The organism is Maricaulis sp. (assembly GCF_048270095.1).
GTDB lineage: Bacteria > Pseudomonadota > Alphaproteobacteria > Caulobacterales > Maricaulaceae > Maricaulis.
Genome location: NZ_JBLWTL010000001.1, coordinates 278892 through 332492 on the forward strand (window position 1 = coordinate 278892; position 53601 = coordinate 332492).

The window sequence follows — 53601 nt, forward strand, 5'->3', positions numbered from 1 at the left end:
ACAAGCTCTCGGACATCATCTGGGACGACATCAATTTCGAGCGCGCGCCCTATGACAAATGGCGCGCCTATGGCCAGGCCAAGACGGCCAATGCCCTGTTTGCCAACGCCCTCTCGCGCCGCCTGAAACCGACCGGTGGCCTCGCCTTCGCGGTGCATCCGGGCGGGATTTTCACGCCGCTGCAACGCCATCTGCCAAAGGAAGAAATGATCGCGCTGGGCTGGCTCGGTGAGGATGGCGAAATGTCAGAAATGGCCAAGGCCGGCTTCAAGACCCCGGAGCAGGGTGCCTCCACCACCGTCTGGGCCGCGACATCGCCCAGCCTGGCCGGCAAGCCCGGCGTCTACTGCGAAAACGCCGACATCGCCGCGGTCACAGATCCCGACAGCCCGATGGCCCGCTATGTGGGCGTCGATCCGCATGCTTGCGATGATGCGAGCGCGGAACGGTTGTGGGGGTTGAGTGAAGGGTTGCTGGGGGAGGGGTGAGGGTTGGTGACGGGACGCGGTCCGGCTTCGCCGGTGCGTGTCCCGACTTGATGCGCGCACCGGCCATGCCGGGATAGTCGCGCGGGCATAAGATTTCTTTCGCGATGCGCGCCCTGCTTTGGTGAACACCACTGTGATTGCGCCTTGGGTTCTGGCGCTATTTGCCGAGCAGTTCGTTCAGCGTTTTAAACAGTCTTTCAGCCCGCTCTAGCGTCGCTAATACTGGCGTTGCATCACCTGATAGCTTGCCCGGATTTGCTAACAGCCAATTGGCTGGCGTGAAGTGGTTATACAGTGGAATCGACTCTGAAAGCACGTTGAAGTGAGCTTCTGCTTTCTTCACCTGACGCTCCGTGCTTGGATCTGCCGAGAGGAGTTTAGTGGGATCGAGCGCCTGAACACCTTTTAAATCATATGAGTTATTGACGACGTCGCAGTAAAGGTCCGGGTCGAAGAGGTCCTCGATGTCGGCTTCTTCCTGCGCTACAAAATCGGCTACCGATAGAACACCGCCAGACTTGATAACTTCGGATTTCTTTAGTGCCTCAAGCTTGTTTCTATCCCTTTTTGTGTAGTCCGAGAGCGCAATTACATCGATGCCGTTGCCTGCGAAAAGGGAAACGAACGACTGAATTTTATCGATCCCACCGGAGGGACACATGATCCACCTTGGATCAAGGCCAGTCCGACCGCGACGGAGCAGTTCCGCCGAAAGCGCCTGCAAATAGAGAATGTCGCTGGGGCCCTCTACGAGAACCGTGTGCTTGCCAATGAAAAGTGACTGAGTGAGAGCATAACCAAGTGCCCCTTGGAGAGGGAAAACCGAATCTCTATCGGCCTTCAATACGTCTTCTCGAACCTGGGTTCCTTTCGGGGTGCGTCGACCGCGCTCGTCGACTTTCACGAGGTCCTCAACGATTCGCGACGCCATAATATTGTCGTGAGGGACCATGAACGGGGAGTGGGTCGAATAGATAATCTGATGGTGTGGCTCGAGTTTTTCGGTGAAATACCGAAGCAAGTCGCCTTGAGCGAGCCCATGCAATGTTAGGCCCGGCTCATCAAGAAGGAGGAAAACCTTACTGGTCGCATCTTTCTTCACGCGGTCGAACTTAATTAAAAACGAAAAGAACCATGTGAACCCGGCACTGCGTTCGGAAAATGATGTGTCAGCCTTGTGGAGAAGGTTGTATATGCGCGCTCGGCCGACGGCGCCGGAGTTGAACGGCGCAGGGTCGCCAGGTCGACCTTGAGCAACGTTCACTCGAATCTCAATGTCTTGATTTTGTGTCCAGTACTCAAGAATTTCCTCTGTGAGGACATTGGAGGCAGCTTGGAGTTTGGCGTTGAAACTCTCGAAGGTGGCCGCATGCAAAATGTCGGAAAGAGACGTGTTCGCGTACTCCAAAAATTCGAGAAAAAGACGATCTCCGCGGAGGGTTTCGTCGCTGAAAAGCGTTTGGTCCTCTTCGCGCGCGCGAAGCGTTTCTAGGTGAACTATCGCATTCATGCGGTCGTAGTTGGAAAAATACATGAACTGAGGAAAGTGCGGCTCCAAAATTTCCCTGGCCTTGGAAAAGACCGATTGCCTTGGATAGCCACTCAGGAGGTCATGGAGGGCCTTGTGCTTCACGTTGTCGGTTAGCTTTGACAGCTTCCCGACCAGCTCTGCTACGGTGGCGGGTTGCCCAACTTGGCTCTTCTCTGCAGCAGAAAAACCGCTCGCTGAGATAAGATGCTTAAGGACCTTCGCTTCGTCGATTGGCAATGACCAGTTTGTGCCGGAGCTGTGGTAGGTTCGGGAAATCGTGACGGTCCTGCCAGATAGGCAGTTTGGGCCTAGCTCCGCCTTTAAAGCTGCAATTTCATTGTCTTCTAGCTGCCAGGTAGTGCGGATGACCTCCGCGTCTTTGTCGCCATGTCGCTCTTCGTATCGGGCCAGGTAACGCTTGGGATAGTCGCGCTCCCGTTCGTATGAGAATGGTGTCGCTGGATGCGGATTTAGCCCCGCAATCGCTTGCAAGATGGCAGTTTTGCCGGCTTCATTTTTTCCTACGAGGCACGTCAGATGTTCAACATTGAACAATCCTGAATCCTCGACAGAGCGGAAGTTTTTAACGTGAACGTTCTTCAGTTGCACTGAATCCCCCTAAAGAAACTCCAAACCAATCAACTTTGTTTATCATGTCTGCTTGCCGAGAGTCTCGCGGGAAGCAGACGCAACCGAGGGTAGGTCTGTTGCGGGAGTCAAATTGCACATCAACGTCATATGTGGTCGGTTCTCGAACTCGGCCAAAAGCTGCGGATTTCCGTCGGCCGCAGCTCCCTTTCTTGTCTTAATTCCAATCTCGCGCGCCGCGGCGCACACCACCCCATAGACCTCTTGCCAGCCAGTGGGCCCTGCGGGGTTCAGCGCGTCAAGGCCGCCTTCGGCGCCGCTTCGCGGGCATGCGCCTTGACGCGCTGAACCCCGCAGGGCGAAGTCCCGGCATGAGGTTTTTGGTGGGGCTGCCGCGCCTGGCGCGTGAGTCCTGAGGTGGATGCGGAGCGCGAGCCCGGTTCCCGCCCGGCTCTCGTGCACCCCGGTCGGGACACGCACCGGCTGGACGCTGGACCGTGTCCCGGCGTCGCGCTTTGTGAGCCCGTCCCGTTTTTGCCCCTTTTGTCGCCAATACTGGCTTTGACGGGCGCTTTGGCCTGTCCGGCGGGGAGCCCTGGACGATGATGAAACTGATCCGGCGCGGTTTCGCGCTTCTGGTGGCGGCGCCGCTGTTTGTGTTTCTGGCCTGGTTTTTCGGCATATTCCTGCAGCCGCAGGGCACGGCCGGGGCCGGGTTTGCGCTGGTGCTGATCCTGTTGAGCGCGATTGTCGCGCTGCTGACCTATCGCTGGCTGTCGCGGGCCGGGCCGAAACTCTATTTCCGCAATCGCGGTGTCGATGGCGTCGATTCAGGGGTCGGGATCGGCATGATGGGGCTCAGCCAGCACGATAGCGCCGGCCGCCGCCGTGACGATAATGGCAGCGATCATTTCGGCGATTTTGGATCGGGTGGCGACTGAATCCGCTCCGCGCTAGCCGATTGCGCCGGCGAGACGCATCGGTTAAGCCTGCCCAATAGTGCGCACCCGTAGCTCAGCTGGATAGAGCGCTGCCCTCCGAAGGCAGAGGTCATGAGTTCGAATCTCGTCGGGTGCACCATTCCTTCAATCTCACGGCAACGCGCTGCGCTCGCGCCTCCGACGGGGCGGGCTGACCGCCCGGCGCGCGGTCGCACTTGCGAATCCGTCGGGTTCGAAATGGCGCTTCTGAGGCGCACCATTCTCTCTTCCTGTGTGAAACGTGATGACCGTCTCAGCCTAGGCGAAGAAGAGGGCCTGTCCGATCGCCGCCTTCACCGCATCCGGCATGAAGGGCTTGGTGATCAGATAGGTCGGTTCGGCACGCTCCCCGGTCAGCAAACGCTCCGGGAAGGCCGTGATGAAGATCACCGGGCATTCATGCTGTTTGCGAATCTCATGCACAGCCTCAACGCCTGAACTATTGTCGGCCAGCTGGATATCGGCGAGCACCAGGCCCGGCCTGGCGGCCGGGGCCCGGTCCAGCGCTTCGGTCTTGGTGCGGGCCATGCCAACCACTTCATGGCCGAGTTGGGTCACAATGTTTTTCAGGTCGGCGGCAATGATCGGCTCATCCTCGATGATGAAGACGCCGGCCTTGAGCACGGTATCGACCTCGCCCCAGGCTTGCTTGACCAGTTCGGCCACAGCGTCGGCGTCTGCGCCGAGGATGTCGCCGGTTTCCCCGACGCTAAACCCCTCCATTGAGGTCAACAGCATGGCCTGGCGGCTGCGGGGCGACAGGCGTTTGAGCCGGGCTTCAGCGCCTTGCGCCGTGTCCGGGCCCTCCTGTGATGGTGTGTCCAGCTGGCCCGAGGTTGCGTTCCAGACGGTGTGGAAAAGCTTGTAGAGCGCGACACGGCTGGGCAGGGTGTCATCCAGCACAGAGCGGTCGGCAATCGTGGCCTCCAGTGCTGCACGGACATAGGCATCGCCGCTCTTCTGGGCCCCGGTGAGCGCGCGCGCATAGCGGCGCAAAAACGGCAGGTGCGGTGCCAGTTCGTCAACATAGCTCATCTGAGATGTCCCTTGAAAAGATCGACTACCCAACATAACCGCCCCGGCCGGGTTTGGTTCCAGACTTTCTGCAAAAAACTTTTTTCGGAGATCGTGGAACTTATCCGGCGCTGGGCCGTTATGGTCCGGGACGCGGGTAAGCTATGGTGCGAACCGGCTCGGTAAAACCTTGATTGATAGTGTGGTGCGTATGGCAGATTCGCGTCGAAATGAGAAAGCAGGAAACGTGGCCCCAGCCCAGGAAAATCATGCGCCCGAAGCCATCGGGCGCCGTTTGCGTGACCTCTATGATGATGTGGTCAATGAACCCGTTCCCGACGACTTCATGGATTTGTTGGCAAAGCTCGACGACACAGCCGGGGACGATGGTGATGAACAGGGCTAGGACCGTGCGCTCGTCCGGCGAGGCTCCGGATTTCCGCAAGGAAATGACCGGCATGATTCCGCACCTGCGCGCTTTTGCACGCAGTCTGTGCAATGATGTTCATGAGGCCGACGACCTGGCCCAGGAAACCCTGATCAAGGCGTGGAAGGCCCGGGACCGGTATGAGCCCGGGACCAATATGAAAGCCTGGATGTTCATGATCCTGCGCAATCATTTCTATTCGGAACGCCGCAAGGCCTGGCGCAAGAATGAATCGGGCAGTGACCATCTTGAGGAGATCGCGCCGATCGATGCCGGCCAGGACGCCGTGATGGAGCTGGCCGACCTCAAACACGCCCTGGCGTCCCTGCCGGACGAACAACGCGAAGCCCTGATCCTCGTCGGAGCCGGCGGGTTTGCCTATGAAGAAGCGGCCGAGATTTGCGGGTGTGCTGTCGGGACCATCAAGAGCCGGGTCAATCGGGCGCGGGCGGCCCTGACGGGCCTGATGGAGCGCAAGGCCGATGCCGGCGTCAATCTGGAAAGTGCGCTGACCGCCGCTGACGACATCATAGCGGAGGTACACGCCCTTGCCGGAACGCGTCACTAAGACCCCTGAATCAGAGCCGCCGCGCCGCCTGTTCGGGTTGCGCACACGGCTCCTCCTGCTGGTCGCGCTGGCCCTGTCCCCGATATTCGTGCTGGCCGGCATACATGCCACGATCGACGCCCATGAGGCCCGCGAGACCATGGAGCGGGAGCTGGTCGCGGCGGCGCGTCTGCTCGCCCATGACCAGGAAATCCTGCTGCGCAGCACGTCTGATCTGATGGCGGTCATGGTCAATCTCCCGGCCATTGCCGCGCTGGGCGATGCCTGTGATGAAACGATTGCCAGCCTCGCATTGGCGAATGATGCCTATACCAATTTCGCCGTCGTTGACCTGGGTGGCCGAACCCTGTGTTCGGGCGTGCCTGACAACCCGGATCTCGGTCTGTCCGACCGTGACTGGTTTCGTGATGTCATGGTCCGGGAAGAGTTCGTTATCGGGCAATCGCTCTATGGACCCGCCAGCGGAGAATCCGTTCTGGCCGCCGGATATCCGATGTTTCGCGACGGTGAGTTGTTCGCCGTCATGGTCACGGGGATACGGGTCTCGATTCTCGAACAATTGGGTATCGCACCGGCCCACGATACAAGCGGCCGGATCGCCGGAATTGTCGACCGGACCGGACGGGTCGTCACCGAGCGGATGGGCTTGCAGATCAGTCGAATCGAGAGCGAGCGCCTCGTTGCTGCGGCGCTTGGCGAGGTTGTGGTCTTTGAACGCCGGCTCGAAGGCCGGGACGGCCGGATTCTGGCGCTCGCCCCCCTGATCGACAGTGATGTCTTTGTCCTCGTGGCCGCACCGAAACCCCATTTCTTTTCCTGGCGGTCGATCGACCTGTCCGGAACCCTCCTGCTACCCGTCTTGATGTGGGCCCTGGCGCTTGTGACGGTCTGGATCGCGGCCGATTATCTGGTTCTGCGCTGGCTCGCCTACCTGGGACGCATCGCCCGGCTTTACGGGCATGGCCGCTATGATGTTGTGCCGGTCCGCGCGTCAGACGCGCCGAGCGAAATCCGCGATCTGGCAGATGCCTTCCAGCAGATGGCAGCGCGCATTTCGGAACGCGATGGCGAATTGATCGATGAGCTGGACCAGAAACAAATGCTCATCCGCGAGGTTCATCACCGGGTCAAAAACAATCTGCAAATCATCACCAGCCTGCTCAATCTGCAGCTGGGAAGCGTGCGCGATGAAAACGCTATCCGGGCCCTCAAGGAAGCCCAGTCGCGGATCAATGCGCTCGCCCTCATTCATCGCAATCTCTACGAGGTGGGTGATCTGCGCTTCATCCGCGTGTCACCCTTCCTGGCCGAACTGGCGCGTCTGACCCATGCGGCCGGGCCGGGGGAGAGCGGCGGCGTTCACCTTGATTTTCAATCGACAGCCGGCAATCGCGATATCTCAACCGACCAGGCTGTTCCGCTCGCCATGTTCATGACGGAAGCCATGACAAACGCCTACAAGCACGCCTTCAGGGACAAGCGGCCAGGCCAGGTCCTGAGCGTATCCGTGCGTGATATCGACAAAGATGGCGAGCACTGGATCCAGGTCAGCATCATGGATAACGGTCCGGGCATGGACCCGAATGAAAAACGGCGCGGCGTGGGCAGTACGCTCTTCGAGGCCTTTGCCATCCAGCTCGGAGGCGAGTCCGCCATCGCCAGCACGCCGGGGGATGGCACGACGGTCTCGCTGGGCTTTCCACTGACGGAAGTTGATCCTGAGAGCCGCGGCCCGGCCGATTGAGGCGAGCGGGACCGGGTCTGGAACAAAAGCGCCGGTCGCGCGTTCCCCTTGCTTCATGCCAATTCAAAGGAGATCCCCATGAAGCATTTGTGGAAACCTGCCCTGATTGTGCTGTTTGCGCTGTCAGTCACGGCCTGCAACACGATCCGCGGCGCCGGCCAGGATATCGAGGATGCCGGCGAAACGGTTCAGGATGCTGCCACCTGAAACGCCTCACATTCTCCACGTAAAAGCCCCGCATCTCGATCTCGAGATGCGGGGCTCTTTATGTCGGTCCCGAATGCGTCCGGGGCTAGTCCACAGAGTCTTCAATGTCTTCTGCGGCCTCATCGACTTCCTCGCCGAGTTCTTCCATCGGGCCGTCATTGGAATCACAACCAACGGCAAAGAAGAGGGCCGCGGCGGGCAGTAACATGAGCAAGCGTTTCATCGAATTAGTCTCCTTGTTTGAGAATGAAGCGTCGTGACGGCGTCACGAGCGCGGTGCGGCGCCCCGGATCAGTCGCAGGACAAGCGTGACGCCGAACAGGATCAGGAAAAGGACAAACAGGATTTGTGCAATTCCACCGAATGCCGACGCGATGCCGCCAAAACCAAACAGGGCGGCAATGAGGGCCAGGACCAGGAACATGAATGTCCAACCAAGCATGGGAATACCTCCAAAACGGGTTGCGTGTTGAATGCAAGCTTACGCGCTTGCAGGGGACGGGAGCGTGATCACGCGGTCACTTGCAGACCAGTGCGCTCCATGAGCTGGCACGAGGTGCCGTTCGACGCGAGACAGAAACGGGCCGGTCTCACGTGAAATCAGTTCGAGTTGGGCGGGTCGGTTCTGGTCATCATCGATGACATCGGTGACGCGTCCCAGAATCTGCCCATTCCGGGTCTGGACCAGCGAGCCGTTCAGCACACCGCTGCCAACCCGGTCGACCGGAATGCCGTGGTTTGCGGCTTCATCGATTTCATCCTGCCGCGCCCAGTCGCGCATCCGCTCGATGCGGGCGTCCGCGACGAGGGTATTGCGGTCGGTATTGTAGGAGAAGCGGTCAATCGGCTGAAAGAACTCAAAACCCTGTTCCATCAGGCCGGCCCGCCAGAAGACCTTCAGGGCTTCGATCTGGCCGGATTCATTCAGATAGATCCGCTCGATATGGCCTGTGGCCCGCTGGCTGGCATCGGTAATGCGGGCATTGTAGATCGTGTCGCCATCCAGCGTGCGGCCACCAACCAGGCCCTCTGCGTGATCAAGCCCCGGAAACGCGGCTGAAGCACCCAGGATTGTGGCCGATACGATGGCGATGCCTGCTAATCCAGAATATGGCATGACGCTTGGCTCCAATCTTCGCTTGGAAACAAAACGCTTCAGTGCGGGGGTGGTTCCACATTCACTTGAAAAAGTTGCGGCGCCACAGGCGCTTCTGTCTTGCAGGGCGGTGGATATCCGCTGCTTTTTTACCCGCGTGCCGGCACCCGGCCGGGGACAGAAGCCCGGTCCGGAAGTGTGATACAGGTGCGCGCCGCCGCGGCGATGCCAAACCTGGCGGCCGCCCCCTCCATGGCGCCGGTCTCTTTCGCATCGCGTGGCCCCGTGCCTGGCCAATATCGGCGGGATGCGCGCTTGCAACAGGGCTTTCACGGCTGGTCACCCGCCGCGTTCGAGATCCTGCAGATTGTCACGGAACTTCCGCGACACTGACGCGTTTACCCCTTGCCGGCTGACGGAGAATCGTCCCTCCCCTGGACCTTGTCCGTCCCGCTCTGTCAGCCGGCACTTTTCACAGAGAATTTTGACCGCGCTGAAACCGCGTTCGCAGAATCGGCATCCTGCGGGGCGCGCCGACGCCTCTTTTTCGCGCGCGCCTGGTCTGCCTGGCGCGTGTCAGTTTCTGAAGCGCCGCAGCGCCAGAAAACACGGACCGGCGCCGTGCTGCGGCCTCAGGTAGCAATGGAACGAAGTGGCAGCTGAAGCGTTCTGTTTCGAACATCCCTTTCAACATACTGAAAGTCCATGCCATGCGCTCCTATCGCCTGATCACCTCCCCGGAATCCATCGCCAGTTCCAAGGTGCGGCTTTACTTGCGTTGGAAGAATATTCCATTCCGCGAAACCGTGGCGTCGCGCCTGGTCATCAAGAGCGAGGTCAGACCGCGGATCCAGAAAATCGATCTGCCGGTATTCATAACGCCCAGCAATGATACGGTTCAGGACTCGCGGGCGATCATGGATTTTGTCGAGCGCCGCGAGCGTGGTGAGGCGCTGACGCCAGACAGGGCCGAACAGGCCTTTGCCTGCCGCCTGCTGGAAGGATTCTCAGACACCTGGTTGACCGATGCCATCAATCACAGGGTCTGGCGCGGTGCCGATGCACCGATCGCCGGCATCATGGCGGCCACGCTCTATCCGGAGGCTGATGATGACCGCCGGTCCCGGATTGCGAAGAGCCTGCACGCCCGGGTTCTCGCACAATTGTCGCGTCGCGGTTTCAATTCCGGAACCGTCGCCTCGACGGATGGGTTATTGGTGAGCTTCCTGGCGCTGCTGGAGGCCCATCTTTCGTGTTCCGCATTCATTTTTGACGATCGCCCGTCGATCGCTGACTTTGCGATTGCAGCGGCCCTGACCACGCTGCGAGACAGCGCGCCGCAAGGCGCGGCCCTGATCACAAAATCACCGAAGACTTTCACCTGGCTGAGCGCCGTCAACGCACCGCAGAGCCCGCAAATCGGCGCCGGTCGTGCGGTCGCTGGCTTGCCGAAGACGCTGGTGGCACTGTTGAGTTTTGCCGCCGCGCAATTTCTACCGCATGCCCTGGCGACGGCTGATGCCGTGGGTGACTGGGGTGAGGCCAATCCTGGAAAGCTGAATTTGCCAAAGCGTGTCGGTCAGTCGGCGCGGTGTGATGATGATCTGAATGTGCGGCGTGATTTTCGCCCCCAGACCCAATGGTTATTGCAGCGCATGCTGGACGTGCTCGTTCGCAACCACAGCAAGGCGGAAAAAGACGCGCTTGCCCGGAGCCTGGACGCGATCGGTTGTGCCAGCCTGGCCGGCTATAAACCCCGCCGCACGGTCTGCCACGAGCACCATAATTTTCGTCTGGATCTGGTGGATCGTGGAGACGCGTATTTGCCCGAGATGACTTTGCGGAGGGCGTCTGACCTTATGTCCGATGTTCGCCGCGACGCATCAGACTCGGTCGGCATCGAGAACCTTGTCACTGGCTGAATAAATCAAAAACTTTCTCCGGCGCTGCAATTATTTTGGATCTTTATCCGCGGCCAAGCGTTTACCTCCTGAATGCAAGTCGCATTCAAATGGAGTCCTTTTCGACGAGAAATGGAGAAAGCAAGATGAAGAAGTTTTTGATCGCGACAACCATGTTCGTAGCGGCATCCACGGCCTACGCCCAGGATCCGCAAACCATGCAGCAGGACGCCGATAATGACGCCGTGCATGCCGTTGCCCGGGCCTGGGACAATGCCGATCTGGACCGCGGCCCCTATACCGATGACCATGCCTGGATCGAGACCAATGTCTACGGGTCCGGCGGTGCGGAGCTGGGTGAAATCGAGCGCGTAAGGCTGACCGCCGAAGGTGATGTTGATGCCATCGTGGTTGAATACGGCGGCATCCTCGAGATCGGCGGCCGTGAGGTCCTGATCGAGGCCGGCGATTATGCGCTGACAACAATCGATGGCGAAAACCGCGTGGAGCTGAGCTTCGACCGGGCCGCTTTCGAGGCCTTGCCCGACTTCAATGAAGACGCGGCGAGTGAGTATCCGCTCAGCGATGACGACTATAATGACAACGAGGCCGAGGCTGAAGTGGCAATGAGCACGACCCGCTCCGATTCGGCCCGGACCGTGCAGCAAGATGCCGACAATGACCTGGTGCAAGCTGCGGCGAACGCCTGGGACAATGCCGATCTGGACCGCGGCCCCTATACCGATGATCATGGCTGGATCGATACGACGGTCTATGCCTCTGACGGTGCCGAGCTGGGTGAAGTCGAGCGTGTGCGTCTGACATCGGACGGTGAGGTCGAGGCCATCGTGGTTGAGCACGGCGGTTTCCTCGAGATCGGTGGTCGTGAGACCCTGGTCGAGGCTGGTGGTTACACCCTCACGACGGTGGACGATGAAGGCCGCATCGTTCTGGTCCATGACAGCGCTGCTTTCGCAGCCTTGCCCGACTTCAATGAAGATGCCGCGAGCGAGTATCCGCTCAGCGACAGCGACTATAATGATGACGAGACTGAACTCGAGTCGCCCGACGACGAATCCGGGTCATAAGGTCCGGGTCAAAAGGATTGACCAAACCCGGGTGGAAGGGCGGCGCGGCAACGCGCCGCCCTTTTCCGTGCGCCATCATGTCGTCAAAACCGGACCGGGCAGCAACCGCGTCTGCGCGCCCGCCCGACCCCGCCCGTCATCGCGACGTGTGCGGCTATTTCCGGTCCACGTTCAGGGCGTCCATGCCGGATCAGCGTCCCCCGGATGCGCCAAGCCCGTCCAGCATGATCACCTCGCCCGGCGCGAACACCGGCGTGTCGCCCGCAGACCATACGGTCAGCTGAGGGGCGGTTCCGGCCTGAATGACATTGAAGCTCGCCGGCTCGCCTCGGGTGCGCCGGGACAGGGCGGTGCCTGCGCCGACGAACCAGCACACTGAACCGTCGCTGCGCTCGACCGGTTCGGTGAACACCTGGTGGAGATGCCCGCTGAGATACAGGTCGATTCCGGCCTGCACGATAAGCTGCGCCGCCTGCGCGCCGCCGGTTGTCTTCGCCCGCCCCTGCAGACCACCCGGTGCCACCAGCGGATGGTGACCGCCGAGGACTTTCAGCCCGTCAAAACCGGACAGCGCTTCGCCCGCCTCGAGCGCGTCGGCTTCCCTGACGCGGCCCAGCGACCAGTCCAGACGGGCCTGCGCCCCGCGGGCTGTGGGCAGCATTTCCACCTGGACACCGCTGGCCGCGGCGCGCGGCTGAAGACGCGGCCCGAGCTGGCGCTCAAACCGCGCCCAGGGCGAAGCCAGGCGCGCAAACAGATCGAAATAGGGCGTGTCATGATTGCCCGGTGCGCCCACAATGGGTGGTTCCAGCGCATCGAGAAACGCGCGCGCCGCGTTGAATTCCCGCCGGCGGCCGTACTGGGTGACGTCCCCTGTCACCACGACAAGATCCGGCGCGATTGTGTTGATGGCGTCCGTCAGCGGATTCACGAGTGCGGGATCCTCCGCGCCGAAGTGAATATCGGAAATCTGGACCAGTCGGGTCATCAGGGCAGGTTTCAGTCCGCTGGGGCCGCGAAGGTCGCGGCGTTTTCTACAAGACAGATCTCGATGGGCGTCGCCGCCTTGATCACTTCGCCGTCGAGCATGAGCTCAATGCGCTTCGGTCCCGACAGGGTCGCGGGCTGTCTGCTCATCAGCACGGCTTCATCCGAGGTGGGCAAGCCAGCGAGGAAGGATGCGGTCTTCAGTGCGAAGTCGGCCGGGTCGCCATGCTGCATCAGCAGATGTTCCAGCACCGCCGGCCCCGGCGCATCCGCACCGCCGCGCACCGCTGAAAAACCGCCCGGCGCAACGACCAGGGCGCAGGACCGCGAGACGCGGCGCTCTCCATCATCGAGCTTCAGGCGCATGTGCGGGCGGGCCATGCTGGCCAGGCCCTGGCGCAGACGCTTGAAGGCGAGGTTCAAGCGTCGCCCCGCCCCGTCCGGCCGCAGCGCCTCGCGTGCCTGACCAAAATGCACCGGCATGCCGGCCATGAGTGCGACATAGAATGTGTGGCCAGACACCTCTCCGGCGTGCAGCGTCACCGCCCGGTAATCCGGCAATTCGGTCAGCACGGTCCTGAAATCACGATCGCCATAGAGCCGGCGCGGCAGCATGTTGGCTGTGCCGAGTGGCAGCGGCACCATCAGCGAGGCACAGCCGGAGTCCCGGGCCGCGTCGAGCACGGCCGCGGCGGTACCGTCGCCACCGGCGGTGACCACGGCGTCGGCACCGCTGGCGCAGGCCGCCCGCGCCGCGCCGGGCACGTCATCGCTGGCGTCGAAGAATTCCAGCTCGGCCCAGCCGGCAGCCGCCTCGATCGCGTCGCGCAATTCGCCGTCGCCAAATGCGCGCGCGCTTCCGGCTCTGGGATTGAGAATGATTGCGAGTGTTTTCATCGATGCCGCGCCTGTCGCTGCCGGTGCCGATACCAGACGGCCGGAAAACAAAACCGGGCTGTCGCGGCCGCAGGCTGTCAGCCGGGCGAAGCGAGAGTCCGGGGCAGAGTACACCTGATTTGACCGGTCTTGTCATGTGTGGAGGGCCTGTCGAGGCGGTTGGTGTACCCGGTTGGGCCTGGGCGCATCCCGACGTCGCAAAATGGAACTGAAGACCGCCCGTCGCGTTACCTTGGCAAGCCAATTGGAAGGAGCGCGCAAATGCCCGACATTTTTGAACGTATCAGGCAGGATCATGATGCTGCCCGGCAGCTGGTCGACGAAATTGAATCGACGACCGAGCGCGCCGGGAAAAAACGGGACGAGCTGTTCGAGACATTCAAGATCGAGCTTTGGGCTCATAACAGGGTCGAGGAAGCGACATTCTACGCCAGGCTGGAAAGCAAGGGCGAGGACGAGGAATCCCTCGAGGCCAAGAATGAGCACCATATGCTCAATTCCCTGATCGAAGAGCTCGACACCATGCCGAAGGACAATGTCGAGTGGAGCCAGAAGTTTCACGCCTTCGCCGAGCTTTTGTCTCACCACATGGAAGAAGAAGAGGAAGAATTCTTTGACCTGGGGCGTCAGGTGTTTTCGAGCTCTGAAACGGAGATCCTCGGCAAGGAATTCGATTCCCGGAAAGACGCCGTCAAATCAGCGATCGCGCCGGTGGAATGATCCGGCCCGGTTGAGAGCCGGCGTCCGGCTCCCGTTTTTCCTGGCTATTCAATCGGCCTCTGGGTGTTCAGCAGGTCCTCGGCATCACTATCGCGGCGTTCTTCCGCGATTTTCTCGTCAATATGGTCATCGGGCTCCACGGACGCGTCCTCCCCCGCCACGGGCTGTATGCGCGGACGTGGAGCCGGCTGACCGGCTGGATCCGGGTCTGTGAGGACATTGATGCTGGCGGGGCGTTGATCGATGCGCAAGCGGTAGATCGGCTCCGGCAGGGTGAATCCGGCAGCCTCGACGGCCATTTTCGTCGCGCGGATCGCCCGGCTTCTCGCTTTCAGGAAATCGGCCTGTTCCTGATTGATCCATGCCGTGAACTTCAGGATGATATTGCTGTCGCCGACTGACATGATGACGCCGTTTGGTGGCGGGTCGGCGAGCACGAATTCGAGGGCCGCCAGCGCCTTGCTGCCCGTCTCGATCGCGGCCTGCGGATCATCTTCGGCATCCACGCCCAGCTGGAAATCGAGCCGGCGCTCCGGATTGCTTGTATAATTGAGTATGACGGCCTTGAAGACGATCGTGTTGGGAATGCGCAAATGATTGCCGTCCGGCGTCATCAGGATGGTGGCGCGCGAGGTCAGGCGCACGACCTTTCCTTCATGCCCGTCCACGACGACGTGATCATTGGCCCGAAAGGGCTGACGCAGGCTGAGCATGATGCTGGCGATGTAGTTCTCCAGCGAGTCCCGCACCGCGAATCCTATCGCGAGGCCGACAACGCCTGCGCCGCCCAGGATCGTCCCCATCAGGGTGGAAGAACCGAGCAAATTGAGCGCGACGACAACGCCCAGCACAAATCCCGACACGCGCACCGCCTGGGCCAGGAGGTCGCCGATGAAAGGGTTGGGCGAGACGCGTCGCCAGAACCGGGTCCAGGACGCCGCCCACCATCCCAGGACAACAATCACGCCAAACACCGCCAGCGCCAGAAGAAATAGTGGCGCCGTGTTGCCGGCCATTTTGAGCATGTCGGTCAGGCGCTGAAAAAACGGCGAAATCCTCTCGCCAACATCGACGCTCGCCGAGATGCTGTTCTGCACGGCCACAACACCATCGACCCGATGGGCGATGTCTTCCGCCTGCTGCGCGCCGGTCTGGTCTGTGATGATACCGTCCAGCGTGACGACGCCGTCGGCTACGCTGACGTCAACGTCCGACAAGCCGTCGATCTGAGAATAGATACCTGCCAGGCGATCACGAATGGCGGCATCGGATGTCGCATCACTTGCCGTCCGGATCACACTCTCCTGGGGAGGCGGATCAGCCTGCTGTGCCTGCGCAGGATCAACGAGCAGGCACAAGAAGGCTATCACTAGCGCGCCAATGTATTGCGTCAGAAAACGCAGGCGTCCTTGGTCCATATCCAAGTCGAATACCCTTCTCGGTTCGCACTCAGTGCAGAGCATTGAAAGCGGATGCGATCAGGGAATGACCTTTTCCCGCTTCGCGCCACACTGCCATATCGCGCGCCGCAATGCATGGGCCGCGTGTGTCGCGCGATCATCACCGAAAAGAGGGTTTGGATCTGCGCCGGGGATCATGGCGACCCGGCCGGTCCGGGCATGTCGGGAAGCGGGCGACGGCCTCGCCTTTCATCCTTGGCGCGCTACAAGACCATTGTCGAAATCCGCCTGGCCATGCGAGCCGCCATGGCCGGTCGCCGAACGACAACAAAGCTCAGCACTGCCAGTGCGCTGACCGCGCCGACAGGATTGGCCCGCACCACGGATTTCACAATCTTTGTCGGCGAGGACAGGTCGGGTTTGCGCCGTCTGCGCGCCAGTATGCGGTCGGCGATCAACGCGATGACCGAAATCGAGGCGAGAAGACCTGTAACCGAAAACGCCGCGATGACGGGGCCATACAGATCCTCGACGGTCAGGAATATCGCCGCCAGCCCGAAGGCCAGGGCGATGATTCCAGTTAGCCCGCTGGTTATCAGTAAAGCGAACCGCATCCCGATTACCGGCGCAACAGCGTGGCGGCGACCAGGCCCGTGCCCAATGCAGCGGCGCAGGCCGTGAGCGGGTTCTCGCGAATATATTCCTTGGACTGGTCCAGCACTTCTTCGCCTTGTTCAAGCGCCTGGTCGCGGGTCTCGGCGACCATTTCCGTGCCAGCCTGTGCTTCGGCTTTCGCCAGGCCGCCGATATGTTGAACCAGCGCGTCGACATCCTCGCGGAGCGCCTGGATGTCTTCGGAAATATTGGCCGCTGCTTCTGAACTCGCCGATTTTTCCTGTTTGGCACGATCGGTCATTGGTTTCTTCGCGGTAGCCATGAGTCATCTCCTGTATCGACTGACACCGGGATAACGCGTCAAGGCCAACAAGGTTTCATTTCCCCTGCAACGCATGTCCCGCAAACGCATGTCCCGGACAAGGGCTTCAGGGCTTTTCCGGGTCGTCCGGGCCGGCCTCACGGTGATAGGTCAGCGGATCGGTCAGACCGATCAGTTTCCGGACGGGCGCAGGCAGGACGCCACCGGCGCGGCCAAGGATGGAATTCAGGAGTTTCGATCTTTCTCTTGCCCGCATGAGGGCGCGCCGGAAGCTTCGGTCAACGGCGGAAAGAAGTGCGAGGCCGCCAGCGAGAATCGGTGCGCCGAAGGGCAGGGGCGCGACCGTCAGCGCCGCGCCGATCGCCGTCAGCATTCCTGCCGTCGCCAGCGTGCGCAGGCGCTGGAGGCGTCGTTTGAGCTGTTCGTGCTCCCGGATGCGTTTAAACAATTCCATGCGGAATCAAGTCATTTGCGCGCCGAATGGTTCCACCGTATCGGGACACCGGGCCGTCCGGCCGGTTGAGGACCGGTCAAGCGGCGTCGTCTCGCCAATCCTTCAGCGGGGCGCTGACTTCACCCGGGAACTTCCTGGTGGGTCCGGCGTTATCCTTGCGACTATCCCAATCAAACGGAGGTGGACCGATGACGTCGTTCAATCAGCCAAAAGAAGAGGCAACCCTGGATATCGTTCGCATTATTCTCGCCATTCTGCTGCCACCACTTGGTGTGTTCCTGCAGGTCGGCCTGACCCTGCAATTCTGGATCAATGTGATCCTGACCCTGCTGGGCTACATCCCGGGCATCATCCACGCCGTGTGGATTATCCTGCGTCGCTAGTTGACCCCGCCTGATCCGTAGAAAGCCCCGCCATTGGCGGGGCTTTTTTTGTTTGCCGCCTGCCATATCACTGGCTGTGACTCAAATGAATCAGGGCCCTGCACCGACCACGCGGCGAGCGCTGGCCGACCTCTGACAGTCCGGTGGTCAGGTCCAGCTTGAGGGATCGAGACGGAAGAGGCGCTCCAGTTGCCGGTATACGTCCCCTGCCTCGCGTTGCAGATCAGCGGGACGTTCGAAGAAGGTCTCGACGGCGACCGCGAAGAATTCCTCCGGTCCGGTGGCACCATAGGCGTCAAACACCGCTGGATGGCCGCTTTCAACCTTGCCGCTGTGCGCCTTGAACGCCGTCACGAAGACGCGTTCCCATTCGGCAAAGCTCTGCTTCTTGTCGAGAACGGGCACGCCGTCCGTATGGCCTGACAGGTCGTCGAGCTGGTGGGCGAATTCATGGAAGACGACATTGTGGCCATCCATATCGTCCAGGGCGCCCTGCCGGGCATCAGCCCAGGAGAGCACGACCGGGCCGCGGGCCCAGCTTTCTCCTGTGCGCACCGTCTCGCGTTCCGTCACGACATAGCCATTGTGCTCGGCCCGCCGCGACTTGAAGGCGCCGGGATAGATAAGCACCGTGCGGAGATTGACGTACCAGTTCCCGGTGTTGACGACGAGCAGGCAGGCCTGCGCCGCAATCGACAGCCTCATCTCCTCGGTCACCTCAACCCCGTCGCAACCGATAAACTCGATCTGGTGCAGGAAGAGCGCGATCTTGCCGTCCAGGGTCTGGCGCAAGGCATCGGGAAGTTTCCGAAGGAGCGGCACCGAGTCCAGGACGATCGCGCGCTGATCAGCCGGCAACTCCGACGCCAGAAGCGCCTTCCGCAGACGCTGCGCCGACCAGTGACGCGCCACAAGGGTGCCGGCGCCGAGGAACAAGATCAGGAGGACTATCCACATACAGCCTTGCTACGACGGTTGGCCGGACCGGCAAAGCAGAATGCTGTGCGGCGCAGCGCAATGCGCATAGCCAGGCCGCGTGAGTGCCGCCGGCGGGGGCGACGGGCCGGCCGGAGTTCGCCTGACCGCCTCGGCTCGCGCCAGAACGAGATTGACTGATCAGTCAGTCAGGTCTAAATTCACCGCATGATCGACAAACGCGCCACGCTGATCGAGACCGCCATCCGCCTGTTTCACGAGCGCGGATTCTGGGACACGCCGACGGCATTGATTGCCCGCGAGGCCGGTGTCGCCAATGGGACATTGTTCAATTATTTCCCGTCCAAGGCGGCGCTGGTCGAAGCGGTTTATCTGAGCCTGAAACAGTCCTGGGCAACGCATTTGCAGGCTGCGGCGCCAGCATCTGGCAGCGTGCATGACCGTTTGGCCGGCTATTGGCACGGCGCGATTGACTGGGCGCGGGCGCATCTGGACCGCTACGCCCTGCTGGGGCAATTGAAGCTCTCCGACGAGATCGGCGACGGTGCGCGCGCCCACGGAATCGACATGTTCGGCGCGACGCTGGAGCTGATCGGCGAGGCGATGGCGCGCGGAGAGCTCCACCCGATCGAGCCGGCCCTGCTCAAGGCCCTCGCCGAGGCCCAGATCGGCGCCGCCATCGAGTTCCTGGTGAACCATCCAGACGCCATGGCCGCCGACACGGCGCACACATCATTCGAGATTTTCTGGCGCGGCATTGCCGTCGCCCCGACAGGAGACTGACCCCATGACACAAATCAATCCGCAGGCGCCGATCATGGTCACCGGCGCGACCGGCTATCTCGCCGGCGTCATCGTCAGGCAATTGCTCGAGGCGGGCCATACCGTCCACGCCACCGTGCGCAATCCCGACAATGCGGATGGGCTCAAATATCTCAATGCCATCGCCGCCGGCACGCCGGGCCAGATCCGCTATTTCAAGGCCGATCTGATGGATGCCGCCTCGTTCGAGGCGCCCATGGCCGGCTGCGAACTGGTGATCCACACCGCCTCGCCCTTCACCCTGAATGTCACGGATCCGCAGACCGAACTGGTCGATCCTGCCGTCAATGGGGTGCGCAATGTGCTCAATGCCGCCAATGCGACGGCGACGGTCAAGCGCGTGGTGATGACATCGAGCTGCGCCGCGATCTATGGCACCAATGCCGATATCGCGGACATGCCGAAGAAAATGCTCACCGAGGCCGAATGGAATACCACATCAAGCCTGACCAATGAGCCCTACGCCTATTCCAAGACTATGGCAGAAAAGGAGGGTTGGGCCATCGCCGGCGCCCAGGATCGCTGGGACCTGATTGCGATCAACCCGTCCTTCATCCTCGGGCCGGGCATCAATCCGGAAACGACGGGCGAGAGCTATGCCATCATGATGCAGTTCGGGACCGGTGCCATGGCCAATGGCGTGCCCAATTTCCGCATCGGCATGGTCGATGTCCGAGAGGTCGCGGCGGCCCATATCAAGGCTGGCTTCACGCCGGAGGCGAGCGGGCGCTATATCCTGTCGGCCCATGATTCCGGCTTTCCGGAGATGGCGGCGGCGCTGCGGGCGCATTATGGCGACCAGTTCAAGATATCCGGCAAGCGCATGCCGAAATGGATGGTCTGGCTGTTTGGACCGATCATCAATTCGGCCCTGACCCGTAAACGCGTGTCCGAAAGCGTCGATATCGACTTCCACGCCGATCATTCCAAGAGCGTGCGCGAGCTCGCCATTGAATACCGGCCGATGGCAGATTCCGTGGTCGAGCTGTTCCAGCAATTGATCGACGCCGGCCGGCTTGTCCCGAACAAGGCCTAAGCGCGGTCACTTGCGCCGGCTGACGGCCGGCCTAGACTGCCGTTTCACCGTGCGATGGAGAGTGGGCGATGCGCCGGATATTGGCTTTGGTTGCACTTCTCACCGGGCTCGCGGCCTGCCAGGGGCCGACCCCGGGCAGCGATGAGGCCAGTGGCAATATCCTGACGATCTATGGCGAGATCGGCACTGTTGATCGCGGCCCGGTCGATCCTGTCACTGAACCGCTCTTTGGCGCTTTTGGCATGGAGTTCGAAGCCGCCAGCCTGTTCAACTGGACCAGTCTGAACGCTATCGAGCAGCACTCGATCGCGTCCGATTTCCCGGCGGGCGGGCCGGTCCGGCGCTTTTCGGGGCCACTCTTGCGAGATGTGATCGATATCGCTGACCCGCGCGGCGACACGCTTGTCGTCACGGCGCTTGATGGCTATCAGCGAGAGATCAGCCTCGCTCGCATCGTCGATCATGACGTCATCCTTGCCTTGCGGATGGATGGCCAGCCGCTGGGGGTTGGCGGTTACGGACCGGCTATGCTGGTCTGGCCGCGTGGCTCGGACCCTGCCCTGGACGGCATGCCGGATGATGACTGGCTCTGGGGCGTGTTCGCGGTTGAGGTCGTCACGGCTGCGGCGGATTGATCCGCAGGGTGCTCCTACCCCGCGTCTTACAAAACCTGTTCCAATCCGCCCCACTCCTGCCTAATGTGCGCGCAAGCAGAAATCGGGGAAGATTATGCAAGATGTGACTGGGGCTGCTGACGCAGCGACGACGCTTGATGTCGTCACGGGGTATGTGGACTTCGTAAATGGCATGGTGTGGGGTCCGCCCATGCTGATCCTGCTGCTGGGGACCGGTATCTATCTGACCGTGGGCCTGCGCTTCATGCCGCTGCGCAAGATCGGTTTCGCCTTTGGCGAGCTGATGAAGGGGCGCAAATCCGAAGGCGAAGGGGATGTCACCCCGTTCGGCGCCCTGATGACCGCATTGTCCTCGACCATCGGCACCGGCAATATCGCCGGCGTCGCCGTGGCCATCGCCATTGGCGGGCCGGGCGCCCTGTTCTGGATGTGGATGACGGCGCTGGTCGGCATGGCCACCAAGTATTCCGAAGGCGTGCTGGCGGTGAAGTTCCGCGAGGTTGACGCTGATGGCCGCCGCGTTGGCGGGCCGATGTATTACATCAAGAACGGCATGGGCAAAGGCTTCGTCTGGCTTGGCGGCCTGTTCGCACTGTTCGGGGTCATGGCCGGTCTGGGCACCGGAAATGCGATCCAGACCGTTGAGGTGGTTCGCACCATTGGTGACACCTATGGCATTGAATACTGGATGACCGGGGCGGCGATTGCCATTCTGGCTGGTCTGGTCATTCTGGGCGGGATCAAGCGGATTGCCAGTGTTGCCGAGAAGATCGTCCCGGCCATGGCGATCACCTATATCGGGGTTGGCCTGGTCGTCGTGGCGCTGAACTATACCGGCATTCCTGACGCTTTCATCCGCATCTTCTCCAACGCCTTTGGCTTTGGCGCGGCGGCGGGCGGCTTCTCTGGCGCCCTGATCATGCTGGCGATGCAGCGCGGCGTGGCCCGCGGTATCTTCTCCAACGAAGCGGGCCAGGGCTCGGCGCCTATCGCCCACGCGGCGGCGCAGAATAATGATCCGGTCGACCAGGGCATTATCGCCATGCTCGGTACCTTCATCGATACGATCATGGTCTGCACGATTACCGGTCTGGCCATCCTGACCTCGGGCGTGATCCCGGCTGAATGCGATGCCGGCCTGTTCGCGCTCGGCGGAAGTTCGCCGGAGATCTGCGAGACCGGTGCCCGTATCACCAGTGACGCCTTTGCCTCGGCCCTGCCGGGCTTCGGGCAGCACTTTGTGGCCGCGGCGCTGGCCCTGTTCGCCTTCACCACCATCCTGGGCTGGTCCTATTATGGCGAGCGTTGTGCGGAATACCTGTTTGGCGAGAAAATCGTCACGCCATTCCGCTGGTTGTGGATCGCGATGATCATGGCCGCGACCATGCTGCTCTATGCAGGCGATAACATCACCGAGCTGATGAACACCATCTGGCTGACGACCGATACACTGACCGGTCTGATGGCGGCACCGAACCTCATCGCGCTGCTGGCTCTGTCTCCCTTGGTCTTCAAGATGACCCAGGAGTATTTCGCCAAGCTGGAAGCGGCCAAGACAGAGGCCGGGTCCGCCGCCGAATAGGCCTGGACTTCTGATTGTGAGAGGGCCCCGCTTTGGCGGGGCCTTTTTCATGCGCCATTGTCAGGCCGGTACGCGCTGCCGGAACAGGTTGGCGAACACCAGGCCGAGGCCGATACCGATCAGGTCGGCGGCAACGTCGGCGGCCGAGGCTGTGCGGCCGAAAATGGTCGCCCCCTGCACCAGTTCAATGCCGATACCGTATGACAACAGCATGATCGCCGTGATCCAGCCGCGCCGGGGCCACCCCATGCGGGCCAGCATGGTGAGCACGAAGAAGGCCAGAAAATGTTCAATCTTGTCAGGGCCAAACAGTTCGGGCGGCGTTGGCAGGCCCGGTTGCAGCGCGAGATCCGTGATCAGCAATCCTGTGGTCACAAACAGCACACGGCCGGCCCAGCGCAGTCCCGCATCTGGACGCGCGGCTTCACTGTTTCTAGGGTCGCCGGAATTATTTCGGGACTGATGATCCATGACCACATTACTCAATGATATCGACCGCCTCTTGCAAGCCCGTTCTGACTGGACGCGTGCGGAAGCTGCGGAAATCTACCGCGCCCCGTTCAACGACCTGGTCTTCGCAGCCCAGTCTGTGCACAGACGGTGCCATGCCGCCAACCAGGTCCAGACCAGTCAACTCCTGTCGATCAAGACGGGCGGTTGCGCCGAGGATTGTGGTTATTGCAGCCAGTCGGCGCATTTCGACACCGGCCTGAGCGCGTCCAAGCTGATGCCGCTCGACGAGGTGCTGGTCGCCGCCGAACGGGCCAAGGCCGGTGGCGCGACGCGTTTCTGCATGGGCGCTGCCTGGCGCTCGCTGAAGCCGCGCGACGAGGAGAAAGTTTGCGCCATGATCTCCGGCGTCAAGGCGATGGGCATGGAGACCTGCGTCACGCTCGGCATGCTTGATGATGGCCAGGCCGAGAAACTGCGCGATGCGGGGCTGGATTATTATAATCACAATCTCGATACGGCGCCGGAAGATTACGGCCGTGTGATCTCGACGCGGACCTATCAGGACCGGCTCGACACGCTGGCCCAGGTCCGCGGCGCCGGCATTCATGTCTGCACCGGCGGCATTGTCGGCATGGGCGAGAGCGAGGATGCGCGCATCGGCCTTCTGACCGAGCTGGCGATCATGTCGCCGCAGCCGGAAAGCGTGCCGATCAATCACCTGGTCGCTGTGCCGGGCACGCCGCTGGGTGACAGCAAACCGCTCGACGGCATCGATTTCGTGCGCACCATCGCGACGGCTCGCATCATGATGCCGAAATCCTTCGTGCGGCTCTCGGCCGGGCGTGAGGAAATGAGCCGCGAACTGCACGCGCTCTGTTTTCTGGCCGGGGCCAATTCAATCTTTGTCGGCGAGGAATTGCTGACCACGCCCAATCCGGACCAGCATGATGACATGGCGATGTTCAAGGCGCTCGGTTTGCAGGCCTCGACCTTGCCGGCAGCGGAGTAATCAGCCTTCGCCAATGCGTGGCGGGCCGCCCTTCATCGTCTGCGAAGGCCCGAAGGCGCGGTCGAGCAGGGCGGTGGAGTCCATGGCCAGTTCGATCGCATCGGACACATGCTGGAGGATGGCCATGTTGTTGGCCATCACTTCCAGCGCTTCAGGTCGCAGATCGCTGGAGATCTTGGTGCAGCGCGTCAGGATGTCAGCGCGCAGCTCAATCAGGATATCCTCCAGTTTTCGCCCGTCAGGATTGTCCTCGGATACCAGAAAATGGGTCATGCCCTTGCTCCATGCATCGGTTTGACCGGTAATATGCTCGCAAGAGAGTTAAATTTCGCCTCACGCGCGATTGCGCCGCCAATTGATGGAGCCAGGCAATGACGACACCGACCACGGGCCAGAGTGTAGGCGCCGCCGCAGCAGCAGCGCAGCTGGAAGGCTGGGCGCCCGCCGAGGGCAAGGATGCGATCCACAAATCCTACCGCTTCGCCGATTTCAACGAAGCCTGGGGCTTCATGGCCCGTGTGGCGATCCGCGCCGAGGTGATGAATCACCATCCCGAATGGTTCAATGTCTGGAACCGGGTCGATGTGACCTTGACCACTCATGATGCCGGCGGCGTCACGACGCTCGACCTGGAACTGGCGCGTTTCATGGATTCGATCGCCGGTTGATCGCAAATCCCGGGTGTGCCCCCGTGCTGGCGGCATGTTCAATGATTGAGACGCCTCAATCGGAATTGACGATGACCATGCCGATCAGCACGCGGGCCTCATCCGTGCCCAGCGTCATATTGGTAGCGTCTTGCAAGAGCTGCGCGATCCGGTCCGCATCGGGCACGGCGCCATAGCGGTAATTGACGCCGGTATAGACGCTCAACGCCGTGACATACGCATTGCGTAACCGGGGCATGGCCTGCTCGATCTGGCGGCGAAGACGGGCGTCCTCCACGTCGAGCCCTGCCTCGATCTGAAGATTGCCGCGGGCGCGATAATTGGCCTGTACCGTTGCCATCAGGGGCGGCAAGGGCAGGTAAGTGTCCGACGACGTCAGGCTGCGATGCCGGCTGTCCTCGGCCGGCGCGGCATCACCACCCCCGCCGCCGCCACTTTTCGCAAGCGCCATCTCGCCGGGGGCCAGCATCAGGCCGAGTGCCAGGCCGAAGGTCAGCACGGATCGTATCGGAAGTGCGGTTGAATGTTTCATGCCTGCACCCTAGCGCAAGACCGGTAAAAGAAGGGTTCGCGCATGGCTCATCGGTGCCGGCGAGTCCCGCTTGCCGAAAAAAGAGGCCCGAAACTATTCAATATTTTGCGCGCCCCGTGATCGCCGTCATGGGCAGGGCAGGATGTTTTATGTTGCTGTGTGGCTCGAGCCTGTTGCGCGAACCCTTGGGGCGCGGAGCGACGGCCCGCCGACAGCCCCGCTCGCGTGGGAGGCTTGACGAATCGCGGCCCCGAGGGCCTGCCGGATGGAGTGCAAGGCCCATGAAGCGCATCCTGCTGGTTGAAGATCATGAGGCAGATTCCGCCGCGATCAAGGCCGCCTTCAAGCGGTTTTCGCTCGATGTCCAGCTTGAGCACGCCCGCTCGACACAGCTGGCATGGGAGATGATGCAATGCTGGGCCATTGCGCCGGGCGGCCGGCGGCCGGCCTGCATTCTTCTGGGGCAATTGGCCGGCCCGCACGACGGTGTCTGGCTATTGGAACGGATGCAGGAAGACCGGCGGTTTCGTCAATTGCCGGTAATCGCACTCTCACGCGAAGCCGGCATGTCGGACCGTGCGCGCAGCTTCTCCAATGTGGTCGGCGCCATGGAGCGACCCGCCGATGAGCTGGCCTGGCGCCGCGTCATCAGCTCGGTGGCCCGCATCAGCCAGGCCCTGCCCGATCTGGCGGGCGCCTAGGTCTTGCCGTTACGCATGCCTGGCCGAAGCTCGCGCAGCGAGCGCCAAGCCAGGTGGAGTATTTGGATACGGGGGTGTCCGCCTTCGCCAAGGCTGCGGCGGGACATCCTTCGCCCGGAAGAGCGTTGGGCCTGCCTGGCCGAAGCTCGCGCAGCGAGCGAAGGATGGTGGAGCCGAGCGGGATCGAACCGCTGACCTCGTCATTGCGAACGACGCGCTCTCCCAACTGAGCTACGGCCCCGTGTCGAGGAGGCAAGTACGAGCGCGGATCGGCAGTGTCAAGCACTGGCTTCTGGACGCGAGGAAGCGACGCGGTTACATAGCCAATCATCTTTTGTCGCTCAGGATTTTGCTATGCCGCTCGAACTCTCATTTGGTCAGGCCCTGGTGGTGTATTTCCTCAATCCGATCCTCGGGCTGTTGTGGATCATCGTCATTGTGGGGGTCATCCTGAGCTGGCTGATCAGTTTCAACGTCGTCAATCCACACAATCAGTTTGTGGGTATGGTCTGGCGTTTGACCAATAGTATTACCGAGCCTCTGCTCGGGCCGATCCGGAGCATTCTGCCCAATCTGGGCGGGATGGATTTCTCCCCGGTCGTGCTCTTGCTGCTGATTTCCTTCGCGCAGGGTTATCTCGTTCCGATGCTGATGCGAGTGCTTTGAGCCCAGCCTGGATTGAGGATGAGTCGGGCCTGACCTTGCGCATTCGCCTCACCCCCAATGCGTCCCGGGACGCCGTGGAGGGCGTGGCCGAGACGGCCGACGGGCTTTGCCATTTGGGCGTTCGCGTCAGGGCGGTGCCCGAGAAGGGGAAAGCCAACAAGGCATTGATAGCGGTTTTGTCGCAGTTTCTTGGTCTGCCGAAGCGCGATATCGAGGTGATCCGCGGCACGACCTCGCGGCTGAAAACGGTTCGGGTGACGGCAGATGCCAAGGACCGGTCGCGCGTCACCGACCGATTGGGGGGAGTTGAAGATGGGTGCTGAGCTGATCGACGGCAAAGCTGTCGCGGCAGACATCGATGCCCGGGCTGGCCAGGCCGGCGCGGAATTGTCGAAGGCCCTGGGCCGTGCGCCCTGTTTGGCTGTGGTGCTCATCGGCGACGATCCGGCCAGCGATGTCTATGTCCGCTCCAAGGTGAAGCGTACCGAAGCGGCGGGGATGACCTCGATCGAGATTCGCCGTCCGGCTGATGTCAGCCAGGCCGAAGTGGTCGAGATCGTCCGCGGTCTTAACAGCGATGCGGCGGTCGACGGCATTCTCGTGCAAATGCCCTTGCCGGATCATATCGATTCCAGCGCCGTCATCAGCGCCATCGATCCGGACAAGGATGTCGACGGACTGACCGAGGTCAGCGCCGGACGCCTGCTTCTGGGCAAGCCCGGATTGCGCCCGTGCACGCCCGCTGGTTGCGTCTTGCTGGCCGAGCGCGCGATGGGCTCATTGTCGGGCAAATCAGTGGTCGTGATCGGCCGCTCCATCCTGGTCGGAAAGCCCGCAGCCCTCCTCTTTCTCGAACAGAATGCCACCGTCACCATCGCCCATTCGCGCACGCATGATCTTCCGGCGCTCACCCGGACCGCTGATATTGTGGTCGCCGCGGTGGGCCGGCCGCAAATGGTGCGCGGTGACTGGATCAAGCCGGGCGCTTGCGTGCTCGATGTCGGCATCAACCGGGTCGATGCCCCCGAGCGTGGCGAGGGCCGCACCCGCCTGGTGGGCGATGTCGCGTTTGATGAAGCGGTCGGCCATGCCGGCTGGATTACGCCGGTGCCCGGCGGAATCGGACCCATGACGATTGCCATGTTATTGCGCAATACAGTGCTGGCCGCCGCTGCGCGGGCCGGGCTTGAAAAACCGGCCGGTCTTTAATCTTGCCTCTTTCTGGTTTTTTAAACGGTTCAATAACGCCACTCGGCGATACTCGGCGGAAGGGAGTTTCATGATGGCCAATCAGGCATTGCATGTTCTGCACGTAGAAGATGATTTCGCGGACGCGATGCTCGTGCAGCAGGCTGTCTGTGAAGCTGGTGATTTTGATATTTCCTTTGAGGTCGTGCGGACCTTGCGTGAGGCCAAATTGCGTATGCAGGCTGGCGGGTTCGACTTGATCCTGCTCGATCTGCGCCTGCCCGATTCCGTGCACCCCACCGAGACACTTGAGGTGGCCCGCACGTCCGCCGGTGCGACGCCGCTGCTGGTGCTGTCGGGCTCCATGGCGGTTGACCGCGAGCATCTTGGCGAGGGAATCGCCAGTCTCGACAAGAATGCCAGCTTCAAGGTCGAGCGCGGCCGCAAGTCGGTCAATATCGCCCAGGTGATCCGCAATGCGGTGGCGACGGAAGATTTCCTCAGCATCTGAACGCGACCGGCGCAGAAAACGCCCCGCGCGTCTTACAATCCTGCCGCGACCGGTCCTATAATCGCCGCTCAACACGGCGAGGATCGAGATGAGCAGCGCACACGAAATTGACTACAAGATTTGCGGCGAAGACATTCAATTCGTGGAAATCGAACTGGATCCGGGCGAGACCGTCGTCGCGGAAGCCGGTGCCATGATGTACAAGTCGACCGGTATTGCGATGGAGTCGGTGTTCGGCGATGGCTCCCAGAAGAATAAGGGTTTCATGGGCGCACTGGCCGGCGCGGGCAAGCGCCTGCTGACCGGCGAGAGCCTGTTCATGACGGCCTTCACCCATCAGGGGCAGGGCAAGGCGCATGCGGCCTTCGCGGCACCCTTTCCCGGCACGATCATCGCGGTTCACCTGCCGGATGTTGATGGCGAGCTGATTTGCCAGAAAGACAGTTTTCTGGTCGCCGCCAAGGGCGTCTCGATCGGCATTGCCCTGCAGCGAAAAATCATGACCGGCCTGTTCGGCGGTGAAGGCTTCATCATGCAGCGCCTCGAGGGCGATGGCTGGTGCTTCATCCATGCCGGCGGCACCCTGGTCCAGCGCGAGCTGGCGGCCGGCGAGGAAATCCACATCGATACCGGCTGTGTTGTAGCCTATACCAAGACGGTCGAATTCGAGATCGAGCGGGCCGGCAATATCAAATCGATGATTTTCGGCGGTGAAGGCGTCTTCTTCGCCAAGCTCAAAGGGCCGGGCAAGGTCTGGATGCAATCCATGCCCTTCTCACGCCTGGCCGGACGCATCATGGCCAATCTGCCCGTCACCGGCTCCGGTCAGGGCGAGGGCTCGGTGCTGGGACCGCTTGGCAGTATCATTCGCGGCAATTGAGCAATCGCCGTTTCGGGCGCGGCCTTGCGAGGCCGGTCCTTCGCAGTACGAAAGCAGGACAATGAAGCACGAAGACTTGCCAGGCGCGCAACAGGATGCGCTCGACGCCGCCACATTCCGCCGCCTGCTGGCGCATCTTGATGCACACAAGGACGTCCAGAATATCGATCTGATGATCCTGGCAGACTTCTGCCGAAACTGCCTGGGCAAATGGTATGACGCTGCCGCGAAGGAGCAAGGCGTGGCGCTTGCCCCCGAAGCGGCCCGCGAACGAATTTACGGCATGGCCTATGCCGACTGGAAGCGCGATTTTCAAACGGCCGCGACGCCGGAACAGCTGGCGGCGCTTGAGGCGCGGCACAAGCACTGAGGGCTGTTCTGAAACGCGCGACACCGCATATTCTACGCCCCAAGCGGGTGATAATTCCGCGGCGGTGAGAGTGGGGCCAATCACTGTCCGGGGCCGGAACCGGCATTCTGCCAGTCTGTCACTGGATCGCTATTGTTTTGTTCAGGCAGTATTTTTCCGATTCCTGCCCTGTCACTGAACCTGTCACCCTGTCACCCCGCCTGCCACTGACGAAGCGGTGCGCGCGCCCGCCTCAAGGCGCGAAACTCATATTGGACCGACAATGTCAAAGAGCGGGTTTGCCGGATTATAGGCGCGTCGGGACGGGCGTGGATAAGGCGGCGGTCCGGGGGCGTGGCCGGACGCCCTGATGAGCGGCCGTCGCAGCCCTCCTACGCCAAGGCTTCGGACGGCACCTCTTCGCCCACTCGCTGCGCTCGTATGCGCGCTGCGGGTGGCTTGCCACCCGAAGCCCGCAGGGCGAAGGGTGGTGCCGCATAGGTGACTCGAACACCTGACCTACGCATTACGAATGCGTTGCTCTACCAGCTGAGCTAATGCGGCTTACCCGTGGGCTCCCGGCCAGTTATCTGGCGAGAGGCGGCGGAAACTAGCTTTGAACGGGCAAGCGGGCAAGCCCCTGTGCAGTGGCGGGGTCAGGCCGGCATCAGACCTTGTGCAGGGCCGCTTCCTGCAAGCCGATCCGGTCGACGACCGGCCTGGCCAGCGCTTCGAAATCGGGCGCACCCATATTCTCCACGACGAGATCGGCAGCCGCGCGCTGGGGCTCGACATGCAGCGCGTGCATTGGCCGCACGATGTCGTCGAATTGCTGTTTGACGAAGTCTTCGCTGCGGCCGCGCTCGGCGACATCGCGCTGGATGCGGCGGGCCAGCCGGGTCGTGTCGCAGGCGTCGACGAAAATGGTCAGGTCGAATTGCGCCGCCAGCTCCGGGCTCGCAAGCAGGTGCAGGCCTTCGACGATCATCACGCCAGCCGGCGTGCGCTCGACCGTCTGGCTCCGTCGGCAATGGGTGGTGAAGTCATATTGCGGGGCCTCGACGGGCTGGCCTGCGCGCAGGGCGGCGAGATGGCTGGCCAGCAGGGCATGATCCTTGGCGGCGGGCTCGTCGAAATTGAAATCCGAGGCGACAAAACCGGGCTGATGGCCCGCATCGACATAATAATCGTCCTCGGGAATGACACAGGCATCATGGCTGGCGAAATGATCGGCGAGGGCGTGCGCCAGGCGGGTCTTGCCTGAGGCCGATCCGCCGACGACGGCCAGGAGGAAGGGCCTCCGGCTCATCGCGCGCGCTCCGAATCCTCGTCATCATCATCAACGCCCGGATCATCGGGCGGGCGCGGCGCCTCGAAAAAGGCGGCCGGCTTGGCGGGGCTGCGCTTGGGCGGCGCCTCCAGCAAGGCCGTCTCGGGCACGGCCTCGGCATTGCGTTCATAGCGCTCATAGCGTGGATGGATCAGCCGGCCTTCATCGCCATAGATATAGACCATCCGCTTCCAGTCGTCGGCGGTATAGGGGAAGGCGTGGCCATCCGGATCCATGTCCGACCAGTCGGCCTCGGTCGAGGCGTGGGCGGCGCGGGCCATCCAGCGGCGTGCCTGTTCGTCCTCGCCCTCCAGCCGGGCCAGCCGTGCCGCCAGCGCACACAGGCGCGAGCTCGGCGGTCCCTCGGCGATCAGGGGGGTAATCAGGGTGCGTGCCGTCGCGGCGTCACTATCTTCCAGCGCGACATCGATCAGCACCAGCTTGCTCTCGCGGTGCTCTGGTTGCAGCGCCGCCAGAGCCTTGAGCCGGTCGAGGCGTTTCGCCTTCGTGTCGGACTTGCGCAGATCGCGATAGGCGCGGGCGATCGCAGGGTGTGGCGACAGGGTCCAGCTGGCTTCGAGCACGTCGGACGCTTTCTTGTATTTGCGCGCCCCATTCAGCAGGCGTGAGGCGAGGCTGGCTGCGGGTGCGAAACCCGGCGCAGCCCGGCAGGCCGCTTCGGCGAGGTCGCGGGCATGATCGGAATCGCTGGTTTCGCTGGCCAGGGCCGAGGCTGTCAGCAATACGGCGCGGCGGCGTTTGGAAATGTCCGGGGCGATATGTTTGCGCCGGTCGCCCTCGCCGAGCGTTTCCACGGCGGCATCCCAGCGACCCTGGGCGACTTGTGCCTCGAACAGGGCATCGAAGGCCCAGCGGGCGCCCTTGGCCTTGTCAAAGGCGTCCGCGGCATGTTCGGCGGTGGCTTCCAGGTCGCCGCGATCATGCGCCAGCTGGGTCAGGCCACGGCGGGCCACGACGCGGGTGCGCGGATCCTCGAGCAGGGCCTCATACTGGGTTTCGGCGCGCTCGGGGTGACCGGCGGCCTCGGCGGCGCGGGCGGCGAGCAGGCGCGACAGGGCGGGACGGTCGAGCAGGGCATCGGCGCGCGCGGCCTGGCGCACAGCCGCTTCGCCATCGCCGGCGGCGGAGGCAATCAGGGCGCGCTCGAGCGCATCATAGCCCTGTTCGCGGCGGCGGCGCGACAGGAAGGTCTTCACCTTGTCCGGGGAGGTCCACAACATGTAGATCCCCCACCACAACACCAGCATCAGAAAGGAGAACAGGATCAACGCCCCGGCGGCGACGACGAAGGGCATCTCCATCTGCGTCCCGAGGAATTCAAAACTGGCATGGCCGGGATTGAGCGCCAGGAAAGCACCCAGCGCGGTCGTCAGGATAACAATGATGACGACAATAATCAGACGGATCATGACGGATCCTCTCCCTGGGCCGCAGCCGCTTCGGTCAGGGCCTGGCGCAGTGAGATCAGCCGGCGGTCGAGATCGAGGCGGGCCTGGGCACCGATCAGCCAGTCCTGCGCTGCCGGCAATGAGGTCGCATCCAGCCGTTCGGTCAGCGCGACGGCGCCGTCCAGATCGCGCAGGGCGAGACGGTTTTCCGCCAGCGCCGTGATCGCCATCGCGCCGGTATCGGCGCTGCCCGGATTGGCCTGGCGCACTTCGATCAGGCCGAAGAATATCCGTCCCGGCCCGGCCGCGTCACGAATGGCATCGCCTGGATAGTCAGTGGTGAGGTCGTCCAGGGTTGGCACGCCGGCGCGGGCATAGCTGGCCATGGCCGCGAGATCGGCATTGCCGCGCCAGAGCTGGGCCAGGGCCGCGCGTTCAGCCTCGAAACCCTCATGGGTGCCGGCAATGTCGCGCAGGGCGCTGAGCGCCAGGGCGCGCGCCGCCAGCTGGCGCGAGGCCTGGCCGGTATCGGATGATGGCCGGGTCGCGGCGCTGTCCGCTGCGGCATCGGCTGCCGCGCGGGCTGTTTCCGCCAGGGCGCGGGTTTCGTTCAGCCCGCTCTCAAGCTGTTCGATCCGGGCAGCGAGAATGGCGGTTTGTGGATCGGTGACGGGTTCGGCAGGGCTGGCGGCAGCGTCTTGCGCGGATTCCAGTGCGGCGAGGCGATCGGAGAGGTTTTGCAGCAGGAGCGGATCGACAGTGCCCTGATCGGCCGAAGCTTCGCTCGCCTGTTGCAGCAGCAGGCCGAGATCGGCCAGATCGCGTTCGGCGGTCTCGAGGCGGGCGTTGATCGCGTCCAGCGCCGCTATATCGGGCGCGTTCGTATCATCCGTTGGCGCGGCGCTTTCCAGCGTCATCAGCCGTGCCTCGATGGCGGTCAGGTCCGGACCCGCCTGCGCCGGCGCGCCTTCGAGGGCGTCGAGCCGCGAATTGACCGCAGTGACAGCTTGCCCCAGGGCCGTTTCCAGTGACTGCGCCGGGCTCGGCTCAGCCGCCATCGCGGCCAGACGGCTTTCCAGCGTGGTGATCGATTGCGTCAGGGCTGCCCGTTCGCTGGCAGCGCCTGTATCGCTGGTGCTGGTGGCGGGCCAATAGCGCGCGCCGGCAAAGCCGAGGCCGCCGCCTGCCAGGGTGGCGATCAGGAAGAGCACGGCCACGGTGGCACCGCCGACGCCCTTGCGTCCGGAGCGTTCGCCCTCCGGGTCGGGCAGGTCGCGGGCGGGTTCGAACTCGGCATCAACCGGTTCGGGATCGGGGTTTTGCTTGGGATCGGCCATCTCAATACGCGATTCAGCTAGGTTTCTCGCACCTTATGATGCGTCGCCGAGCGGCGCCAGTTCCATGGGATGAACCAGCAGGTCGAGCAGGGCGTCCTCGCTCGGATGTGCCGCTGCGACCAGCGCAGCGAAGCCGGCATTTTCCAGTGGCTTCAAGGCATTGGCGCTGATGCCATAGGCGGTCACCGATTTCAGCCAGGCCTGCAATCCGAATTTTCGCACCAGGTCGAGGAAGGTCTTGGCGCCGCGTGCCGAATGGATCAGGACCGCGACGGGCGCGCCGCACAGGATCGCTGCGATGGCATCCTCGCGCAGGGCGTCGACGGCCACAGCGCCATAACCGATCACGTCGCGCACCTGATAACCGTCGGCCTTCAGCTCACCGGCCAGATCACCGGCGACATGGATGCCGCGGACATGCACCAGGCTACCGTTTTGCGGCTTGACCTTGCGTTTGATCAGCGCCGCCAGATCATGCACATCGCCATTGGCCGACACGACTTTTCGAAATCCGGCCTTGCGCGCATCGGCGGCCGTGCTGTCGCCGACTGTGTAGACCGGCAGGTCGCGCTCCGGGCGTCTCGGGCCCCAGGCACGCACACCATTGCCGCTGGTGAAAATCAAGGCCTGGACCTCGGTCAGGTCAACCTCGATCCGGGCGCGAAAATTAATGTCGAGTACGGGCGCAATAATCGGGTCAATACCGCGAGCCCGCAGCTCTGTGGCGGTGCGTTTGGCACCTGGCCAGCCGCGTGTGACCAATACCGTCATGCGTTGACAAGCGCGGCGGCGAGTTGATCGCCGGCCGCGTCCCTGACCGCCTGACCCAGGGATTGCCCGGCGGCGATGGCGCTGGTTCTGGTGGCTGTTTTCATATCGAATCGCATCTGTTCCCGCCAACGGACCTGGCCATCAGGAGTCAAAACTTCGCCGGTGAAGTCCATTGATTCGATATGCACATGCGCCGCGATCGGGGTGCGGCAGGATCCGTCAAGCCTTGCCAGGAAGGCGCGCTCGGCCAGGGTGGAGAGTTCGGTTTCGCGGTGGTTGAGCGGCATTAACAGTTCGCGGGCGCGGTCATCATCGCTGCGAATCGCCACGCCGACCGCACCCTGGGCTGCGGCGGGGAGCATTTCAGACAGGGCCAGCGGTTCGGCTTCCGCTTCCTTGCGGCCAAGCCGGTTGAGGCCGGCGCGGGCGAGGAATGTGGCATAGATTTCACCGGAGGCGAGCCGGCCCAGCCGGGTGTCGACATTGCCGCGCAGCACCACCACCGAAAGGTCGGGCCGCTGATACAGCGCCTGGGCCTGGCGGCGCAGGCTGGCTGTGCCGATCACCACACCCTGCGGCAGATCCGCGAGCCGGGTTTCGCCGCCGCGGGCCAGCAGCATGTCGCGGGCATCTTCACGCTCGAGAATCGCTCCAAGTTCAATCCCTTCGGGCAATTCGGTCTGGACATCCTTCATCGAGTGAACGGCGAAAGCGGCGCTGCGCTCCAGCAGGGCCTCGTCGATTTCCTTGGTGAACAGGCCTTTGCCGCCGGCCTCGATCAGGGCGCGGTCCTGGATCTGGTCACCGGTACTCAGCAGGCCGAGGATCGGGAAGACGGTCTCGCGCATTTCGTCCTCGACACCGTGCAGCCGGGCCAGTCGCGCCTGGACGTCGCGGGCCTGGACAAGAGCGAGGGGGGAGCGCCGGGTGGCGATGGGCATGGGTTTGGACGGTAGCGGCACGTTGCGGGATCCCGGCAGTGAGGTTATCGAACAGACATGGACTTAGCCCCGCCATCCCCCATAGCGCAAGACGGCACACTGACCGTGCTCGGGCTTGAATCGAGCTGTGACGAGACGGCCGCCGCCGTACTGCGCCGATCGGCCACAGGCGAGATCACGGTGTTGTCCGACCTTATCCTCGGTCAGACCGAAGCCCATGCGCCATTTGGCGGTGTGGTGCCGGAGATCGCCGCGCGGGCGCATGCGGAAGCCATGTCAGGGCTGGCCGGGCAGGCCTTGCAGGAAGCGGGGCTGACTCTGGCCGAGATTGACGGCATTGCCGCGACCTCAGGACCGGGACTTATCGGCGGGGTGATGGCGGCCCTGATGACGGCGAAGGGACTGGCGCTGGGATCGGGCAAGCCGTTGATTGCAGTCAATCATCTTGAAGGGCATGCGCTGTCGCCGCGTTTGAGCGAGAATCTCGACTTCCCCTATCTGCTCCTGCTCGTCTCTGGCGGGCATACGCAATTGATTTGTGTAGAAGATTTCGGGGTTTACCGGCGTCTGGGATCGACCCTGGATGATGCCGCCGGCGAGGCGTTTGACAAGACCGCGAAGGTGATGGGACTGGGTTTTCCCGGGGGGCCGGCGCTGGAACGCTGTGCCGCCGCGGGCAATGCGAAACGCTTTGACCTGCCCAACCCGCTAAAGGGCCGCCCCGGTTGCGATTTTTCCTTCGCCGGGCTGAAAACCGCGGCGCGTCAGATCTGGGACGGGTTCGACAATCCGGGCGATCAGGACCGCGCCGACCTTGCTGCATCAGTACAAACGGCGATTGCCCATACCCTTGCCACAAGGTCACGGCGGGCCATGCGCGAGTTTGCTGCCAGCCTGCCGCAGACTACCGCTCCATTACCCTTTGTCGTCGCCGGCGGGGTCGCGGCCAATCAGACGGTGCGAAAAATGCTCGAAACGGCAGCGCGCGAGGAAGGCTTCCGCCTGATCGCACCGCCGATGCGCTGGTGCACCGACAATGCGGCGATGATTGCGCTGGCCGGGCTGGAACATTTGCTCCGGGGCGAAATTGACGGCCTCGATGCCCCGGCGCGGGCGCGCTGGCCTTTGGACGCGGTCTCGGCCAGATTGGACCCGGTGATCGGTTCGGGACGAAAAGGACCCAAGGCGTGACAGATTTTCAAACCATCGGGGTAATCGGGGCCGGGGCCTGGGGCACGGCGCTGGCACAGACGGCGGCGAAGGCCGGTCGTGACGTATTGATCTGGTCCTTCGAGCAGGACGTTGCCGATGTGATCAACAACACGCACGAGAACAGCATCTTCCTGCCCGGTGTGGCGCTGGAGCCGAATATCGCGGCCGTCACGGCGATGGCCGATCTCGATGTCTGCGATGCCGTTCTGGCGGTCGCCCCGGCGCAGCATTTGCGCGGCACGCTGGAGACATTCGCCCCCTTCGCCCGGCGCGGCCTGCCGATCATCCTGTGTGCCAAGGGGATTGAGCAATCGAGCCTGTCAATGATGACCCAGGTGCTGAGCGAAACCATTCCCTCGGCCATCCCGGCCGTGCTCTCGGGCCCGAGCTTTGCCATCGACACCGCCCAGGGCCTGCCAACGGCGGTGACCCTGGCCTGCAAGGATGAGGCGATCGGCACCGCCCTGATCGAGGCGCTCGGCACGCCGCGCTTCCGGCCCTATCTGGCGACCGATCTGATCGGCGCGGAAATCGGCGGCGCGGTGAAGAATGTGCTGGCGATCGGCTGCGGCATTGTCGAGGGACGCGGGCTGGGCAAATCGGCCCATGCGGCGCTGATCGCGCGCGGCTTTGCCGAGATGACCCGGCTGGCCCTGGCGCTGGGCGCCAAGCGCGAAACCCTGGCGGGCCTGTGCGGGCTGGGCGATCTGGTTCTGACCTGTTCCTCGCCGCAATCGCGCAATATGTCCTGCGGCCTGGCGCTGGGGCGCGGGGTGCATCTGGACGATATTCTCGGCAGTCGCCGCTCGGTCACCGAAGGCGTGGCCAGCGCGCCGGCGGTCGTTGCGCTGGCGAAACGACACGGCGTCGAGATGCCGATCTGTGAAGCCGTGGACGATATCCTCGCCGGCCGCACCAGCGTTGAAGGCGCCATCGAAGCCCTGCTCGCCCGCCCCTTCACGCTGGAATCCGCCTGATGCTCTTCATGGTCCACGCCACCGACAAGCCCGGCGCGCTCGATATCCGCATGGCCAACCGTCCGGCCCATCTCGACTGGCTCACGGCGGCCGGCCCCGCCATCAAGGCCGCCGGCCCCTGGCTCGGCAGTGACGACAAGCCGGCCGGCTCGCTCCTGATCGTGGAGATGGAGAGCGGCGCCGCGCTCGATGCCTGGCTGGCGCAAGACCCCTATGCCCTCGCCGGCCTGTTCCAATCGGTCGAGGCCGCACCCTACAAATGGGTGTTCAACCCGCCTGCCGATCTGGCGCCATGAGCAGCCTGCCTAAGTCCGGAACCGTGCTCGGCCGTCTCGAGGATCTGCCCGACCCCGGTGCCCGCGCCTCGAGCTGGAATGATGGCGCCGTCATCCTGGTCCGCCGCGGCCAGACCATCACCGCCTTCCTCAACACCTGCCCCCACGCCCAACGCCCGCTCAACCTGCCCGGTGGCAAGGTAATGCTGCACGAGGGCGCCTTCATCGTCTGCCCGGTGCACGGCGCGAGCTTTGCGGCGACGGACGGGATGTGTGTGGGGGGACCGGCGGCGGGTTATGGGCTGACGGGAGTTGAGGTTGAGGTTGTGGGGCCGGAGATCCGGGTGGTGTAACGATGGCGCGACAGTTCAGAGATTGTCTTGGTGTCGCGGCCCGAAAGCCGGGGCTTTCCGGCTTCTGCGGCAAAACGGGTGTGATGTTTCGTTCTACTGCAGCCACTTGCGATAGGGTCATTTTGGATTTTAGCGCCCCTCATGGGTGTGAGCTTTGAAAATGCGCTTTGAAACACGCTATGCGGTGTACCATAAAGCAAATACCCGAGCGATTTTACCGAAGCAGGATTTCCCTTGAACGAAGAGCAACTGGTCCAGGCTGCTGCATCAAGCATTAGGGCGCGTATGCGTGACTCTGGCTCATTTTCAATTGTCCGCGAATTCCGCTTTCTCCGCGGTCGGTGCCGCGCAGATGCGATTGTTCTCTGCGATCGCTCAGTTATCGCAATTGAAGTGAAGACAGAGTTTGACAGTCTCAGGAAACTTGAGGATCAAACGAAATATTATTCCGCGCACTTCGACAAGTTGGTGCTTTGTATATCTGAAAAGCATGAGAAGAAATTAGAATTAATGAATTTGCCAGATAATTGCGATGTATTGATTCAATACAAAAGCAACCGGTTAAAATTGCGTCGGCGCGGTAAAATGGTGAGAAGCTCTGATGCATATAAGTATGCACCACTTTTAAATGACGAGCAAATAGCCAGTCTATTATCAAGGGTGCATAATGTATCGCGGCGCTATTCAGAAGAGAACACGATCGAGTTGTTGAAAAACACCAACTCAAATTCAATTATTGAAGAAATTAAAAAGCGTATCGAAAATGTCCGGCTGTTGCGTCAACGCGCACATCAGGATTAGAATTCTTGCCAAGGTTCATCTCCAGTGTTCCCACCCGGCAATCCGTAGTGCGCCTGAGTGAAGAGATGAATGTTGATCCTCGCAGCGGTTGCGTACGCGGGCGAGCCGATTGCGCCTTGTCCTGCGGCCGTGTCTTGGATCATCTGGGTTCCCCAAACCTTGGGGGCCGTTCCCCAGTGCTCGCTTTTCATGGCCCTTCTCGAGGCCTGCCTATAGGCCGTTGCCCGTGCGACCTTCCGCTCACTAATGCCTACGTCCACTTCGTTTCCAGTGACCGGGTCAACTGCGACCGCGGGGCGTTCCCGGAAAAAGTACCAAGCGTTTTCTACGGGCAAATCAATTCTGGGCAGCGGAGCGCCGCCGCCAGAGGCTTGGCGTTTTGCACGGGCACTGCCCCGGTCACCATACACAAGTCTTGTGTCGTTGCCCGGAATGGCGAGTTTTGAAAACAAGGTTCGTTCAAATATCGTCTGGTGGCGACGTCCCTCAAACGAGTCTGGAAACGTCGTTGCAGAGATCACAATCAAAGATATTGGGCCGAGTGAGAGAACAAGCTTTGTTGCCGAAAAAGCCAGCATTGATTCTTGGTCCCAACCAATGGCCTGTTGGCCAAAATCAATAATCACCCCCAGCTGGTCACCATCAAATATTTGTGCGGCGGCCTTGATCGCGGCAATTTGGCGGGCCTGGCGGCCGCTGCCACCCTGCGGGCTGAACCGGAGAAATGTGAATACCTTTGCCGCAGAGAAAGCTTCGATTTGCCGTTGGACTTGATCCGAATCCGAGCCAGCCAGAACGCACGGTATGAAGCCGTTTTCCAGGGTGAATTTTATCCAGGCCTCATATCCGTTAGCTTCGTTAAACAGCTCCCTGAGCTCGCCCAATATCGGCCGTTCGCCCGTAGATTTCGCGAGGGAGAAATTTTCGTCAAAGTCAATGATTATATTGCTGCATTTTAGGTCTACTATGACGTTTAGAGCGGATTGTAGATACTGCGCAGTCGTCCATGGTCGTAGCAAAATATGCGGCGCGATCATGTTCTTGCTGGTCTGGGGAAGTTCGCGCAAGCCTCGCATCTCTGCGGGGCGCAGCGTTAGTGTGGGTACATATTTTACGTCCACGGGAAAGGGCATTTATTGATCCAGCCGAATTCGCATTGCATCGGGCGATACTACAAATTGTTGGGCGAGGGCCTCGATCATTTCGTTATCTTCCACGTCAGATATCTTCGAGCGAGCGAATTCTATCAACTTTCGCGGCATCAATATTTCTGCGGCCAGGCGGTTCGCTTCCGCCTCCTGGCGGTTGGATAGGCCCGACCTGTACAGCACATCGTCAGTGAGGCCGTCACCAATCAGGGGTCTGTGAAGTAGATAGTGGCTCAATTCATGCGCAGCGGTGAACCTTTGGCGTGTCCGGGCCTCGTGCCGGTTGATCCGGATGATGTACCCTGCCGGAGCGTCCTCAAAACGCCTGATTTCACCTGATATGCCAGCAGGAAGGGTCGCTCCTCGCAGAATGAGGCCCAGTGACTCCGCGATGGAACCAATGCTCACTGGGGCCGTAGTAAGGTGCTGCGCTAGCGTCACTTTTTCGGCTGATGAAACTCGTGTCCAAATGTTGTGCTCCATCATTTGTCCGAGTCCTTATCTCCGTCATCGCCATCTTGGTTTCGGTCGCGGCGTATGGACGAGGGGGGTTCGCCGTACTCGTCGTCGGCAAACTCAATTGTTTCCTGATCGGGTGCTACTTCTGGCGCACTACTTTGGCCAGGATATAAAGTTCGGCTGTCCAACACTTGGCCAATCAAAGCAAGTAGTCGTTCGTCCGGGGCTTCTCCAAGAAGCTCTCTTTGTATTTCCTCAACGCGTGTAGCCAACAGACTTCTTAACTCTCCGCCGTCGAGCAGTTCGTCCTTAATGACATCAATTGCTGTCCCATGCGCCGCATACTCTGCAGCTTCCCTGGCGGCCGGCAGGGCAGTCTTTTCCGCTACCTCAATTGCTTTGGTAATCGCGGCGGTCACAGCTGCCTTCTTCATCCCGCGCCAGCCAAAGAATGCTAAGAGCGCGATGCCCACCGTCGTGCAGGTCAGGATGATTGTCGACGACCCAAAGAGTATCGCAAAGAGAACAGCAAAGTCAGTTTGCGATATGGCGCTATCCGCGTCGGCAGAGTGTCCTAACGGTGCATACAGAATTATCCAAAATAGGGATGTCACCAGAAACATAGATAGGACGATCACTGCCGCAATCAGGATTGGATGATTTCTCCCCTGCTCCTCTCGCATACGTTGTCCAATCTTTATCGTCAGGTTTTCGTTGCCATGCTTTGCAGACGGGAGCCGCAATAGCAAGCGGTGTCTAAATGGGTACTACAACTAGCAACAAAAAAGTGGGTCGCAGGACAATGAACGCTCAGTTCTGACCAACCGGCAGTCCCCAGCCAAAATAGGGAGAAAATCGAAACGCTCACCGCTGATCCAGGCCCAAAAAATGTTGACATGCTCCTATTCCAACGCCGCATGACTGGTTGCGAGGGAACAAGTTCAGTTTCTAGCGGTTGGCTTTCGAAAGGTAGTGCCTGTCACCGTGTATTTGTCCCGACTTCCTGCGCCAGCTCACCCACCAAGTCGGGACACGCACCTGCTTCCTTGAAGCAGGATCATGTCCCGGTTTCGGCGGCGATTCTTCGCCTGACCGTCAAGGCCGCAGACCCGAAGCTCGACAGTCTCCGCCGGTAGCACCCAACGCCGCACCTGATCGCTCCCGGACTGCCTCAGTCGTCCCCGGAGTCATCCGACAGGAGGATTCCCGGGTCGATGCCGCGTTTCTCGGCGCTGGCGCGGACGGCCATGCGCAGGGTTTCGCTGCCATCGAGCAGCTGGCGGAAGCGTTCCTCGTCGAGGGTGAGCAGGGTCGAGGGGGCGATGGCGCGGGCTTCGGCGCGCCGCGGCTTTTGCATCAGTATGGCCATCTGCCCGAACATCTCGCCGCCACCGAGGCGCCAGCTCTGGCCGGCACTCTGCAGTTCGACGGCGCCGGAGGCGATAAAGAACACGCTTTTCACGACGCTGGTCTTGCGAATGAGCACCTCGCCGGCATTGGCATAACGGGTGCGCAGGGCACCGCCGAGGCGTTTGAGGGCAACCTCGTCGAGGTCGGCGAAGAGCGGGAATTGCGCGACCAGTTCGGCGCGCTGGGGCGCGATCAGCAGGCGTGGACGCTGTTCTGCTGCGGCGCGGCGGCTGCCGAGTGCTTTCATCAGGTCGGTGAAGACCTCCGAACCGATCAGCCCATCTTCCAGCATTGTGGAATACTCACGCTCTTCCAGCCGCAAGGCCGTGCGCCGGATGAAGCGCCGTTCGAGCTGGTCGGCATAGCCGGGATATTGCAGTCGCAGGCCTTCCAGCGCCGTCTCGACGGCCTCGATGCGGCGCGCGAGCAGATCGTGCAGCATGTCGGCGACCTGGCGCCCGTGGATCCGCCGGATGCGGCCCCGGATGAAGGCATTGAGATCGCGCAGGATCAGGCGCTGGGACAGCAGGAATTCGAAACGGTCGGCGGTCATGCGCGCCAGCGGACCGGACAGGTGAAGCCGGCTGTGCAGCCAGACCGCGGCCCGGAAGGCCCGGCCATAGGCGACGCTGCGGCGGGCCGCGAGCTGATAGCCGCGGCGGCCCTGGGTTTGCGCGCCTTCGATCAGGCGGTCAGCATCGGACAGGACCTGGTCGGCCATCCGTGCCGAAATTGTCCGTTCCCGCATCCGCGCCAGGATGGTGTCACGCTCATGACCGGCCAGCGCGACCAGGCCGAGCGTGACGCGGTCGCGGTCGAGGATGTCGACGCTCTCCTCAGCCGTCTTCACCGCCTTGTCGAGCCGTTTGCCGAAACGTTTGGCCTCGGAGCGCACAATGTCATGGCTCAGCTCATAATTCTCGCTGGTGCGCGCGACGTCCTCGCGCACGGTTTGCAGCGCGACTGCGACGACCTGGCGTGACAGGGCCTGGTCCATCGGTGACAGCCGGTCGAGGCCAAGCCAGCCGATCACCGTGCGCAGGGTTGCCCCCTGTACGATCAGGGTGAAGAGGGTGAAGCCTGTGGCGAGAATACCGACGACACGCTTGATCTCGCCCGGGACGCTGACGCTCTCGGTGACGGCCAGCGCCAGTGCCAGCGTGACGGCGCCGCGCAGACCGCCCCACAGGATCGCGGCGCGATAGGGGCCATCGACGGCCGGCGAAACACGCAGGATGGTCAGCAAAGGCAGGAGTCCGAACAGGATCACGCTGCGTGCTGTGATCGCGGCGAGGACGACGACGCCGATCAGCAGGAAGTCGCCGGCGCGGACCTCTTCAAGAATCCGCGGAATCAACAGTGCCGCGAGGATAAAGATCAGCGCCATCGCCCAGTGAGCGAGCAAATCCCAGACTTCGCGCAGATTGCTCCAGGCCTGCGGCGGCAATTGCCCCGGCCCGGTCAGATTCATCGTCAGGCCCGCGACCACGACCGCGATGACACCGGATGCACCAATGCTCTGTTCCGCGCCGATATAGACGAGATAGGGCAGCGCCACCGAAATCGAGATTTGTGCCAGCTCATGCTTGGGCAGGAGTGACATGACCCAGACGGTGAAGCGACCTCCCAGCCAGCCTGTCAGCGCGCCGCCACCGATCAGGATCGGGAAGCGTGCCAGTGCGGCGCCGAGGCTGGGATCGGAGCCCTCCAGCATCACGAAACCCATGAAGAGGCCAAACAGGGCAATCGCGGCGGCATCATTGAGCAGGCTCTCGCCCTCAATGATCCGCGCCAGCCGCTGCGGCGCCGAGATCGAGCGGAAGATCGAGACCACGGCTGACGGGTCGGTGGTCGAGACAATGGCGCCGACCAGAAGGCAGACCGCCAGCGGCAGCGCGCTGGCCCAGGCCAGCGCATAGCCGACGCTCAGCGTCGCCACGACGACGGCCACAACGGCCAGGACGAGGATGGGCACCCAGTCGTCAAGCATGCGGCGCAGATTCATCCCCAGCGTCGCCTGGAAGAGCAGAGTCGGCAGGAAAACGTAGAGGAAGACGTTTGACCGGATCGGCAGGCCCAGGATCGCCTCGGCCACCGGATTGAGGGCGTCGGTCAGCTCGGTTTGCAGGAAAAACAGCGCGGCCGAGCCGATCAGCAGACCCAGCGCGGCGAGGATCACCGTGTAGGGCAGGCGCAACTGCGCTGCCAGCGGCTCAGCCGCGCCGATGACGAGGAAGAGCGAGGCAATGACTGTGGTGATCAGAACGATGTCCATAGGCCTGAATAGCCGGGAAATCAGGCGCGTGGAATCGGTATGGTGCGGAAAAACGGGCCAACCGGACTAAATCGCATCCGGGACCCTGAAAAAGGGCAGGACGCGGACGAATTCGCGGCTGTGTTTGCCGGTCAGGCTTCGAAAAACCCGGCGACATCGGCGATCAGCGCCTGTTTCGCCACGGCGACGATCTGCGCGCCCTTCTCCGGTGTCGCCTGCGACGGGTCCGATCCGATACGGCCATCGGGATAGCGGGCGCGGAAATCGGCGGCATCTGCGAAACCGCCCGAGGGGGCGATTGTCGGGCTCATGGCGACCGATTTGATCGCCTGGGGCAGCGCGTATTGCGTGACCGAGACTTCCGATGCGGTGGCGTGCGAACCTTCGCCGACCGGGAAAAGGGTACGGCAGGTCTCCATGACGCCGGGCAATTCCCACCAATTGCGCTGCATCAGCCGCGCCGGGCAAGGCTCGGCGTCGAGCGACCATTGCGCATAGAATTCGGCGAAGGCGGCGCTGATTGTGGTGATATTGCCGCCATGGCCGTTGAAGAAATAGATCCGCTTGAAGCCGTGGCGCAGCAGGCTCTCTGTCCAGTCATTGATGACGGCGATCATGGTCGAGGGACGCAAGGTCATCGAACCGGGAAAGCCGAGATGGTGCTGGGCGATGCCGACATTGAAGGTCGGGCCGACGAGGAAGCCGGCTTCGGCGCCAGCCTCGGCGGCGATCACTTCCGGGCAAATGGCATCGGTGCCCACCAGCCCGTTGGGACCGTGTTGTTCGGTCGAGCCAATCGGAATCACGATGCCCTTGCAGCGCTTCAGATAGGTTTCGACTTCAGGCCAGGTGGCGTGGTGGAGCAGCATGGCGAGCCCTTCGCGGCAAGAGGGAGCAGCAAGATTGGATCGCCGAGATAAACGGCCCCGGCAGCGAAGTGCAAGTGCCTGGCAGCAGCGCGGAGGTGCTAGTCCTCGCGGCGGCTTTCAGCCCGGTAGATGAAAGCGGCGCCGACGGCCATGATTGTCGCGATTGCGAGCATGAATTGCATGATTCAACCTCCCCCGGTCACGGAAGGAATCAAGCTCCGGACACGCGGCCTTGATGCCAGAAAAACCCTTCCCAACCGTAAAGGTCTGAAACATTGGGGATAGAAAATGTCTCACGGCGAATTGATTGGCTTGTGAGGTCGTCTTGGCGATGATGCTGGCCTCATTCGGGGACCATGATCGGGGACTATTCGATGCGCCTTCTCTTCTGCCTTTCCGCTGCAGCGCTGACGCTCGCAGCCTGTTCGCCAGCGACCGAAACGCCGGCGCCTGCCGCGCAACAGCCTGCGCCCATGCCTGTGGTGATCGAGGCCGCGTTGGCCGATGCGGCGCGGCCTGAGGAGGACCGGCTGCTGGATGTCAATCGGCATCCGGCCGAAGTGCTCGCCTTTGCCGGGCTGGAGCATGGCTGGCGCGTTGCCGATATCGTGCCGGGAGGCGGCTATTATGCCCGCGTGCTCTCGACCGCCGTGGGTGAGGCGGGCCATGTCTACGCGTTCAATCCGGCCTGGATCGCCGAGCGTTTCGCGGACGGCAATGCCACCTTGGGCGAACTCGCGGATTCACGCAGCAATATGACCCGCGTCGTCGACATGATCGAGAATTTCGACAGCGCGATCGACGCGCCGCTGGATGCCGCCTTCATGGTGTTGTTCTACCACGATACCGCCTATGACGGCACCGACCGGGTCGCGATGAACCAGGCGATTTACGACGCCCTGCGTCCCGGTGGTGTCTTCATCGTCATTGACCACCATGCCCCCGCCGGCTCCGGCCTGACCTTCGTCAATGATACCCACCGCATCGATGCCCATATCGTCCGTGAAGAGGTGATGGCGGCCGGTTTCATTCTGGAAGCGGAAAGCGACATGCTCGCCAATCCGGACGACGACCGGACCGGCAATGTCTTCGCGCCGGATCTGCGCCGGCACACGGACCGCTTCGTCTACCGCTTCCGCAAGCCGGGCTGAGCCGAGGCTGGTTGTCAATGAAAACGGGCGGCGCCGGTCTGGCACCGCCCGTTTTCATGTCTGCTGTAGTGGCTGCTGTCAGGCGGCGTCGAGCGCGGCCTTGAAGGCATTGAGTTCATGGTCGAGCTGGGTGGCCGACTGGTTCAGCTCCGACGAGGCGAGCATGAATTCCTCGGCGGCTGTGCTGGCGCGGCTGGCCGCCCCGTTCACATTGTCCATTTCGCGCGTCACTTCAGACGTCTCGCCGGCGGCCCGTTCGGCGAGTTCGGCAATCTCGCGCGTCGCGCTGCTCTGTTCGGTGAAGGCGCCGCGGACACTATTGGACGAGGCGCGCAGTTCTTCGATCGTCTCGGCGATCTTGCCCAGCGAGCTGGCGGCGCCGCCCGAGGCCCCGCGCATCGCCTCGATACGCCCGGCGATATCGCTGGAGGCGCGCGAGGTTTGCTCGGCCAGGGCTTTCACTTCCGACGCGACGACCGCGAAACCCTTGCCGGCTTCACCCGCGCGAGCGGCCTCGATGGTGGCGTTGAGGGCGAGCAGATTGGTCTGTTCGGCGACGGCCGCGACCAGTTGCATAATGTCCTCGATCTCCTTGGCGGCGGCCTGGAGGTCGTCGATCGAACGTCCGGCACCGACGGCTTCGGCGGCGGCGCGTTCGGAGACATTGTCGGAATTTTCCAGGATGCGGGACACTTCCGAGATCGAGGCTGATAATTCCTGCGCCGCAGCGGCGACAGACTGGACATTGGAATTGGTCTGCCCGGCGCGCTCGGCAGCGCTGCGGGCACCATCGCGCGTGGCGCCGGCATCGGTCTGAAGCTGACGGGCCAGGGAGTCGACCTGACCGGCGGCGCCCGAGACACCACTGGCGACCGTGCGCAGGGCGTTCTGGAAATTGGTCGCAAGCTCGGCCACGGCGGCCCGGCGTGTCTCAGTGTCGGTCTTGGCGGATTGTTCCGCCGCAGCGCTCTGGGCCGCCGATTGCTGCGCGGCATTGGCTTGCTCTGTGCTGGCGTCGGCTTCGGTCAGGGCCATGGAAGCCTGGGCCGTCATCCAGATCAGCGTTGCAGCCTGGCCGACAACGATCACGGCGTGGAACAGGACGCGGGTAAAGCTCGCGCCTTCCGGGAAGATGGCCCAGGGCAGGATGAAGTTGAGCGAGAGGTGGTGCACCGCAGTGACGGCCGCTGCCGCCACGATGACGCGCCAGTCCAGCAGGGCGGCAGTGGCCGCCAGGCAGGCGAAGAACAGCATGTGCATGTCGATCTGCCAGCCCGAACCGCTCATCATGTAGACGAGCGCGGCCGGCAGGGCGATCAGGCTGGCGCCTGTCGTGATCCGCGAGGACATCGAATTCGCGTCGGTTTTCCAGACGAAGACGGCCATTGCCGCGACCAGTGCGAGGAGAACCGTCCCGGGGATCAATCGATCCTGGGCCAGGAATAAGGCTGCCAGCGGGTAGAGCACGGCTCCGGCGCAAATCACCAGCGTCAGGGCGGTCTGGGCCTGGGAGCGCAATTGATCGAGACGTGTCATATCGAAAGTCCGTTGTTTGAGGGGGCGGCCGTAAAGGGTGTCGACGGGTCGCGGGGCAGAAGGCAACCGCCCAGCGCGCCCGGCGGAAGAAGGATCAGCGCGCCGGCCCGGCGCAGGGCCCGCAGCGAGCCCGCATCGGCAATCTCGACAATGCCGATATTGGAGAAGGCGCCGAAACGCACGAAGGACAAATCGGCCTGCGCTGTGGCGAGCACCACGTCGGCATGCTTCCATCCCGGTGGAAAGACCGCAGCGGCCTCGCTTCCATGCACCGGCTCGAACACGGCCAGGGCCGGCATGCCGATCACAGCCAGGCTGACCGCGATGGCGGGCAGGAATTTGAGGGGCGTGTTGGATCGGCGACGCATGGTTTCATTTCTCAACTGGAAAGAACCAGAGAGCATGCGTGTGGTTAAGAAAGCTTTTCGGTGGCCCAAGCGGTGCCCGAGGGCAGGTCTAAACCTTCACGCGACTGAAGATCAGGCTGTCGCGGACACCGATATGGGTTTCCCAGGCGGCGCGCAAACGCCCCTCGAGCTGGAAGCCAAGCGATTCGAGCAGGCGGATCGAGCCGGCATTGTCCGGGTCGGTATCGGCATAGATGCGGCGCAAGCCACGGGTCATGAAGCCATGCTCGACCACCGCCGCCGTCGCCTCGCGGGCATAGCCATGGCCTTGCTGATCGGGACGCATCATATAGCCCGTCTCGGCCGCATTATTCTTGCGGTCCATCAACACGACCCAGCCGAGCGCGTCCCGGGGCGCGTCCTTGAGCGTGAGGACGAAGGTCTCCACGCCGTCGCCGCGGATATTCCATCCGAGATAATCGCGAACCGCCTCGATGCCGGCCAGCGGGCCGCGCGACCAGTATTTCATCGTTTCCGGATCGGTCAGGGCCGGCAAGAAGGCCTCGCAATCCTCTGTCACCATCGGGCGCAAGAGCAGGCGTTCAGTCGTCAGCAGGACGGGTTCGAGACGCGGGGTTGGCGCGGTCAGGGCATCATCGGTGAGGGTGAGGCGAATCTCGTCGAACCGCTCCTCGATACAGGCCTGCATGGTCTTGAAACAGTCCCGGGAGAACCAGTCCTGGTCGGCAAAACAGGCCTTGCGCGTCGCTTCCGATGGCCACAACGCATAGGACCAGAACAGACCGTCCTCGCCTTCGTGCAGGCGCGCACCATAGGATTTGCAAGCCTGGTGGATCAGGCGCGTGCCTTCGGCCCAGGCGGCGCGGAATTCAGTCTCGCGACCGGGCTTGAGACGCCAGCGGTAGAGGATGGCGGCGGTCATTTTATTGTGTGAGTCTAGTAAATGGAATTGATGAGCCAGAAACCTTGGCTTTACATCCATGTTTCGCCAACAACATTTCGGCAGATCGTATTCGGCGCCCCTGTTGTGGGTGTGGGCCCACCACCACACGTCGAAGTAGCTTGCACGTCTTGCCCGCAAGGATTCTCAGATACGGAGTCAACGTTCCTCCACGGTTGTAAAAATTGACGAAACTCGAACCCTCATCAAGCGGTTTCATGTGAAAGGAACCGACACGCCATTCATTTTCTTCAGAAAAGTGCAAATTTTTGTATTGCAAACATGATTTCATAACTTGAAGGGCGACTTGAATACCTGCCAACCCTATTACTGACCTCTTATCGTTTAAATTAAATGGCCCCATATCAAATAAATTCTTGTCCAATATTGACTGACGTTGAGATATCGACGCTGTTTTGTAGAAAGATTTTTGCAATTCACGTTCGATTTTAGTGTTGTCTACGTATTTGACGTCAGTTGTAAATGAAAACGATTCCGTTTCTGATAGGCCCTGCAGTTTGTTAATAATTTCATCTTTAAAAAATTCAAGTGCATAGCCGCCATCATTGGAATATCCGCGCCATTGACTTAGTAATCCGTTATAATATTGATACATATTTTGTATTTTACAAAAACTTGTGAGATAAGCATTTAGAAATTGATCTGGGTTTCTGACGATCCCCAACTGTAAAATCTGCCAGTTCGTTTGACTTAGTGTTACAATGATTTTGCCGTCTTTTTCTTCGATCAAATTGTCGGAATCTGCCTCAACATCACTGTTCAGTGAAAGCCTTGAAATAGCATCCAAATACGATCTCAACTCACTCGAGTCGTTGGTGTACTCAAAGTGAGTGGCCCTCAGATGGTCGCCCTCAATGATGCCAAGAAATCCAGCGCCATTGGTGAAGTGAAGCACTCTGTCGCTGAGCTTCTTCATAGCTGACTAACCTTCCGCCAGCCGCTGTTTCTTCAATTCGCTCGCCTTCACCTTTTTGCTTTCCGACCGCAATTGTCCGCAGGCGGCGAAGATATCGCGGCCGCGCGGGGTGCGGATCGGGGAGGCATAGCCGGCCTTGTTGACGAGGTCGGCGAAGGCCACGATTTGCGGCCAGTCCGAGCATTCATAGGGGCTGTTGGGCCAGGGATTGAAAGGGATGAGATTGATCTTGGCCGGCACGCCCTTGAGCAGTTTCACCAGGGCGCGCGCTTCGGCGAGGCTGTCATTGACGCCCTTCAGCATCACGTATTCGAAGGTGATGCGGCGTGAATTATTGAGGCCCGGATAGGCGCGGATCGCGTCCATCAGCGCTTTGAGCGGGTATTTCTTGTTCAGTGGCACCAGCTCGTCGCGCAGTGCGTCATTGGTGGCGTGAAGCGAGATCGCCAGCATGGTGTTGGTGCGGGTGCCAAGCTCGGCAATTTTCGGCACCACGCCCGAGGTCGACACCGTGATCCGGCGGCGGCCGATGGCCATGCCTTCGGGATCGGAGATGGTGTCGATCGAATCGGAGACATGGTCGAGATTATACAAGGGCTCGCCCATGCCCATGAAGACGATATTGGTGACCTTGCGATCATCATTCGAGCTCGGCCATTCGGCCAGGTCATCGCGCGCGATCATCACCTGGGCAACGATTTCGGCGGCGGTGAGATTGCGCACCAGGGCCTGGGTCCCGGTATGGCAGAAGGTGCAATTGAGCGTGCAGCCAACCTGGCTCGATACGCATAGCGCGCCTGAGCGGGCGACATCGGGAATGAAGACGGTTTCGCATTCGACGCCGGGCGCCAGCTCGATCAGGTATTTGCGGGTGCCATCGGTGGAGACAAGCCGCTCGAGTATTCGCGGCCGGTCGAGTGTGTAGTGGGCCGCAAGACGTGCGCGCGTCTCCTTGTCGATATTCGTCATCTCGTCGAAGGACGTGCTGCCGTAATGATAGATCCAGCCAAACAGCTGGTTGGCGCGCATCTTGGCCTTGCGCTCCTCGACACCGCAGGCGAGCGCCGCCTCGCGCAATTGCGCGCGCCCCATTCCGGCCAGTGACGGCAGGGCGTGGGGCGTGGACTCGTCGATGCGCGGGGCATTGACGTTGGCGGCTGCGATGTTCAGCGCGTGGCTCATGATCTTGGATGGACCGTTCAAGTGTTCGGAAGCCGCGCGCAATATCACAAAAGCGTGGCGTGGCCTAATCGTAACGGACTGCCGGCGAAGCTAGCCGCAAAGGCTGGAAACGCGTTGCAGCGCGGCGGTGATGCCGCTGAGCGAGAACTCATAGGCGGTGGCGATGCCGTCACTCGTCGTGCCAGTCACCCGCATGGTGGAGCCGCGGCGCATTTCCCGGACCAGGGAAGGCTCATCGCGCAGATTGTCGAGAAAGGCCTCCTGTCCGTCGACAAACATGTCGAAACGGCTCGATCCGACCCGGATCTGTGGCGGGCTGATGGGGCGCAGATCATAGCCGACCAGCAGGTTGGGCTGTTCTTCGACCGAGCCGGATTGCCAGGACGATACGAGGAAATAGACATTGCCATGGTCATGGGCGAGCGGCGTGGAATCGCGTGGCCGGCTGAGCGTATAGCAGACAAGTCCGTCATCGGTTGAGCGGGTAAAGACCCGCCAATCGCTATACTCGCCGCGAAATTCCGGTTCGCTCTGGGCCATAGCCGGCGCGCCGAGGCCGAAGATCAGTACAAGAGCAGTCAGACAGCGTCGGATGGTCACGGCAAACACCTCACCAGGCAAAAAACAAGAATATGCGCACCCTGATGGCGGTATGATGGCGAGGGTTAAGTCCGCGCTAAGATTTGGCAGATGACGCAAAATTTACCGGGGGAATTGCGTCGCGGCGCTAGTCGACATCAACCGTAATCCTGCCATCGGCATGGACGACTGCGCGTTTCATGCCGGGGGAGTTGAAGGGCTGGGCGATATTGCCATGCCGGTCGACGGCGATCAGGCCGCCTTCGCCGCCGAGCGCGCCAACCTCATCGATCGAAGCCTGACAGGCGGCGGCAAGATCCAGCCCGCCATAGGCCATCCGCGCCGCCACATCCTTGGCGGTCGCCGTGCGCAGAAAGTATTCGCCCTGGCCGGTGCAGGAAATCGCCACCTGGCTGTCGGCCCAGGTGCCCGATCCGATCACCGGGCAATCGCCGATGCGGCCTTCCATCTTGTTCAAAGTGCCGCCAGTCGACGTGGCGGCAACCAGATTGCCGGCGCGGTCGAGTGCGACGCAGCCGACCGTGCCCGTCGCCATGGCGCGATCATCAGGGGCTGCGGCGGGCGTGTAGTAATCATTGACGCTGTCAACGCGCTCCAGATTGAGTTGCATCCCGAAGGCGTCGGCGCCGCGCCCCGCCAGCATGACATGCGGCGTGGTCTCCATGACGGCTCGCGCCGCGTGGATCGGACTGACAAAGCCGGTCAGCGCTGCCACAGCGCCGGCCTTGCGGTCGTGACCGGTCATGATCGCAGCGTCGAGCTCATAGCGCCCGGCCTTGTTTGGCGAGGCCCCCTTGCCCGCGACATAAAGGCCGGAGGCCTCAAGCTGGCGGACGATTTCCGTCACGGTGTCGAGCGCGGTCTCGCCGGAAGCGAGCATGGATTTGCCCAGCTCGGCCAGTTTGCGCATGTGGGCGATCTGTTCCGGATAGCCGTGGTCGGCGAGGACGCCGGCTCCACCGTGAAGGACAAGAGCATAGGTGCCGGTCATGTCGATAGTCTCCAGGCGGTGTCAGGGCAAATTCGGAACCCGCTTTATCACTCGCCGGGGCGAGGGAGAAGGCGGCAATGCGGCACGCTGCCCCGCTTGCGGACACTGCGCGTTTTCGCTACGCCCGTCCGCAGAGAACTTGTTCGGCGATGTGCCAATCCATGCAGGGGAATGAACTGATGAAAATTGACGCTTCAATCGCAGCCATCGTCACCGGTGGCGCTTCCGGTCTGGGCGAAGGTTCGGCCCGCCGCCTTGCCGCCGATGGTGCCAAGGTCGCCATTTTCGACATGAATGCCGAGCGCGGCGAAATGGTTGCCAAGGAGATTGGCGGTGTATTCTGCCAGGTCAATGTCGCCGATGAAGCCAGCGTCGATGCCGGTTTTGCCAAGGCGCGCGCGGCCCATGGCCAGGAACGTGTGTTCGTCAATTGCGCCGGTATTGGCTGGGCCGAGAAGACGGCACGCCGGTCTTCCTCGACCGGCGAGATCGCGGCGCACAGCTTTGCCGGTTTCTCCAAGGTGATCTCGATCAATCTGATCGGTTCCTTCATCTGTGCTGCCAAATCGGCCGCCGGCATGATGTCGCTCGACCCCAATGGTGGCTCGGGCCGCGGCGTGATTATCAATACCGCATCGGTCGCAGCCCAGGACGGTCAGATCGGCCAGGTTGCCTACGCGGCATCCAAGGGCGGGATTTACGGCATGACCCTGCCGATGGCGCGCGATCTGGCGCGCGAGGGTATCCGCGTCAACACGATCCTGCCGGGTTTCTTCGAGACCCCGATCTACCAGCAAATGCCGCCGGAAGTGAAAGTGAGCCTCGCGTCGCATCTGCAATTCCCGCAGCGCTTCGGCACGCCGGCCGAGTATGCCGATCTCGTCGCCTTCATGGTCACCAGCGACTACATCAATGCCGAGTGCGTCCGCCTGGATGCCGGCGCGCGCATGC

62 protein-coding genes and 3 tRNA genes (2 of these 65 running past the window's edge) are annotated in these 53601 nt (G+C 61.9%); 31 read left to right on the forward strand and 34 right to left on the reverse strand.

The genetic code is table 11. The features are described from left to right. Window positions 1–488, forward strand: partial view of an oxidoreductase gene (locus ACN0YJ_RS01360; protein WP_417495113.1) — the 3' portion only. The gene continues 490 nt to the left of window position 1, outside the view; only the last 488 of its 978 coding nucleotides appear in the window; its start codon lies beyond the left edge, outside the window; it ends in the stop codon at window positions 486–488. A gap of 157 nt (window positions 489–645) precedes the next feature. Here the strand turns inward: ACN0YJ_RS01360 and ACN0YJ_RS01365 are convergent, their stop codons facing one another. Next, window positions 646–2628, reverse strand: a complete 1983-nt coding sequence (locus ACN0YJ_RS01365) for an AAA family ATPase (RefSeq protein WP_417476663.1) — start codon at window positions 2626–2628, stop codon at window positions 646–648. A 581-nt stretch (window positions 2629–3209) separates the two neighbouring features. Between ACN0YJ_RS01365 and ACN0YJ_RS01370 the strand changes: the two genes are divergently transcribed. Next, window positions 3210–3548: a hypothetical protein gene (locus ACN0YJ_RS01370; protein ID WP_417476664.1), complete on the forward strand. Its 339-nt coding sequence runs from the start codon at window positions 3210–3212 to the stop codon at window positions 3546–3548. A gap of 62 nt (window positions 3549–3610) precedes the next feature. Continuing rightward, window positions 3611–3687 (forward strand) — tRNA-Arg (locus ACN0YJ_RS01375). 158 nt (window positions 3688–3845) lie between these two features. Here the strand turns inward: ACN0YJ_RS01375 and ACN0YJ_RS01380 are convergent. Next, on the reverse strand, window positions 3846–4622 hold the full coding sequence (locus ACN0YJ_RS01380) for a response regulator (RefSeq protein ID WP_417495114.1): 777 nt from the start codon (window positions 4620–4622) through the stop codon (window positions 3846–3848). Window positions 4623–4848: 226 nt separating this feature from the next. On the opposite strand from ACN0YJ_RS01380, the gene ACN0YJ_RS01385 reads away from it, so the two are divergent. From ACN0YJ_RS01385 to ACN0YJ_RS01400, 4 genes are all read left to right on the forward strand, one after another. Continuing rightward, window positions 4849–5007 (forward strand): NepR family anti-sigma factor, encoded by a 159-nt coding sequence (locus tag ACN0YJ_RS01385; RefSeq protein WP_417488846.1) that lies wholly within the window; start codon window positions 4849–4851, stop codon window positions 5005–5007. Beyond that, window positions 4994–5596, forward strand: a complete 603-nt coding sequence (locus ACN0YJ_RS01390) for a sigma-70 family RNA polymerase sigma factor (protein ID WP_417495115.1) — start codon at window positions 4994–4996, stop codon at window positions 5594–5596. Before ACN0YJ_RS01385 ends, ACN0YJ_RS01390 begins: the two co-directional genes overlap by 14 nt. Next, window positions 5577–7340: a sensor histidine kinase gene (locus ACN0YJ_RS01395; protein WP_417495116.1), complete on the forward strand. Its 1764-nt coding sequence runs from the start codon at window positions 5577–5579 to the stop codon at window positions 7338–7340. Before ACN0YJ_RS01390 ends, ACN0YJ_RS01395 begins: the two co-directional genes overlap by 20 nt. Window positions 7341–7418: 78 nt before the next feature. Next, the gene (locus tag ACN0YJ_RS01400) at window positions 7419–7547 is read left to right on the forward strand and encodes an entericidin A/B family lipoprotein (protein ID WP_417495117.1); all 129 of its coding nucleotides are present in this window, start codon (window positions 7419–7421) and stop codon (window positions 7545–7547) included. A gap of 85 nt (window positions 7548–7632) precedes the next feature. Here ACN0YJ_RS01400 and ACN0YJ_RS01405 read toward each other — a convergent pair whose 3' ends face one another. The 3 genes from ACN0YJ_RS01405 to ACN0YJ_RS01415 are packed head-to-tail and all read right to left on the reverse strand — an operon-like array spanning window position 7633 to window position 8664. After that, window positions 7633–7770: a hypothetical protein gene (locus tag ACN0YJ_RS01405; protein WP_417476670.1), complete on the reverse strand. Its 138-nt coding sequence runs from the start codon at window positions 7768–7770 to the stop codon at window positions 7633–7635. A gap of 42 nt (window positions 7771–7812) precedes the next feature. After that, window positions 7813–7989, reverse strand: a complete 177-nt coding sequence (locus ACN0YJ_RS01410) for a DUF1328 domain-containing protein (RefSeq protein ID WP_417476671.1) — start codon at window positions 7987–7989, stop codon at window positions 7813–7815. A gap of 39 nt (window positions 7990–8028) precedes the next feature. After that, the gene (locus ACN0YJ_RS01415) at window positions 8029–8664 is read right to left on the reverse strand and encodes a PRC-barrel domain-containing protein (RefSeq protein WP_417495118.1); all 636 of its coding nucleotides are present in this window, start codon (window positions 8662–8664) and stop codon (window positions 8029–8031) included. Between the two features lie 689 nt (window positions 8665–9353). On the opposite strand from ACN0YJ_RS01415, the gene ACN0YJ_RS01420 reads away from it, so the two are divergent. Both ACN0YJ_RS01420 and ACN0YJ_RS01425 read left to right on the forward strand, forming a co-directional pair. Next, on the forward strand, window positions 9354–10565 hold the full coding sequence (locus tag ACN0YJ_RS01420) for a glutathione S-transferase family protein (RefSeq protein WP_417495119.1): 1212 nt from the start codon (window positions 9354–9356) through the stop codon (window positions 10563–10565). A gap of 125 nt (window positions 10566–10690) precedes the next feature. Further along, entirely contained in the window at window positions 10691–11632 is a 942-nt protein-coding gene (locus ACN0YJ_RS01425) for a PRC-barrel domain-containing protein (protein ID WP_417495120.1), read from the forward strand. Between the two features lie 190 nt (window positions 11633–11822). On the opposite strand, the gene ACN0YJ_RS01430 is transcribed toward ACN0YJ_RS01425, so the two are convergent. Together ACN0YJ_RS01430 and ACN0YJ_RS01435 are read right to left on the reverse strand one after the other, a co-directional pair. After that, window positions 11823–12620, reverse strand: coding sequence for a metallophosphoesterase family protein (locus ACN0YJ_RS01430; protein ID WP_417495121.1), 798 nt, complete (start codon window positions 12618–12620; stop codon window positions 11823–11825). Between the two features lie 11 nt (window positions 12621–12631). Further along, window positions 12632–13516, reverse strand: coding sequence for a diacylglycerol/lipid kinase family protein (locus tag ACN0YJ_RS01435; protein WP_417488841.1), 885 nt, complete (start codon window positions 13514–13516; stop codon window positions 12632–12634). Between the two features lie 261 nt (window positions 13517–13777). Here ACN0YJ_RS01435 and ACN0YJ_RS01440 point away from each other — a divergent pair, with 261 nt between their 5' ends. Next, window positions 13778–14236, forward strand: a complete 459-nt coding sequence (locus tag ACN0YJ_RS01440; protein WP_417488840.1) for a hemerythrin domain-containing protein — start codon at window positions 13778–13780, stop codon at window positions 14234–14236. A 44-nt stretch (window positions 14237–14280) separates the two neighbouring features. Here ACN0YJ_RS01440 and ACN0YJ_RS01445 read toward each other — a convergent pair whose 3' ends face one another. The 4 genes from ACN0YJ_RS01445 to ACN0YJ_RS01460 all read right to left on the reverse strand — a co-directional run bounded on the left by ACN0YJ_RS01445 (window position 14281) and on the right by ACN0YJ_RS01460 (window position 17027). Continuing rightward, the gene (locus ACN0YJ_RS01445) at window positions 14281–15534 is read right to left on the reverse strand and encodes a mechanosensitive ion channel domain-containing protein (RefSeq protein ID WP_417495122.1); all 1254 of its coding nucleotides are present in this window, start codon (window positions 15532–15534) and stop codon (window positions 14281–14283) included. A gap of 365 nt (window positions 15535–15899) precedes the next feature. Next, complete coding sequence (locus tag ACN0YJ_RS01450) at window positions 15900–16250, reverse strand: hypothetical protein (RefSeq protein WP_417476679.1); 351 nt, start codon at window positions 16248–16250, stop codon at window positions 15900–15902. 5 nt (window positions 16251–16255) lie between these two features. Then, on the reverse strand, window positions 16256–16552 hold the full coding sequence (locus ACN0YJ_RS01455) for a hypothetical protein (protein WP_417476680.1): 297 nt from the start codon (window positions 16550–16552) through the stop codon (window positions 16256–16258). A gap of 127 nt (window positions 16553–16679) precedes the next feature. Beyond that, complete coding sequence (locus ACN0YJ_RS01460; RefSeq protein WP_417476681.1) at window positions 16680–17027, reverse strand: hypothetical protein; 348 nt, start codon at window positions 17025–17027, stop codon at window positions 16680–16682. A 224-nt stretch (window positions 17028–17251) separates the two neighbouring features. Between ACN0YJ_RS01460 and ACN0YJ_RS01465 the strand changes: the two genes are divergently transcribed. Further along, entirely contained in the window at window positions 17252–17410 is a 159-nt protein-coding gene (locus ACN0YJ_RS01465) for a YqaE/Pmp3 family membrane protein (RefSeq protein WP_417476755.1), read from the forward strand. A gap of 147 nt (window positions 17411–17557) precedes the next feature. Here ACN0YJ_RS01465 and ACN0YJ_RS01470 read toward each other — a convergent pair whose 3' ends face one another. After that, window positions 17558–18367, reverse strand: coding sequence for a zinc-dependent peptidase (locus ACN0YJ_RS01470; RefSeq protein ID WP_417495123.1), 810 nt, complete (start codon window positions 18365–18367; stop codon window positions 17558–17560). A 186-nt stretch (window positions 18368–18553) separates the two neighbouring features. On the opposite strand from ACN0YJ_RS01470, the gene ACN0YJ_RS01475 reads away from it, so the two are divergent. The 4 genes from ACN0YJ_RS01475 to ACN0YJ_RS01490 all read left to right on the forward strand — a co-directional run bounded on the left by ACN0YJ_RS01475 (window position 18554) and on the right by ACN0YJ_RS01490 (window position 22421). Then, complete coding sequence (locus ACN0YJ_RS01475; protein ID WP_417495124.1) at window positions 18554–19129, forward strand: TetR/AcrR family transcriptional regulator; 576 nt, start codon at window positions 18554–18556, stop codon at window positions 19127–19129. 4 nt (window positions 19130–19133) lie between these two features. Beyond that, window positions 19134–20204, forward strand: coding sequence for an NAD-dependent epimerase/dehydratase family protein (locus ACN0YJ_RS01480; RefSeq protein ID WP_417495125.1), 1071 nt, complete (start codon window positions 19134–19136; stop codon window positions 20202–20204). Between the two features lie 86 nt (window positions 20205–20290). Further along, window positions 20291–20839 carry a molybdopterin-dependent oxidoreductase gene (locus ACN0YJ_RS01485; protein WP_417495126.1) on the forward strand — a complete coding sequence of 183 codons (549 nt, stop codon included), beginning with the start codon at window positions 20291–20293 and terminating at the stop codon, window positions 20837–20839. A gap of 94 nt (window positions 20840–20933) precedes the next feature. Further along, a complete protein-coding gene (locus ACN0YJ_RS01490; protein WP_417476686.1) occupies window positions 20934–22421 on the forward strand; it encodes an alanine/glycine:cation symporter family protein in 1488 nt (495 codons plus the stop codon). A 60-nt stretch (window positions 22422–22481) separates the two neighbouring features. Here ACN0YJ_RS01490 and ACN0YJ_RS01495 read toward each other — a convergent pair whose 3' ends face one another. Next, a complete protein-coding gene (locus ACN0YJ_RS01495) occupies window positions 22482–22892 on the reverse strand; it encodes a VanZ family protein (protein WP_417488836.1) in 411 nt (136 codons plus the stop codon). On the opposite strand from ACN0YJ_RS01495, the gene bioB reads away from it, so the two are divergent. Next, a complete protein-coding gene (gene bioB, locus ACN0YJ_RS01500) occupies window positions 22891–23883 on the forward strand; it encodes a biotin synthase BioB (protein ID WP_417476688.1) in 993 nt (330 codons plus the stop codon). The two genes, ACN0YJ_RS01495 and bioB, sit on opposite strands and share 2 nt — an antisense overlap. Here the strand turns inward: bioB and ACN0YJ_RS01505 are convergent, their stop codons facing one another. Further along, on the reverse strand, window positions 23884–24156 hold the full coding sequence (locus ACN0YJ_RS01505; RefSeq protein WP_417476689.1) for a histidine kinase: 273 nt from the start codon (window positions 24154–24156) through the stop codon (window positions 23884–23886). A gap of 98 nt (window positions 24157–24254) precedes the next feature. Between ACN0YJ_RS01505 and ACN0YJ_RS01510 the strand changes: the two genes are divergently transcribed. Further along, window positions 24255–24551 (forward strand): 4a-hydroxytetrahydrobiopterin dehydratase, encoded by a 297-nt coding sequence (locus tag ACN0YJ_RS01510; protein ID WP_417476690.1) that lies wholly within the window; start codon window positions 24255–24257, stop codon window positions 24549–24551. 55 nt (window positions 24552–24606) lie between these two features. Here ACN0YJ_RS01510 and ACN0YJ_RS01515 read toward each other — a convergent pair whose 3' ends face one another. Further along, the gene (locus tag ACN0YJ_RS01515; protein WP_417495127.1) at window positions 24607–25083 is read right to left on the reverse strand and encodes a hypothetical protein; all 477 of its coding nucleotides are present in this window, start codon (window positions 25081–25083) and stop codon (window positions 24607–24609) included. 281 nt (window positions 25084–25364) lie between these two features. Between ACN0YJ_RS01515 and ACN0YJ_RS01520 the strand changes: the two genes are divergently transcribed. After that, window positions 25365–25784: a hypothetical protein gene (locus ACN0YJ_RS01520; RefSeq protein ID WP_417476692.1), complete on the forward strand. Its 420-nt coding sequence runs from the start codon at window positions 25365–25367 to the stop codon at window positions 25782–25784. 165 nt (window positions 25785–25949) lie between these two features. Here the strand turns inward: ACN0YJ_RS01520 and ACN0YJ_RS01525 are convergent. After that, window positions 25950–26025, reverse strand: a tRNA-Ala gene (locus ACN0YJ_RS01525). 113 nt (window positions 26026–26138) lie between these two features. On the opposite strand from ACN0YJ_RS01525, the gene ACN0YJ_RS01530 reads away from it, so the two are divergent. From ACN0YJ_RS01530 to ACN0YJ_RS01555, 6 genes are all read left to right on the forward strand, one after another. Next, entirely contained in the window at window positions 26139–26450 is a 312-nt protein-coding gene (locus tag ACN0YJ_RS01530; protein WP_417495128.1) for a YggT family protein, read from the forward strand. Next, complete coding sequence (locus ACN0YJ_RS01535) at window positions 26447–26773, forward strand: DUF167 family protein (RefSeq protein WP_417495129.1); 327 nt, start codon at window positions 26447–26449, stop codon at window positions 26771–26773. Before ACN0YJ_RS01530 ends, ACN0YJ_RS01535 begins: the two co-directional genes overlap by 4 nt. Continuing rightward, a complete protein-coding gene (gene folD, locus ACN0YJ_RS01540) occupies window positions 26763–27659 on the forward strand; it encodes a bifunctional methylenetetrahydrofolate dehydrogenase/methenyltetrahydrofolate cyclohydrolase FolD (protein WP_417495130.1) in 897 nt (298 codons plus the stop codon). Before ACN0YJ_RS01535 ends, folD begins: the two co-directional genes overlap by 11 nt. Before the next feature lie 70 nt (window positions 27660–27729). Continuing rightward, on the forward strand, window positions 27730–28149 hold the full coding sequence (locus tag ACN0YJ_RS01545) for a response regulator (protein ID WP_417476696.1): 420 nt from the start codon (window positions 27730–27732) through the stop codon (window positions 28147–28149). Between the two features lie 88 nt (window positions 28150–28237). Further along, the gene (locus ACN0YJ_RS01550; protein WP_417476697.1) at window positions 28238–29029 is read left to right on the forward strand and encodes a TIGR00266 family protein; all 792 of its coding nucleotides are present in this window, start codon (window positions 28238–28240) and stop codon (window positions 29027–29029) included. Window positions 29030–29090: 61 nt separating this feature from the next. Then, window positions 29091–29399: a DUF1244 domain-containing protein gene (locus tag ACN0YJ_RS01555; RefSeq protein ID WP_417495131.1), complete on the forward strand. Its 309-nt coding sequence runs from the start codon at window positions 29091–29093 to the stop codon at window positions 29397–29399. Between the two features lie 467 nt (window positions 29400–29866). Here the strand turns inward: ACN0YJ_RS01555 and ACN0YJ_RS01560 are convergent. From ACN0YJ_RS01560 to hemC, 6 genes are all read right to left on the reverse strand, one after another. Then, window positions 29867–29942 (reverse strand) — tRNA-Thr (locus ACN0YJ_RS01560). A 103-nt stretch (window positions 29943–30045) separates the two neighbouring features. Further along, window positions 30046–30687, reverse strand: a complete 642-nt coding sequence (gene udk, locus ACN0YJ_RS01565; protein WP_417476701.1) for a uridine kinase — start codon at window positions 30685–30687, stop codon at window positions 30046–30048. Beyond that, on the reverse strand, window positions 30684–32138 hold the full coding sequence (locus ACN0YJ_RS01570) for a heme biosynthesis protein HemY (protein ID WP_417476702.1): 1455 nt from the start codon (window positions 32136–32138) through the stop codon (window positions 30684–30686). Before ACN0YJ_RS01570 ends, udk begins: the two co-directional genes overlap by 4 nt. Further along, window positions 32135–33454 carry a hypothetical protein gene (locus ACN0YJ_RS01575; protein ID WP_417495132.1) on the reverse strand — a complete coding sequence of 440 codons (1320 nt, stop codon included), beginning with the start codon at window positions 33452–33454 and terminating at the stop codon, window positions 32135–32137. Before ACN0YJ_RS01575 ends, ACN0YJ_RS01570 begins: the two co-directional genes overlap by 4 nt. Window positions 33455–33487: 33 nt before the next feature. After that, window positions 33488–34225, reverse strand: coding sequence for a uroporphyrinogen-III synthase (locus ACN0YJ_RS01580; protein WP_417476704.1), 738 nt, complete (start codon window positions 34223–34225; stop codon window positions 33488–33490). After that, window positions 34222–35187, reverse strand: coding sequence for a hydroxymethylbilane synthase (gene hemC, locus ACN0YJ_RS01585; RefSeq protein WP_417495133.1), 966 nt, complete (start codon window positions 35185–35187; stop codon window positions 34222–34224). Before hemC ends, ACN0YJ_RS01580 begins: the two co-directional genes overlap by 4 nt. Before the next feature lie 78 nt (window positions 35188–35265). Between hemC and tsaD the strand changes: the two genes are divergently transcribed. The 5 genes from tsaD (at window position 35266) to ACN0YJ_RS01610 (ending at window position 38784) form a co-directional block, all read left to right on the forward strand. After that, the gene (tsaD, locus tag ACN0YJ_RS01590; RefSeq protein WP_417476756.1) at window positions 35266–36357 is read left to right on the forward strand and encodes a tRNA (adenosine(37)-N6)-threonylcarbamoyltransferase complex transferase subunit TsaD; all 1092 of its coding nucleotides are present in this window, start codon (window positions 35266–35268) and stop codon (window positions 36355–36357) included. Beyond that, a complete protein-coding gene (locus ACN0YJ_RS01595) occupies window positions 36354–37355 on the forward strand; it encodes an NAD(P)H-dependent glycerol-3-phosphate dehydrogenase (protein WP_417495134.1) in 1002 nt (333 codons plus the stop codon). Before tsaD ends, ACN0YJ_RS01595 begins: the two co-directional genes overlap by 4 nt. Next, window positions 37355–37651: a YciI family protein gene (locus tag ACN0YJ_RS01600; RefSeq protein WP_417495135.1), complete on the forward strand. Its 297-nt coding sequence runs from the start codon at window positions 37355–37357 to the stop codon at window positions 37649–37651. Before ACN0YJ_RS01595 ends, ACN0YJ_RS01600 begins: the two co-directional genes overlap by 1 nt. Continuing rightward, window positions 37648–37983: a Rieske (2Fe-2S) protein gene (locus ACN0YJ_RS01605; RefSeq protein ID WP_417495136.1), complete on the forward strand. Its 336-nt coding sequence runs from the start codon at window positions 37648–37650 to the stop codon at window positions 37981–37983. Before ACN0YJ_RS01600 ends, ACN0YJ_RS01605 begins: the two co-directional genes overlap by 4 nt. A 234-nt stretch (window positions 37984–38217) precedes the next feature. Beyond that, window positions 38218–38784 carry a sce7726 family protein gene (locus ACN0YJ_RS01610; RefSeq protein ID WP_417495137.1) on the forward strand — a complete coding sequence of 189 codons (567 nt, stop codon included), beginning with the start codon at window positions 38218–38220 and terminating at the stop codon, window positions 38782–38784. Here ACN0YJ_RS01610 and ACN0YJ_RS01615 read toward each other — a convergent pair. The 5 genes from ACN0YJ_RS01615 to ACN0YJ_RS01635 form a co-directional block, all read right to left on the reverse strand. Beyond that, window positions 38781–39917 carry a beta family protein gene (locus ACN0YJ_RS01615; RefSeq protein WP_417495138.1) on the reverse strand — a complete coding sequence of 379 codons (1137 nt, stop codon included), beginning with the start codon at window positions 39915–39917 and terminating at the stop codon, window positions 38781–38783. The two genes, ACN0YJ_RS01610 and ACN0YJ_RS01615, sit on opposite strands and share 4 nt — an antisense overlap. Next, entirely contained in the window at window positions 39918–40418 is a 501-nt protein-coding gene (locus ACN0YJ_RS01620; RefSeq protein WP_417495139.1) for an ImmA/IrrE family metallo-endopeptidase, read from the reverse strand. After that, a complete protein-coding gene (locus ACN0YJ_RS01625) occupies window positions 40415–41074 on the reverse strand; it encodes a hypothetical protein (protein WP_417495140.1) in 660 nt (219 codons plus the stop codon). The genes ACN0YJ_RS01620 and ACN0YJ_RS01625 overlap by 4 nt, the downstream gene beginning before the upstream one ends. Window positions 41075–41562: 488 nt before the next feature. Further along, window positions 41563–44076: a cation:proton antiporter gene (locus ACN0YJ_RS01630; RefSeq protein ID WP_417495141.1), complete on the reverse strand. Its 2514-nt coding sequence runs from the start codon at window positions 44074–44076 to the stop codon at window positions 41563–41565. A 131-nt stretch (window positions 44077–44207) separates the two neighbouring features. After that, window positions 44208–44945, reverse strand: coding sequence for a creatininase family protein (locus ACN0YJ_RS01635; RefSeq protein WP_417476711.1), 738 nt, complete (start codon window positions 44943–44945; stop codon window positions 44208–44210). Between the two features lie 374 nt (window positions 44946–45319). On the opposite strand from ACN0YJ_RS01635, the gene ACN0YJ_RS01640 reads away from it, so the two are divergent. After that, window positions 45320–46096, forward strand: coding sequence for a class I SAM-dependent methyltransferase (locus tag ACN0YJ_RS01640; protein ID WP_417495142.1), 777 nt, complete (start codon window positions 45320–45322; stop codon window positions 46094–46096). A gap of 78 nt (window positions 46097–46174) precedes the next feature. Here ACN0YJ_RS01640 and ACN0YJ_RS01645 read toward each other — a convergent pair whose 3' ends face one another. The 7 genes from ACN0YJ_RS01645 to ACN0YJ_RS01675 form a co-directional block, all read right to left on the reverse strand. Beyond that, window positions 46175–47632: a methyl-accepting chemotaxis protein gene (locus ACN0YJ_RS01645; RefSeq protein ID WP_417495143.1), complete on the reverse strand. Its 1458-nt coding sequence runs from the start codon at window positions 47630–47632 to the stop codon at window positions 46175–46177. Further along, entirely contained in the window at window positions 47629–48000 is a 372-nt protein-coding gene (locus tag ACN0YJ_RS01650; RefSeq protein WP_417476714.1) for a hypothetical protein, read from the reverse strand. The genes ACN0YJ_RS01645 and ACN0YJ_RS01650 overlap by 4 nt, the downstream gene beginning before the upstream one ends. Before the next feature lie 88 nt (window positions 48001–48088). Further along, window positions 48089–48922 (reverse strand): GNAT family N-acetyltransferase, encoded by an 834-nt coding sequence (locus ACN0YJ_RS01655; protein ID WP_417495144.1) that lies wholly within the window; start codon window positions 48920–48922, stop codon window positions 48089–48091. Between the two features lies 1 nt (window position 48923). After that, window positions 48924–49877 carry a DUF2971 domain-containing protein gene (locus ACN0YJ_RS01660; RefSeq protein ID WP_417495145.1) on the reverse strand — a complete coding sequence of 318 codons (954 nt, stop codon included), beginning with the start codon at window positions 49875–49877 and terminating at the stop codon, window positions 48924–48926. 6 nt (window positions 49878–49883) lie between these two features. Next, window positions 49884–51059, reverse strand: coding sequence for a 23S rRNA (adenine(2503)-C(2))-methyltransferase RlmN (gene rlmN / locus ACN0YJ_RS01665; protein ID WP_417495146.1), 1176 nt, complete (start codon window positions 51057–51059; stop codon window positions 49884–49886). A 90-nt stretch (window positions 51060–51149) separates the two neighbouring features. After that, window positions 51150–51659 (reverse strand): hypothetical protein, encoded by a 510-nt coding sequence (locus tag ACN0YJ_RS01670; RefSeq protein WP_417495147.1) that lies wholly within the window; start codon window positions 51657–51659, stop codon window positions 51150–51152. A gap of 127 nt (window positions 51660–51786) precedes the next feature. Further along, window positions 51787–52650: an isoaspartyl peptidase/L-asparaginase family protein gene (locus ACN0YJ_RS01675; RefSeq protein WP_417495148.1), complete on the reverse strand. Its 864-nt coding sequence runs from the start codon at window positions 52648–52650 to the stop codon at window positions 51787–51789. 179 nt (window positions 52651–52829) lie between these two features. Between ACN0YJ_RS01675 and ACN0YJ_RS01680 the strand changes: the two genes are divergently transcribed. Beyond that, window positions 52830–53601 carry the 5' portion of an SDR family NAD(P)-dependent oxidoreductase gene (locus ACN0YJ_RS01680; protein WP_417476719.1) on the forward strand. It continues 11 nt past the right edge of the window, so the window shows 772 of its 783 coding nt (coding positions 1–772); its start codon is at window positions 52830–52832; the stop codon falls past the right edge of the window.

Bases quoted from the DNA above. Each gene is read 5' to 3' on its own strand.
- ACN0YJ_RS01370 (WP_417476664.1), top strand. From the start codon at position 3,210: ATGATGAAACTGATCCGGCGCGGTTTCGCGCTTCTGGTGGCGGCGCCG.
- ACN0YJ_RS01380 (WP_417495114.1), bottom strand. From the start codon at position 4,622: ATGAGCTATGTTGACGAACTGGCACCGCACCTGCCGTTTTTGCGCCGC.
- ACN0YJ_RS01390 (WP_417495115.1), top strand. From the start codon at position 4,994: ATGAACAGGGCTAGGACCGTGCGCTCGTCCGGCGAGGCTCCGGATTTC.
- ACN0YJ_RS01400 (WP_417495117.1), top strand. From the start codon at position 7,419: ATGAAGCATTTGTGGAAACCTGCCCTGATTGTGCTGTTTGCGCTGTCA.
- ACN0YJ_RS01405 (WP_417476670.1), bottom strand. From the start codon at position 7,770: ATGAAACGCTTGCTCATGTTACTGCCCGCCGCGGCCCTCTTCTTTGCC.
- ACN0YJ_RS01410 (WP_417476671.1), bottom strand. From the start codon at position 7,989: ATGCTTGGTTGGACATTCATGTTCCTGGTCCTGGCCCTCATTGCCGCC.
- ACN0YJ_RS01415 (WP_417495118.1), bottom strand. From the start codon at position 8,664: ATGCCATATTCTGGATTAGCAGGCATCGCCATCGTATCGGCCACAATC.
- ACN0YJ_RS01420 (WP_417495119.1), top strand. From the start codon at position 9,354: ATGCGCTCCTATCGCCTGATCACCTCCCCGGAATCCATCGCCAGTTCC.
- ACN0YJ_RS01425 (WP_417495120.1), top strand. From the start codon at position 10,691: ATGAAGAAGTTTTTGATCGCGACAACCATGTTCGTAGCGGCATCCACG.
- ACN0YJ_RS01430 (WP_417495121.1), bottom strand. From the start codon at position 12,620: ATGACCCGACTGGTCCAGATTTCCGATATTCACTTCGGCGCGGAGGAT.
- ACN0YJ_RS01435 (WP_417488841.1), bottom strand. From the start codon at position 13,516: ATGAAAACACTCGCAATCATTCTCAATCCCAGAGCCGGAAGCGCGCGC.
- ACN0YJ_RS01440 (WP_417488840.1), top strand. From the start codon at position 13,778: ATGCCCGACATTTTTGAACGTATCAGGCAGGATCATGATGCTGCCCGG.
- ACN0YJ_RS01450 (WP_417476679.1), bottom strand. From the start codon at position 16,250: ATGCGGTTCGCTTTACTGATAACCAGCGGGCTAACTGGAATCATCGCC.
- ACN0YJ_RS01455 (WP_417476680.1), bottom strand. From the start codon at position 16,552: ATGACCGATCGTGCCAAACAGGAAAAATCGGCGAGTTCAGAAGCAGCG.
- ACN0YJ_RS01460 (WP_417476681.1), bottom strand. From the start codon at position 17,027: ATGGAATTGTTTAAACGCATCCGGGAGCACGAACAGCTCAAACGACGC.
- ACN0YJ_RS01470 (WP_417495123.1), bottom strand. From the start codon at position 18,367: ATGTGGATAGTCCTCCTGATCTTGTTCCTCGGCGCCGGCACCCTTGTG.
- ACN0YJ_RS01475 (WP_417495124.1), top strand. From the start codon at position 18,554: ATGATCGACAAACGCGCCACGCTGATCGAGACCGCCATCCGCCTGTTT.
- ACN0YJ_RS01480 (WP_417495125.1), top strand. From the start codon at position 19,134: ATGACACAAATCAATCCGCAGGCGCCGATCATGGTCACCGGCGCGACC.
- ACN0YJ_RS01490 (WP_417476686.1), top strand. From the start codon at position 20,934: ATGCAAGATGTGACTGGGGCTGCTGACGCAGCGACGACGCTTGATGTC.
- bioB (WP_417476688.1), top strand. From the start codon at position 22,891: ATGACCACATTACTCAATGATATCGACCGCCTCTTGCAAGCCCGTTCT.
- ACN0YJ_RS01495 (WP_417488836.1), bottom strand. From the start codon at position 22,892: ATGGATCATCAGTCCCGAAATAATTCCGGCGACCCTAGAAACAGTGAA.
- ACN0YJ_RS01505 (WP_417476689.1), bottom strand. From the start codon at position 24,156: ATGACCCATTTTCTGGTATCCGAGGACAATCCTGACGGGCGAAAACTG.
- ACN0YJ_RS01510 (WP_417476690.1), top strand. From the start codon at position 24,255: ATGACGACACCGACCACGGGCCAGAGTGTAGGCGCCGCCGCAGCAGCA.
- ACN0YJ_RS01515 (WP_417495127.1), bottom strand. From the start codon at position 25,083: ATGAAACATTCAACCGCACTTCCGATACGATCCGTGCTGACCTTCGGC.
- ACN0YJ_RS01520 (WP_417476692.1), top strand. From the start codon at position 25,365: ATGAAGCGCATCCTGCTGGTTGAAGATCATGAGGCAGATTCCGCCGCG.
- ACN0YJ_RS01530 (WP_417495128.1), top strand. From the start codon at position 26,139: ATGCCGCTCGAACTCTCATTTGGTCAGGCCCTGGTGGTGTATTTCCTC.
- folD (WP_417495130.1), top strand. From the start codon at position 26,763: ATGGGTGCTGAGCTGATCGACGGCAAAGCTGTCGCGGCAGACATCGAT.
- ACN0YJ_RS01545 (WP_417476696.1), top strand. From the start codon at position 27,730: ATGATGGCCAATCAGGCATTGCATGTTCTGCACGTAGAAGATGATTTC.
- ACN0YJ_RS01550 (WP_417476697.1), top strand. From the start codon at position 28,238: ATGAGCAGCGCACACGAAATTGACTACAAGATTTGCGGCGAAGACATT.
- ACN0YJ_RS01555 (WP_417495131.1), top strand. From the start codon at position 29,091: ATGAAGCACGAAGACTTGCCAGGCGCGCAACAGGATGCGCTCGACGCC.
- udk (WP_417476701.1), bottom strand. From the start codon at position 30,687: ATGAGCCGGAGGCCCTTCCTCCTGGCCGTCGTCGGCGGATCGGCCTCA.
- ACN0YJ_RS01570 (WP_417476702.1), bottom strand. From the start codon at position 32,138: ATGATCCGTCTGATTATTGTCGTCATCATTGTTATCCTGACGACCGCG.
- ACN0YJ_RS01575 (WP_417495132.1), bottom strand. From the start codon at position 33,454: ATGGCCGATCCCAAGCAAAACCCCGATCCCGAACCGGTTGATGCCGAG.
- ACN0YJ_RS01580 (WP_417476704.1), bottom strand. From the start codon at position 34,225: ATGACGGTATTGGTCACACGCGGCTGGCCAGGTGCCAAACGCACCGCC.
- ACN0YJ_RS01600 (WP_417495135.1), top strand. From the start codon at position 37,355: ATGCTCTTCATGGTCCACGCCACCGACAAGCCCGGCGCGCTCGATATC.
- ACN0YJ_RS01605 (WP_417495136.1), top strand. From the start codon at position 37,648: ATGAGCAGCCTGCCTAAGTCCGGAACCGTGCTCGGCCGTCTCGAGGAT.
- ACN0YJ_RS01615 (WP_417495138.1), bottom strand. From the start codon at position 39,917: ATGCCCTTTCCCGTGGACGTAAAATATGTACCCACACTAACGCTGCGC.
- ACN0YJ_RS01620 (WP_417495139.1), bottom strand. From the start codon at position 40,418: ATGATGGAGCACAACATTTGGACACGAGTTTCATCAGCCGAAAAAGTG.
- ACN0YJ_RS01625 (WP_417495140.1), bottom strand. From the start codon at position 41,074: ATGCGAGAGGAGCAGGGGAGAAATCATCCAATCCTGATTGCGGCAGTG.
- ACN0YJ_RS01630 (WP_417495141.1), bottom strand. From the start codon at position 44,076: ATGGACATCGTTCTGATCACCACAGTCATTGCCTCGCTCTTCCTCGTC.
- ACN0YJ_RS01635 (WP_417476711.1), bottom strand. From the start codon at position 44,945: ATGCTGCTCCACCACGCCACCTGGCCTGAAGTCGAAACCTATCTGAAG.
- ACN0YJ_RS01640 (WP_417495142.1), top strand. From the start codon at position 45,320: ATGCGCCTTCTCTTCTGCCTTTCCGCTGCAGCGCTGACGCTCGCAGCC.
- ACN0YJ_RS01645 (WP_417495143.1), bottom strand. From the start codon at position 47,632: ATGACACGTCTCGATCAATTGCGCTCCCAGGCCCAGACCGCCCTGACG.
- ACN0YJ_RS01650 (WP_417476714.1), bottom strand. From the start codon at position 48,000: ATGCGTCGCCGATCCAACACGCCCCTCAAATTCCTGCCCGCCATCGCG.
- ACN0YJ_RS01655 (WP_417495144.1), bottom strand. From the start codon at position 48,922: ATGACCGCCGCCATCCTCTACCGCTGGCGTCTCAAGCCCGGTCGCGAG.
- ACN0YJ_RS01660 (WP_417495145.1), bottom strand. From the start codon at position 49,877: ATGAAGAAGCTCAGCGACAGAGTGCTTCACTTCACCAATGGCGCTGGA.
- rlmN (WP_417495146.1), bottom strand. From the start codon at position 51,059: ATGAGCCACGCGCTGAACATCGCAGCCGCCAACGTCAATGCCCCGCGC.
- ACN0YJ_RS01675 (WP_417495148.1), bottom strand. From the start codon at position 52,650: ATGACCGGCACCTATGCTCTTGTCCTTCACGGTGGAGCCGGCGTCCTC.